This is a genomic window from Ideonella sp. sgz306126 (genome assembly GCF_056032705.1).
On sequence record NZ_JBVYWP010000007.1, the window covers coordinates 1 to 56,238 of the forward strand.

General features: G+C 69.4%; 53 protein-coding genes (1 of these 53 only partly in view). 10 read left to right on the forward strand and 43 right to left on the reverse strand.

Annotation, left to right across the window (positions count from 1 at the left end; genetic code table 11):
* The 6 genes from AC0N04_RS16935 to rpe form a co-directional block, all read right to left on the reverse strand.
* Positions 1–116 (reverse strand): glyceraldehyde 3-phosphate dehydrogenase NAD-binding domain-containing protein (locus tag AC0N04_RS16935; RefSeq protein ID WP_474283695.1); only part of this gene is annotated, 116 nt, incomplete at its 3' end.
* Between the two features lie 44 nt (positions 117–160).
* Complete coding sequence (gph, locus tag AC0N04_RS16940) at positions 161–868, reverse strand: phosphoglycolate phosphatase (RefSeq protein ID WP_474283518.1); 708 nt, start codon at positions 866–868, stop codon at positions 161–163.
* A 16-nt stretch (positions 869–884) separates the two neighbouring features.
* On the reverse strand, positions 885–2,939 hold the full coding sequence (gene tkt, locus AC0N04_RS16945; RefSeq protein WP_474283520.1) for a transketolase: 2,055 nt from the start codon (positions 2,937–2,939) through the stop codon (positions 885–887).
* Complete coding sequence (locus tag AC0N04_RS16950; RefSeq protein ID WP_474283522.1) at positions 2,939–3,823, reverse strand: phosphoribulokinase; 885 nt, start codon at positions 3,821–3,823, stop codon at positions 2,939–2,941. The genes tkt and AC0N04_RS16950 overlap by 1 nt, the downstream gene beginning before the upstream one ends.
* A gap of 38 nt (positions 3,824–3,861) precedes the next feature.
* The gene (locus tag AC0N04_RS16955; protein WP_474283524.1) at positions 3,862–4,950 is read right to left on the reverse strand and encodes a class 1 fructose-bisphosphatase; all 1,089 of its coding nucleotides are present in this window, start codon (positions 4,948–4,950) and stop codon (positions 3,862–3,864) included.
* A gap of 43 nt (positions 4,951–4,993) precedes the next feature.
* On the reverse strand, positions 4,994–5,677 hold the full coding sequence (gene rpe, locus AC0N04_RS16960; protein ID WP_474283526.1) for a ribulose-phosphate 3-epimerase: 684 nt from the start codon (positions 5,675–5,677) through the stop codon (positions 4,994–4,996).
* 112 nt (positions 5,678–5,789) lie between these two features.
* On the opposite strand from rpe, the gene AC0N04_RS16965 reads away from it, so the two are divergent.
* Complete coding sequence (locus AC0N04_RS16965) at positions 5,790–6,740, forward strand: LysR substrate-binding domain-containing protein (protein WP_474283528.1); 951 nt, start codon at positions 5,790–5,792, stop codon at positions 6,738–6,740.
* A gap of 20 nt (positions 6,741–6,760) precedes the next feature.
* Here the strand turns inward: AC0N04_RS16965 and msrA are convergent, their stop codons facing one another.
* From msrA to AC0N04_RS16985, 4 genes are all read right to left on the reverse strand, one after another.
* Positions 6,761–7,291 carry a peptide-methionine (S)-S-oxide reductase MsrA gene (msrA, locus tag AC0N04_RS16970; protein ID WP_474283530.1) on the reverse strand — a complete coding sequence of 177 codons (531 nt, stop codon included), beginning with the start codon at positions 7,289–7,291 and terminating at the stop codon, positions 6,761–6,763.
* Between the two features lie 93 nt (positions 7,292–7,384).
* Positions 7,385–9,664, reverse strand: coding sequence for a nitric oxide reductase activation protein NorD (locus AC0N04_RS16975; RefSeq protein WP_474283532.1), 2,280 nt, complete (start codon positions 9,662–9,664; stop codon positions 7,385–7,387).
* A gap of 33 nt (positions 9,665–9,697) precedes the next feature.
* On the reverse strand, positions 9,698–10,501 hold the full coding sequence (locus tag AC0N04_RS16980; protein WP_474283534.1) for an AAA family ATPase: 804 nt from the start codon (positions 10,499–10,501) through the stop codon (positions 9,698–9,700).
* Between the two features lie 74 nt (positions 10,502–10,575).
* Entirely contained in the window at positions 10,576–11,958 is a 1,383-nt protein-coding gene (locus AC0N04_RS16985) for a ribulose-bisphosphate carboxylase (RefSeq protein WP_474283536.1), read from the reverse strand.
* Positions 11,959–12,128: 170 nt separating this feature from the next.
* Between AC0N04_RS16985 and AC0N04_RS16990 the strand changes: the two genes are divergently transcribed.
* Positions 12,129–13,046 carry a LysR family transcriptional regulator gene (locus AC0N04_RS16990; protein ID WP_474283538.1) on the forward strand — a complete coding sequence of 306 codons (918 nt, stop codon included), beginning with the start codon at positions 12,129–12,131 and terminating at the stop codon, positions 13,044–13,046.
* A 29-nt stretch (positions 13,047–13,075) separates the two neighbouring features.
* On the opposite strand, the gene AC0N04_RS16995 is transcribed toward AC0N04_RS16990, so the two are convergent.
* The 7 genes from AC0N04_RS16995 to AC0N04_RS17025 all read right to left on the reverse strand — a co-directional run bounded on the left by AC0N04_RS16995 (position 13,076) and on the right by AC0N04_RS17025 (position 21,533).
* The gene (locus tag AC0N04_RS16995) at positions 13,076–15,136 is read right to left on the reverse strand and encodes a S46 family peptidase (RefSeq protein ID WP_474283540.1); all 2,061 of its coding nucleotides are present in this window, start codon (positions 15,134–15,136) and stop codon (positions 13,076–13,078) included.
* A 66-nt stretch (positions 15,137–15,202) separates the two neighbouring features.
* Positions 15,203–15,991: an enoyl-CoA hydratase gene (locus AC0N04_RS17000; RefSeq protein ID WP_474283542.1), complete on the reverse strand. Its 789-nt coding sequence runs from the start codon at positions 15,989–15,991 to the stop codon at positions 15,203–15,205.
* Positions 15,992–16,098: 107 nt separating this feature from the next.
* Positions 16,099–17,292: a DUF3108 domain-containing protein gene (locus tag AC0N04_RS17005; RefSeq protein ID WP_474283544.1), complete on the reverse strand. Its 1,194-nt coding sequence runs from the start codon at positions 17,290–17,292 to the stop codon at positions 16,099–16,101.
* A complete protein-coding gene (locus tag AC0N04_RS17010) occupies positions 17,293–19,035 on the reverse strand; it encodes a M61 family metallopeptidase (RefSeq protein ID WP_474283546.1) in 1,743 nt (580 codons plus the stop codon).
* Positions 19,036–19,114: 79 nt separating this feature from the next.
* On the reverse strand, positions 19,115–19,570 hold the full coding sequence (locus AC0N04_RS17015) for a DUF3429 domain-containing protein (RefSeq protein WP_474283548.1): 456 nt from the start codon (positions 19,568–19,570) through the stop codon (positions 19,115–19,117).
* A 63-nt stretch (positions 19,571–19,633) separates the two neighbouring features.
* Complete coding sequence (locus tag AC0N04_RS17020) at positions 19,634–20,386, reverse strand: DsbC family protein (RefSeq protein WP_474283550.1); 753 nt, start codon at positions 20,384–20,386, stop codon at positions 19,634–19,636.
* 34 nt (positions 20,387–20,420) lie between these two features.
* Positions 20,421–21,533, reverse strand: coding sequence for an FAD-dependent monooxygenase (locus AC0N04_RS17025; RefSeq protein ID WP_474283552.1), 1,113 nt, complete (start codon positions 21,531–21,533; stop codon positions 20,421–20,423).
* A 114-nt stretch (positions 21,534–21,647) separates the two neighbouring features.
* Here AC0N04_RS17025 and ychF point away from each other — a divergent pair, with 114 nt between their 5' ends.
* From ychF to rpoH, 3 genes are all read left to right on the forward strand, one after another.
* Positions 21,648–22,742, forward strand: coding sequence for a redox-regulated ATPase YchF (gene ychF / locus AC0N04_RS17030; RefSeq protein ID WP_474283554.1), 1,095 nt, complete (start codon positions 21,648–21,650; stop codon positions 22,740–22,742).
* A gap of 46 nt (positions 22,743–22,788) precedes the next feature.
* Positions 22,789–25,986: a CHASE domain-containing protein gene (locus tag AC0N04_RS17035; protein ID WP_474283556.1), complete on the forward strand. Its 3,198-nt coding sequence runs from the start codon at positions 22,789–22,791 to the stop codon at positions 25,984–25,986.
* Positions 25,987–26,089: 103 nt separating this feature from the next.
* The gene (gene rpoH / locus AC0N04_RS17040) at positions 26,090–27,013 is read left to right on the forward strand and encodes an RNA polymerase sigma factor RpoH (RefSeq protein ID WP_474283558.1); all 924 of its coding nucleotides are present in this window, start codon (positions 26,090–26,092) and stop codon (positions 27,011–27,013) included.
* Positions 27,014–27,052: 39 nt separating this feature from the next.
* On the opposite strand, the gene AC0N04_RS17045 is transcribed toward rpoH, so the two are convergent.
* The 5 genes from AC0N04_RS17045 to AC0N04_RS17065 are packed head-to-tail and all read right to left on the reverse strand — an operon-like array spanning position 27,053 to position 31,087.
* Positions 27,053–27,649, reverse strand: a complete 597-nt coding sequence (locus AC0N04_RS17045; protein WP_474283560.1) for an SCO family protein — start codon at positions 27,647–27,649, stop codon at positions 27,053–27,055.
* On the reverse strand, positions 27,646–28,563 hold the full coding sequence (gene cyoE / locus AC0N04_RS17050) for a heme o synthase (protein WP_474283562.1): 918 nt from the start codon (positions 28,561–28,563) through the stop codon (positions 27,646–27,648). Before cyoE ends, AC0N04_RS17045 begins: the two co-directional genes overlap by 4 nt.
* An 11-nt stretch (positions 28,564–28,574) precedes the next feature.
* Positions 28,575–29,714, reverse strand: a complete 1,140-nt coding sequence (locus tag AC0N04_RS17055) for a COX15/CtaA family protein (protein WP_474283564.1) — start codon at positions 29,712–29,714, stop codon at positions 28,575–28,577.
* Between the two features lie 7 nt (positions 29,715–29,721).
* A complete protein-coding gene (locus AC0N04_RS17060) occupies positions 29,722–30,402 on the reverse strand; it encodes an SCO family protein (protein WP_474283566.1) in 681 nt (226 codons plus the stop codon).
* Complete coding sequence (locus AC0N04_RS17065) at positions 30,395–31,087, reverse strand: SURF1 family protein (RefSeq protein ID WP_474283567.1); 693 nt, start codon at positions 31,085–31,087, stop codon at positions 30,395–30,397. The genes AC0N04_RS17060 and AC0N04_RS17065 overlap by 8 nt, the downstream gene beginning before the upstream one ends.
* Before the next feature lie 75 nt (positions 31,088–31,162).
* Between AC0N04_RS17065 and AC0N04_RS17070 the strand changes: the two genes are divergently transcribed.
* Positions 31,163–31,384 carry a DUF2909 domain-containing protein gene (locus AC0N04_RS17070; RefSeq protein WP_474283569.1) on the forward strand — a complete coding sequence of 74 codons (222 nt, stop codon included), beginning with the start codon at positions 31,163–31,165 and terminating at the stop codon, positions 31,382–31,384.
* Between the two features lie 81 nt (positions 31,385–31,465).
* On the opposite strand, the gene AC0N04_RS17075 is transcribed toward AC0N04_RS17070, so the two are convergent.
* The 8 genes from AC0N04_RS17075 to AC0N04_RS17110 form a co-directional block, all read right to left on the reverse strand.
* Entirely contained in the window at positions 31,466–32,350 is an 885-nt protein-coding gene (locus AC0N04_RS17075) for a cytochrome c oxidase subunit 3 (RefSeq protein ID WP_474283571.1), read from the reverse strand.
* A 61-nt stretch (positions 32,351–32,411) separates the two neighbouring features.
* Positions 32,412–32,645 (reverse strand): DUF2970 domain-containing protein, encoded by a 234-nt coding sequence (locus AC0N04_RS17080; RefSeq protein ID WP_474283573.1) that lies wholly within the window; start codon positions 32,643–32,645, stop codon positions 32,412–32,414.
* Positions 32,642–33,256, reverse strand: a complete 615-nt coding sequence (locus tag AC0N04_RS17085; RefSeq protein ID WP_474283575.1) for a cytochrome c oxidase assembly protein — start codon at positions 33,254–33,256, stop codon at positions 32,642–32,644. The genes AC0N04_RS17080 and AC0N04_RS17085 overlap by 4 nt, the downstream gene beginning before the upstream one ends.
* Before the next feature lie 31 nt (positions 33,257–33,287).
* Positions 33,288–33,404, reverse strand: a complete 117-nt coding sequence (locus AC0N04_RS17090; RefSeq protein WP_474283577.1) for a cytochrome oxidase small assembly protein — start codon at positions 33,402–33,404, stop codon at positions 33,288–33,290.
* Between the two features lie 19 nt (positions 33,405–33,423).
* Positions 33,424–35,049, reverse strand: coding sequence for a cytochrome c oxidase subunit I (gene ctaD / locus AC0N04_RS17095; RefSeq protein WP_474283579.1), 1,626 nt, complete (start codon positions 35,047–35,049; stop codon positions 33,424–33,426).
* A 32-nt stretch (positions 35,050–35,081) separates the two neighbouring features.
* Positions 35,082–36,248 (reverse strand): cytochrome c oxidase subunit II, encoded by a 1,167-nt coding sequence (gene coxB, locus AC0N04_RS17100; protein WP_474283581.1) that lies wholly within the window; start codon positions 36,246–36,248, stop codon positions 35,082–35,084.
* A gap of 21 nt (positions 36,249–36,269) precedes the next feature.
* The gene (locus tag AC0N04_RS17105) at positions 36,270–36,836 is read right to left on the reverse strand and encodes a DUF2244 domain-containing protein (RefSeq protein WP_474283583.1); all 567 of its coding nucleotides are present in this window, start codon (positions 36,834–36,836) and stop codon (positions 36,270–36,272) included.
* 106 nt (positions 36,837–36,942) lie between these two features.
* The gene (locus tag AC0N04_RS17110) at positions 36,943–37,803 is read right to left on the reverse strand and encodes a methyltransferase domain-containing protein (RefSeq protein ID WP_474283585.1); all 861 of its coding nucleotides are present in this window, start codon (positions 37,801–37,803) and stop codon (positions 36,943–36,945) included.
* Between the two features lie 268 nt (positions 37,804–38,071).
* Between AC0N04_RS17110 and AC0N04_RS17115 the strand changes: the two genes are divergently transcribed.
* Complete coding sequence (locus AC0N04_RS17115; RefSeq protein WP_474283586.1) at positions 38,072–38,587, forward strand: ComF family protein; 516 nt, start codon at positions 38,072–38,074, stop codon at positions 38,585–38,587.
* Between the two features lie 42 nt (positions 38,588–38,629).
* On the forward strand, positions 38,630–39,100 hold the full coding sequence (locus AC0N04_RS17120; RefSeq protein WP_474283588.1) for a tRNA (cytidine(34)-2'-O)-methyltransferase: 471 nt from the start codon (positions 38,630–38,632) through the stop codon (positions 39,098–39,100).
* Between the two features lie 13 nt (positions 39,101–39,113).
* Here AC0N04_RS17120 and AC0N04_RS17125 read toward each other — a convergent pair whose 3' ends face one another.
* The 4 genes from AC0N04_RS17125 to AC0N04_RS17140 form a co-directional block, all read right to left on the reverse strand.
* Positions 39,114–40,097 (reverse strand): NAD(P)H-dependent glycerol-3-phosphate dehydrogenase, encoded by a 984-nt coding sequence (locus tag AC0N04_RS17125; protein ID WP_474283590.1) that lies wholly within the window; start codon positions 40,095–40,097, stop codon positions 39,114–39,116.
* A 22-nt stretch (positions 40,098–40,119) separates the two neighbouring features.
* Entirely contained in the window at positions 40,120–40,578 is a 459-nt protein-coding gene (gene secB, locus AC0N04_RS17130; RefSeq protein ID WP_474283592.1) for a protein-export chaperone SecB, read from the reverse strand.
* Positions 40,579–40,708: 130 nt separating this feature from the next.
* Positions 40,709–40,969, reverse strand: coding sequence for a glutaredoxin 3 (gene grxC / locus AC0N04_RS17135; protein ID WP_474283594.1), 261 nt, complete (start codon positions 40,967–40,969; stop codon positions 40,709–40,711).
* 73 nt (positions 40,970–41,042) lie between these two features.
* A complete protein-coding gene (locus tag AC0N04_RS17140; RefSeq protein WP_474283595.1) occupies positions 41,043–41,456 on the reverse strand; it encodes a rhodanese-like domain-containing protein in 414 nt (137 codons plus the stop codon).
* A 92-nt stretch (positions 41,457–41,548) separates the two neighbouring features.
* On the opposite strand from AC0N04_RS17140, the gene gpmA reads away from it, so the two are divergent.
* Positions 41,549–42,295 carry a 2,3-diphosphoglycerate-dependent phosphoglycerate mutase gene (gene gpmA, locus AC0N04_RS17145; RefSeq protein ID WP_474283597.1) on the forward strand — a complete coding sequence of 249 codons (747 nt, stop codon included), beginning with the start codon at positions 41,549–41,551 and terminating at the stop codon, positions 42,293–42,295.
* Between the two features lie 22 nt (positions 42,296–42,317).
* Here the strand turns inward: gpmA and AC0N04_RS17150 are convergent, their stop codons facing one another.
* The 7 genes from AC0N04_RS17150 to AC0N04_RS17180 form a co-directional block, all read right to left on the reverse strand.
* Positions 42,318–43,847, reverse strand: a complete 1,530-nt coding sequence (locus AC0N04_RS17150; RefSeq protein ID WP_474283599.1) for a hypothetical protein — start codon at positions 43,845–43,847, stop codon at positions 42,318–42,320.
* 96 nt (positions 43,848–43,943) lie between these two features.
* Complete coding sequence (locus AC0N04_RS17155; RefSeq protein ID WP_474283601.1) at positions 43,944–44,687, reverse strand: lysophospholipid acyltransferase family protein; 744 nt, start codon at positions 44,685–44,687, stop codon at positions 43,944–43,946.
* Positions 44,687–45,997, reverse strand: a complete 1,311-nt coding sequence (locus tag AC0N04_RS17160) for a dihydroorotase (protein WP_474283603.1) — start codon at positions 45,995–45,997, stop codon at positions 44,687–44,689. Before AC0N04_RS17160 ends, AC0N04_RS17155 begins: the two co-directional genes overlap by 1 nt.
* 214 nt (positions 45,998–46,211) lie before the next feature.
* Positions 46,212–47,276, reverse strand: a complete 1,065-nt coding sequence (locus tag AC0N04_RS17165; RefSeq protein WP_474283605.1) for an aspartate carbamoyltransferase catalytic subunit — start codon at positions 47,274–47,276, stop codon at positions 46,212–46,214.
* Entirely contained in the window at positions 47,179–47,682 is a 504-nt protein-coding gene (gene pyrR / locus AC0N04_RS17170; protein WP_474283607.1) for a bifunctional pyr operon transcriptional regulator/uracil phosphoribosyltransferase PyrR, read from the reverse strand. The genes AC0N04_RS17165 and pyrR overlap by 98 nt, the downstream gene beginning before the upstream one ends.
* On the reverse strand, positions 47,679–48,101 hold the full coding sequence (ruvX, locus tag AC0N04_RS17175; RefSeq protein WP_474283609.1) for a Holliday junction resolvase RuvX: 423 nt from the start codon (positions 48,099–48,101) through the stop codon (positions 47,679–47,681). Before ruvX ends, pyrR begins: the two co-directional genes overlap by 4 nt.
* A gap of 45 nt (positions 48,102–48,146) precedes the next feature.
* A complete protein-coding gene (locus tag AC0N04_RS17180; RefSeq protein ID WP_474283611.1) occupies positions 48,147–48,725 on the reverse strand; it encodes a YqgE/AlgH family protein in 579 nt (192 codons plus the stop codon).
* Positions 48,726–48,781: 56 nt separating this feature from the next.
* Between AC0N04_RS17180 and AC0N04_RS17185 the strand changes: the two genes are divergently transcribed.
* Positions 48,782–50,269 (forward strand): cryptochrome/photolyase family protein, encoded by a 1,488-nt coding sequence (locus tag AC0N04_RS17185; protein ID WP_474283613.1) that lies wholly within the window; start codon positions 48,782–48,784, stop codon positions 50,267–50,269.
* Positions 50,270–50,291: 22 nt separating this feature from the next.
* On the opposite strand, the gene AC0N04_RS17190 is transcribed toward AC0N04_RS17185, so the two are convergent.
* Together AC0N04_RS17190 and AC0N04_RS17195 are read right to left on the reverse strand one after the other, a co-directional pair.
* Positions 50,292–51,320 (reverse strand): GGDEF domain-containing protein, encoded by a 1,029-nt coding sequence (locus AC0N04_RS17190; protein WP_474283615.1) that lies wholly within the window; start codon positions 51,318–51,320, stop codon positions 50,292–50,294.
* Positions 51,321–51,361: 41 nt separating this feature from the next.
* Positions 51,362–56,238: the 3' portion of a hybrid sensor histidine kinase/response regulator gene (locus AC0N04_RS17195; RefSeq protein ID WP_474283697.1), read on the reverse strand. The gene runs 931 nt beyond the window's last position; only the last 4,877 of its 5,808 coding nucleotides appear in the window; its start codon lies beyond the right edge, outside the window — the gene reads right to left on this strand; the stop codon is at positions 51,362–51,364.

The window sequence follows — 56,238 nt, forward strand, 5'->3', positions numbered from 1 at the left end:
GGCTCCAGCAGGTCGTTGATGCCCACGATCTCCACGTCGCTGAAGTTCTGCACCGCCGCGCGGAACACCATCCGGCCGATCCGGCCGAATCCATTGATACCGATCTTGATCGTCATGATCTGTCTCTTGTTTGAACGTTGAAGGAAATCGACGCCCGGCCTCAGACCGGCTCGCCCTGTGCATGGGCCGCGTTGGCCGCGAGCACGTGGGTGGCCACGTCAGGCAGGCTGTTGAAGAGGATGTCGGGCTTGGAGGCCTCGATCGGCCGACCCGCGTTGTAGCCCCAGGGCACGGCCCAGGCACCCACGCCGGCGTTACGTGCGGTCTCGATGTCGGTGCTGGAGTCGCCCACGTGAGCCGCCCGCCGGGTCTCGCCGCCCAGCACGTTCAGCACATGGCGCACCGTCTGCGGATGCGGCTTGCGCTGGGGCAGCGAGTCGCCGCCCACCACGTAGTCGAACAGGCCCAGCAGGCCGGTGGCCGACAGCACGCGGATCGCGAAACGGTGCTCCTTGTTGGTCAGGCAGGCCAGCTTGACGCCGGAGGCGCGCAGGTCGCGCAGCGCGTCGGCACACCCCGGATACGGCTTGGCATGCATGCCGGCGGTGATGCCGTAATGCACCTCCAGCCGTTCCAGCACCTCGTCGACGACCAGGCGGTCGGCGAGCTCGGGCTGTGCCAGCATCACATGGGCCAGCGTCTGCAGCATCATCTGGCGCGTGCCGGCCCCGATGAAGCCGGTGATGACCGACAACTCCTGCCGCGCCACGCCGAAGTCGGCCAGCGTGCGATTGGCAGCCTCGGCGATCTCGCTGGCGGTGTCCACCAGCGTGCCGTCGAGGTCGAACGTGATCACGGAATAGCGCATCGTTGTCTCCGGGAAGTCAGTTCGAAGACCGTTCGATCTTGGGCTCGCGCTCGATCTCGTCGAGCACCAGCTCGGCCAGGTGTTCGGCGCTGAAGCCGTAGGCCTTCATCAGCTCGGGCCCGGGCGCCGATTCGCCGAAACGGTCGATCCCCAGCACCGCGCTGCAGCCATAGGCGGCCCACAGGCGGCTGCTGCCGGCTTCCACCGCGACGCGCGGCAGGCTGGCCATCAGCACCGACTGACGGTAGGCGCGGTCCTGCCGATCGAACACGCTGGTCGACGGCATCGACACCACGCGCACCGGCATCTCGCGGGCGTCGAGCAAGGCCTGGGCCGCCATTGCCAAGCCGACTTCGGAGCCGGTGGCGACGATCACCGCGCGCGCCCGCGGCCGGTCGGACAGCACGTAGCCGCCGCGCTGGATCGCATCGACCTGCTCGGCGCTGCGCGCCTGGGGCGGCAGGTTCTGGCGCGACAGCAGCAAGGCGCTGGGACGCTGGGCACTGCGGACCGCGCTGGCCCAGGCCGTCATCGTCTCGGCTTCGTCGCAGGGGCGCCAGACGTCGAGGTTGGGAATCAGGCGCAGCGACGACGCATGCTCGACCGGCTGGTGCGTGGGCCCGTCTTCGCCCAGGCCGATCGAGTCGTGCGTCAGCACGTGGATCACGCGGCGATTCATCAGCGCCGCCATGCGGATGGCGTTGCGGCTGTAGTCGCTGAAGGTCATGAAGGTGCCGCCGAACGGAATGAATCCGCCGTGCAGCGCGATGCCGTTCATGATGGCGGCCATGCCGAACTCGCGCACGCCGTAGTTGATGTGGCGCCCGCCCTTCTCGCCGCCGCGCACCGCACCGCAGCCCGGCCAGTCGGTCAGGTTGGAGCCGGTCAGGTCGGCCGAGCCGCCCAGCAATTCAGGCAGTTGCGGCGCCAACACCGCGATCGCCTTCTGAGACGCCTTGCGCGAGGCCACGGTCTCGGCGCGCTGCTGTGCCTGGCTCACCTGCCGTGCCAGTTCGGCGTCGAAGCCGTTCGGCAGCTCTCCGGCCATGCGGCGCTCCAGCTCGACGGCGTCGCCCGGGAACACCTTGCGATAAGCCGCCCAGCGGGCCCGCCAGGCGCCTTCGGCATCGGCGCCCTGGCCCTTCGCGTTCCACGCCGCTGCCACGTCGGCGGGGATCTCGAACGGCGCATGCGGCCAGGCCAGCGCCGAGCGCGACGCTGCGATCTCGTCCTTGCCCAGCGGCTCGCCATGCGCCTTGGCGGTGCCGGCGCGGGCCGGCGAACCCTTGCCGATGGTGGTGCGGCAGATCACCAGCGTGGGCCGGTCGGTGCTCGCCTTGGCGCTCACGAGGGCGGCGTCGATGGCGTCGACGTCATGGCCATCCACCGGCCCCACCACGTTCCAGCCGCAAGCGGCAAAGCGTGCGGCGGTGTCGTCGGCAAACCAGCTGTCCACGGCCCCGTCGATGCTGATGCCGTTGTCGTCGTACAGCGCGGTCAGCTTGCCCAGCTTCCACACGCCGGCCAGCGAGATCGCCTCCTGGCTGATGCCTTCCATCAGGCAACCATCTCCGAGAAAGACCCAGGTGCGGTGATCGACCACGGTGTGGCCGTCCCGGTTGAACTCGTCGCCCAGCAGTTTTTCGGCGAGCGCCATGCCGACCGCGTTGGTCAGCCCCTGGCCGAGCGGGCCGGTGGTGGTCTCGACGCCAGGGGTGTGATCGACCTCGGGATGGCCGGGAGTCAGGCTGCCGCGCTGGCGGAAGCGCTTGAGCTCGTCCAGGCTGAGCGGGTAGCCGGTCAGGTGCAGCAACGCGTACAGCAGCATCGATGCATGGCCATTGCTGAGCACGAAGCGGTCGCGGTCCCACCACTGCGGGTTGGCGGGGTTGTGCTTGAGATGCCGGTTCCACAGCGCCACCGCCATCTCGGCCATGCCCATGGGCGCGCCGGGATGGCCCGAATTGGCCTGCTGCACCGCGTCCATCGCCAGCGCGCGCAAGGCGTTGGCCAGGACGTTGTTCTGGCCGTTGTCCGGGCGGACGACCCGGTCGTTCGAGTTCGAGGCCATCAGATCGCCCCCAGCGCGCGCTTGCGGCGCTCCATCATGCGCCAGACGAACGGCGTGAAGATCAGCTGCATCGCCAGTTCCATCTTGCCGCCTGGCACGACGATGGTGTTGGCGCGCGACATGAACGAGTTGTGGATCATGTTCAGCAGGTACTGGAAATCGATGCCCTTGGGGTTGGCGAAGCGGATCACCACCATGCTTTCGTCGGGCGAGGGGATGTCGCGCGAGATGAACGGGTTGGAGGTGTCCACGCAGGGCACGCGCTGGAAGTTCACGTGGGTGTGCGCGAACTGCGGGCAGATGTAGTTCACGTAGTCGGGCATGCGGCGCAGGATGGTGTCGGTCACCGCCTCGGTGGAGTAGCCGCGCTGCTTCTTGTCGCGCCAGAGCTTCTGGATCCACTCCAGGTTGATCACCGGCACCACGCCGATCAGCAGGTCCGGATGCTTGGCGATGTTGACCTCGGGCGTCACCACCGCGCCGTGCAGGCCTTCGTAGAACAGCAGGTCGGTCCCCTGGGGCACATCCTCCCAGGGCGTGAAGGTGCCGGGCTCCTGCTTGTAGGGCGCGGCTTCCTCGTTGTCGTGCAGGTACTTGCGGCGCTTGCCGGTGCCGGTCTCGCCATAGGCGCGGAAGAGTTGTTCCAGTTCGCTGAACAGGTTGTTCTCGGGACCGAAATGGCTGAAGTTCTTGTTGCCCTGCTTCTCGGCCTCGGCCTGGCGAACCTTCATCTCCTTGCGGTCGAAGCGGTGGAAGCTGTCGCCCTCGATCACCGCGGCCGTGACGTTTTCGCGGCGGAAGATGTTGTCGAAGGTGCGGGTCACCGAGGTGGTGCCGGCGCCGGACGAACCGGTGATGGCGATGATGGGGTGTCTTTCGGACATGGTCGATCTCCTTCTTTCTGAATTCGGGGCCGCTGCGGTCAGTCGCGGAACAGGCTGCGTTCGGCGAACAGCGGGTTGACCTGCTCCTTGACCGCCGGCTCGACGTGGTAGCGCTCGATGCGCTCGACCTCGTTCTTCGAGCCAAACACCAGGCCGATGCGCTGGTGCAGCGAGCTGGGCACCACGCCCAGCACCGCCTGGCGCCCGGTGGACGCGCGGCCGCCCGCCTGCTCCATCAGGAAGCCGATCGGGTTGGCCTCGTACAGCAGACGCAGACGGCCGGGTTTGCTCGCGTCCTTGGTGTCGCGCGGGTACATGAACACGCCGCCGCGCATCAGGATGCGGTGGGCCTCGGCCACCATCGAGGCGATCCAGCGCATGTTGAAGTCCTTGCCGCGCGGGCCCGACGCGCCGGCCAGGCACTCGTCGACATAGCGCTTGACCGGCGGCTCCCAGAAGCGGCTGTTCGACGCGTTGATCGCGAATTCCTTGGTGTCCACCGGGACGCGCAGATCGCGGTGCGTCAGCATGAACTCGCCCAGGTTGGGGTTGAGCGTGAAGCCGGCCACGCCGTTGCCCACCGACAGCATGAACATCGTCGTCGGGCCGTACAGCGCATAGCCCGCGGCCACCTGGGTGCTGCCCGGCTGCAGGAAATCGGCCTCGACCACGTCGCGGCCGCTGGCGATCACGTCGTCGGGGGCGCGCAGGATCGAGAAGATGCTGCCCACCGAGACGTTGACGTCGATGTTCGACGAACCGTCCAGCGGGTCGAACACCAGCAGGTACTTGCCGCGCGGGTAGGCGCTCGGGATCTGGTACGGCGCCTCCATTTCCTCCGACGCGAGGCCGGCCAGGTGGCCCGACCATTCATTGCGCCGAATGAAGACCTCGTTGGACAGCACATCGAGCTTCTTCTGCACCTCGCCCTGCACGTTCACCTCGCCACCGGCCGGCACATCGCCCAGCGCCTCGCCCAAGTCGCCGAAGGCCACGGCCCGCGCGATGGCCTTGCATGCCAGCGAGACGTCGAGGATGAGCGCGTTGAGCTCGCCGCTGGCGCCGGGGAAGCGTCGGCGTTCCTCGATCAGGTACTGGGTCAGCGTGGAGCGGTTTGACAAGGGCATGATGGATCTCGGGTCGATGGCGAAAGGGGAGGCCGCGAACGGGTCAGCGTGCCGCTTCGAGCTGGGCGCGCATGGCCGCGATCACGGCGCGGTAGTCAGGTTGGCCGAAGATGGCGCTGCCGGCCACGAAGGTGTCGGCTCCGGCATCGGCCACGCGGCGGATGTTGTCGACCTTGATGCCGCCATCCACTTCCAGGCGGATGTCCCGCCCCGAGGCGTCGATCAGCTTGCGCGCGGCCTCGGTCTTGCGCAGTGCCGACTCGATGAAACTCTGGCCGCCGAAGCCCGGGTTGACGCTCATGATCAGCACCAGATCGACCTGATCGATCTCCCATTCCAGCACGTCCAGCGGCGTCGCCGGGTTGAACACCAGCCCGGCCTGGCAGCCGGCACCGCGGATCAGTTGCAGCGTGCGGTCCACGTGCGCCGACGCCTCGGGGTGGAAGCTGATCAGGTTGGCGCCCGCCTGCGCGAACGCCTGGGCCAGCGCATCGACCGGCTGCACCATCAGGTGCACATCGAGCGGCACCGGCGTGCCGTCCGGCCGCACGCAATGCGGCTTGATCGCCTGGGCGACGCCGGGACCGATGGTCAGGTTGGGCACGTAATGGTTGTCCATCACGTCGAAGTGAATCCAGTCGGCGCCGGCGGCGATGACGCTTCGCACCTCGTCGCCCAGGCGGGCAAAGTCGGCCGAGAGGATGCTGGGAGCGATGCGGAAGTTCATGCGGCGACACCGGTTGGAGAGATCGGATCATGACGACCCGGTGACGCAATGTAGGCAGGGCCTCGTTTAAGGTAAATTCATTGTTATTTGCCTTTTAGTTCAGGACTTCTTAATGAAGACCGTCACCTTCCGGCAGCTCCGGGTTTTCACTGAGGTGGCACGCCACCTCAGCTTCGTGCGTGCCGCCGAAGCCTTGCACCTGACCCCGCCCGCGGTGACGATGCAGGTCAAGGAACTCGAATCGGCGATCGAACTGCCGCTGTTCGATCGGCAGGGCCGCAAGGTGGCGCTGACCACCGCAGGCGAGTATTTCCTGGTCTACGCCAAACGCCTGCTGGCGACGCTGAAGGACGCCGACGACGCGATGTCGCGCTTTCGCAAGCTGGAGACCGGTCTGTTGACGGTGGGCCTGGTCAGCACGGCCAAGTATTTCGTCCCCCGACTGCTGGTCAAGTTTCGCGGCGAGCATCCCGGCGTCGAAGTCCGGCTGCAAGTGAGCGCCAACCGCGAACAGCTGGTGGCGATGATGAACAACGGCGAAGTGGACTTGGCGATCATGGGGCGACCGCCGCGCGAGATGGCCACCCGAGCCGAACCCTTCGCCGCCCATCCGCATGTCTTCGTGGCACCGCCGGGTCACCCGATCCTGCGCTCCGGCCACCCGCCGGTGTCTGCGCTGGAGAACATGCCCTTGATCGCGCGGGAAGCCGCCTCCGGCACGCGGGCGCTGATGGATCGCTTCTTCCAGGACCATCGCATCGAGCCGCGCATCGCCATGGAGATGCCGAGCAACGAGACCATCAAGCAGGCGGTGATGGCCGGCATGGGCATCAGCTTCCTGTCTCTGCACACCCTGGGGCTGGAACTGCGCGCCGGCGAGATCGAGCTGGTGCATGTCGAGGACACGCCGGTGATGCGGATGTGGAACGTCGTCAACCTGCAGTCCCGCGTGCTGTCGCCAGCCGCCGAGGCCTTTCGCTACTTCATCCTCGAGGAGGGCGAGAACTACCTGGCCGAGCACGACCGGCCCTGGATCGGGCAGCCCGCCGCCAAGGCCGGCTGAACCGCTGGCGGCCGCCCGGATCAGATCTCGGTCTTGAGCCGGTCCGAATACCGCTGCCGGAGCTTGGCCAGCTTGGGACTGATCACGGCCTGGCAATAGGGCTGCTCGGCGTTGCGGGCGTAGTACGACTGATGATAAGCCTCCGCCGGCCAGAAGCGCTCCAGCGGCTCGATCTCGGTCGTCAACGGCTGATCGAACAACGGTGCCACCTCCGCGGCCACCCGCCGGGCCACCTCGCGCTGCGCGTCGCCCTGGGTGAAGATGGCGCTGCGGTACTGGGTGCCGCGGTCCGCGCCCTGGCGGTTCAGCGTCGTCGGGTCGTGAGTCGCGAAGTGCAGGCGCAGCAACTCCTCGTAGGCGATCTCGTCCGGGTCGAAGTGCACCCGCACGACCTCGGCATGGCCGCTGCGACCGCTGCACACCGCCTCGTAGGTCGGCGCGTCCAGCCCGCCGCCGGCGTAGCCCGATTCGACCTCGGTCACGCCGCGCAATGCGCTGAACAAGGCCTCGGTGCACCAGAAGCACCCGCCGCCGAACACGGCTGTTTCCATTCTCTGACTCCTCGACGGGCCGGCCTCGCCGGCTGCTCGGGCCCAATCTACATCAGCTGCCAAGACCCCGGACGCCGCGGGGCCCCGGTCGCGTCAGCGATGGAGCGCGACGAAGATCTCCGGCAGCCGGCGCGGCAGTTGCTCGACGCGATCGATCACGCTGTGGCGGGCGCCGAAGATGCGGCCCACGTACTCGTCGGCCCGGGCATCGAGGCTGATGCAATGGGTGTACAGGCCCTGGGTGTCGAGTTCGCGCACCGCCTGGGCGGCATCGGCGATCAGGTGCTCCGGCTCGGCCACGTCCAGGTCGGCAGGTTGGCCGTCGGTCAGCACCAGCAGCAGGCGCTTGTCGGCCACCCGGCCGCTGAGCAGATGCCCGCCGTGGCGCAGCGCCGCGCCCATGCGGGTGGACCAGGCGCCCTGCACCGCCGCCAGGCGGGCCCGCGGCGGCTCGTCGGACCAGGCCTCGCCGAAGCCCTTGATGTGGACGTAGCGCACCTCGTGGCGCGTGTTGGACTGGAAACCGGCGATCGCCAGTTGGTCGCCCAGCGTGCTGATGGCCCAGGCGAGCATGGCCACGGCGGCCCGGCTCAGCGACAACACGGTCTCTCCCGGCGCACCGGGGACCGCGTCGTTGACCGAGGCCGACAGGTCCAGCAGCAGCAGCACCGCCATGCTGCGGCCGTTGCTGCGGGTGCTCATCTGCACGCGGGTGTCGGGGGTGAGGCCGGAGCGCACTTCCACCACGGCGCGCAACGCGGCCTCCAGATCGAGTTCAGTGCCCTCTTCCTGATGCCGAAGACGAAGGCGGTCCTGCGGCTTGAGCGCATCGAGCAGGCGCTTGAGGTGCTTGGCCGTGTCCTGGTGGCGCTGCAGCAGCGCATCGATCTCGCTCGCCCGGCCCGCGGGTTGCAGGCTGTCGTAGACACTGACCCAGTCGGGTCGGAGCTGACCGGTGGCGGCGTCCCATTCCGGGTACAGCCGCGGCGGCAGCGAGGCCTCGTCGCTCGGAGCCCGGCGCCGCTGGGCGTCGAAGCTCTGTTCCTCGTCACCGGCTTCGATGTAGATCCAGAGATGGCGGTTGTCGTCGCGCCAATCGACCCACGTGTCGGCAAAGGCGACGTCGGCAAATTGATCGCTGGGCACGCGGGTGTCGACCACCCAGTCCAGCGCCAGCCGCGACATCGCAGCGGTGCTGGATGCGTCCGCCGCAAGCGCCGCCAGGAAGCGGTCGCGATACGACTGCCGCTGGCGCTGTTCCGGCGTCGGCGGCTCGTCCGGCGCCACCGCCAGCAGCGCACGCGACAACAGGGCCAGCCGGTGGCGCAGGCCGCTCTGCCGGCGCAGGTCCACCGCCCCGTCGCGCGGCCGGGGATGCAGCGCCCACAGGGTCGGACGCAGGCCGGGATAGCGGCGCAGCAGCAGATGGTCGATGCGTGCGTCCTCGAAACACTCCACCGCCAGGCGTTGCAGCGGGCTCAGGTTGTCGGCCACCAGCGGACGGCTCCATTCCCGGTGGCCGGCCAGATGGGCCAGCATCAGGCGGTAGCGCGCCAGGCCGTCCACGCCCAGGTGGGCATCGAGCACCTCGGGCAGCCGAAAGCCGTCGGCTTCCAGGTGCGGTTGCAGATGGGCATGCTCTTCGTCCACCGGATACGGCACCAGCATCGCGTCCTGCCGCCACAGGCTGCGCAGCGTCAGCGCGAGGCGGCGCTCGACGTCCATCAGCAGCGTGCCGTGCCGCTCGCGCTGCAGCAGCGCGCGGCTGTCGGGCGACTGGCCGCTGAAGAAATCGACCTGCCGCTGCGGGTGGGACCCGTGCAGGCGGATGCCGGCGTCCACCCAGCGGGCCAGACCGTCCAGCGGCACCAGCGCCACCAGGCGCGGCGCCTGCTCGAGAAAGGCAGGCAGGCCGGGACTAGGCTCGGTCGCATGGTGGCCGTGGATGGACAGGCTGGTGCGCTGCATCAGGTGCAGCACGATGCCCAGGTAGGCCGCCAGAGACTCGACCGAGGGCAGGCGTCGCGCCACGGCCGGCAAGGTCTGCAGCACACCGGCGATCGCGCGGCCGTTGGGGGAGCGCTGCAGCTGCTGCAGCGCCGCGCGCACCGGCGCCAGCGCGCCTGCGCCAGCGGCCTGCACCACCTCGGGCCACACTTCGAGGCACACCAGCATCGGCTCCGGGCCGCGACCCAGGCGGCCCAGCCAGCCGGCCAGGTCCAGCCAGTCGGCCAGATCCTCCGGACCGAGCAGCCGCTGCGCCCGGTCCACACAGTCGTCGAACACCGCCTCCACCTCGGGGAACCGGCTGCCCAGCCGGGCCCGCAGCGCCGGGTGGCGCGACGGCGCAAGCTCTCGCACGGCAGCGAGCATGATCAGTCCGGGTACGGCCGAGGCGCCGCCGGATCAGGCCAGCACGGCGTCGATCGCATGGTCCAACGACTCGCGGATGTCGGCGTCGTCGGTGATCGGACGCACCATCGCCATCCTGCAGGCCTGGCGCGGCGCGACGCCCTGGCGGATCAGCGTGCCGGCGTTCACCAGCAGGCGGGTCGAGATGCCTTCGGCCAGGCCGTGTCCCTTGAGCCGCCGCGCCGCCTGGGCGACCTGGATCAGCTGGTGCGCCAGATCGTCGGCCAGGCCGGTTTCCGCCACCAGCACCCGGGCCTCCAGATCGGCCTGCGGATAGTCGAAATCGAAGGCGGTGAAGCGCTGCCGGGTCGACGGCTTCAGGTCCTTCATCAGGCTCTGGTAACCCGGGTTGTACGAGATGACGAGCTGGAAATCGGCGTGGGCCCGCACCAGTTCACCCTTCTTGTCGAGCGGCAGCTGGCGCCGGTGATCGGTCAGCGCGTGGATCACCACCGTCGTGTCCTGGCGCGCCTCGACCACTTCGTCGAGGTAGCAGATCGCCCCGTGGCGGGCCGCCAGCGTCAGCGGACCGTCCTGCCAGCGCGTGCCCTGCGGCTCCAACAGGTAGCGGCCGACCAGATCGGCGGCCGTCATGTCCTCGTTGCAGGCCACCGTGACCAGCGGGCGATCGAGTTTCCAGGCCATGTACTCGATGAAGCGCGACTTGCCGCAGCCGGTCGGTCCCTTGACCATCACCGGCAGGCGTGCGGCGTAGGCGGCCTCGAACAAGGCCACCTCGTCGGCCTGCGGCTGGTAATGCGGCGCCTCGGCGACGCGCCACGATGCAAGTGGGTCCATGGGAAGGCGGCAGAAGATTCAGCAGGGCAGCGAGACCACCCCGCGGCCGCCATGGGCCTCGGGGCGGGCCGATGTCAACGGTGGATGCCGGACAGCTTGTCGCGCCAGCCCGGATAGAGCGTGTCGGCATCCTTGGGGAAGCTGTCGAACGCGCGGGCGAATTCGCGATGCTCCTTGGCCCATTCGATCGGGTCCGCCTTGGCCTTCCAGCATTCATAGGCCTGGCGCAGGCTGGTGGCGCCGTCGGCCGGCGAATCGATGTGGCCGTAGCTGCCGCCGCCCGCGGTGTTGATGACGTTGCCGTGGCCCAGGTTCTCGAAGAAGGCCGGCAGGCGCAGCGCGTTCATGCCACCCGAGATGATGGGCGTGGTGGGCTTCATGCCGAACCATTCCTGGTGGTAGACCGGCCCCTGGTAGCTGTCGCGCTCGATGATGTAGGCGATCGCGCGGTCGTCGTGCTCGCCTTCCATCTTGCCGTAGCCCATCGTGCCGACGTGGATGCCCGAAGCGCCCTGCAGGCGGCTCATCTTGGCCAGCACGTAGGCGGTGTAGCCGCGCTTGGCGCTGGGGCTGGTGACGGCGCCGTGGCCGGCCCGGTGATAGTGCAGGTACTGGTTGGGGAAATTGCGGCGTGCGGTGGTGATCATGCCGGGACCGCCGACATAGCCGTCGACCAGGAAGGCCACCTTGTCGGCGTCGGGGCCGAACTGCTCCAGCACGTACTCGCCGCGGGCGATCATCTCGTGGTGGTCATCGGCCGTGATGTTGGCCGAGAAGATCTTCGCCTCGCCGGTCTTGTCCATCGCACGGCGCATCGCGTCGACCACCAGCGGAATGGTCTTCTTCATCGGCGCGAAGACCTGGTTGCCCTGCGGTTCGTCGTTCTTGATGAAGTCACCGCCCAGCCAGAACTGGTAGGCCGCCTCGGCGAAGGGCTCGGGGCGCAGGCCCAGCTTGGGCTTGATGATGGTGCCGGCGATGTAGCCGCCGTCCCGGACCGGGCGGCCGAGCACGCGCCACAGGTCGGAGATGTCCTTGCTCGGGCCGTCGAACAGCTGGATCGCGCGCGGCGGCATCCAGAAGTCGTGGATCTTCGCGTGTTCGATGTCGCCCATGCCCTGGTTGTTGCCGATCACCAGCGTCAGGAACGAGACGATCATCATCCGGCCATCGGTGATGTTGCGGTCGAACAGGTCGAGCGGATAGGCGATCCGCATGTCCTCGGTGGCCTCGTCGATGTAGTAGACCAGCGCGTCGACACCCTTGGTGAACTCGTCGGTGGTCGACACCTCGACATTGGTGCCGGTGGACGATTCGGCCGCGAAGTGCGCGGCCGCCTCCAGGTAGCCGTGGCCGGCCTTGGGCTTCATCTTGTACGCCACCAGAATGTGGCGGCCGCCCTTGATCAGCTCGTCTTCACGAAGACTCAGATCGGCGTAACGATTGGACTGGTCCATGTCGGCTCCTGTGCGCCTCGGGGCGCGGCTGTGATGCGATGGCCTGCATCCTAGGAGTCACGACGAATAAGGTGAAGTCAGAAATCTTAAGCCCACGAATAAGATTTAACTTAACCATCCCCTCCCGCGCCGGCCGATCGCCTTCGGGGCCGCCTTATGATCGACCCGCGATGAACCTCAAACAGCTGGAATATTTCGTCAGCGTGGCCGAGTTGGGCAGCTTCAGCAAGGCCTCGGTGGTGCTGGACATCGCCCAGCCCGCGCTGAGCCGCCAGGTGCGTGCGCTGGAAATCGACCTGCGCGAGACCCTGCTGCTGCGCAACGGCCGCGGCGTGGCCCTCACCGAGGCCGGCCAACGCCTGTTCGAGCACAGCCTGGCCATCCTGCAGCAGGTGGCCCAGGCCCGTGCCGACATGGGCGCCAGCCGCGACGAGCCGGTCGGCCACATCACGATCGCGCTGCCCCCCAGCATCGGCCGCCAGTTGACGCTGCCACTGATCGACGGCTTCCAGCGCCAGTTGCCCAAGGCGCGGCTGGCCATCGTCGAAGGCCTGTCCTCGCACATCGCGGAGTGGATCACCACGGGCCGGGTCGACCTGGGCCTGGTCTACAACCCCGAGTCGCAGCCCGGCCTCGACATCCGTCCGGTGCTGGAGGAGCGCCTGTGCCTGGTCCAGCGCGCCGACCACCCCGAGCGCGGACCGCTGCCGCTGGCCGCGCTCAGCCGCTACCGCCTGGTGCTGCCCGAGCGCATGCACGTGATCCGCCGCCTGCTCGAAACCCAGGCCACGCTGGCCGGCCTGAAGCTCGACATCGCCTGGGAGGTGTCCAGCATCGCCGCGATCATCGACCTGGTCTGCGCCGGCTATGGCCATGCGGTGCTGACGGCCAGCGCCGTGGCGGCCTCGGGACGCGCCGATCAGTTGTCGGTGCGCGCGCTGATCGATCCCGGCGTCAGCAGCGTGCTGTGCGTGGCCACCTCGGCTCACAAGCGCCCGACCCCGCTGATGCGCCAGGCCCGGGTGCTGCTGGAGGACCTGATCCAGGCCCTGCCGCAGGGCACGGCAGCGCAGTCGCGACCCGGCTGAGGCGAGCGTGCCGGACCGCGAGCGCGCGATCAGCGCCCGCGCAATTCGTCCGCGAGCGCCTTGGCGTGGTAGATCCGCTCCAGCGCCTGCAAGATGGCCGGGCTGGCCACCGCCACCGCCCGGTTGGTGGCCGGGTCGTAGCCGAACTCGCCACCCAGCGAGTGGATGTTGCCGTCGAAGATCAGGCCCACCAGTTCGCCGTCGCGATTCAGCAGCGGACTGCCGGAATTGCCGCCGATGATGTCGTTGGTGGTGACCAGGTTCAACGGCGTCGACAGATCGAGCCGGTCCTTGGCAGCCAGCCACGACGCGGGCAACGCATAGGGTTCGGCGCCGGTGGCGCGCTCGAAGGCGCCGCCGAATCGGGTGAACGGCGCGACCGGAACGCCGGCCTCGGTCCAACCCTGAACCACGCCATAGGACAGGCGCAGCGTGAAGGTCGCATCCGGATACCGCGTGTCGCCGTCCATCTGGAAACGCACCTTGGCGATCTGCTCGGTGTTCTTGCGGATCACCGCCTCCACCTCGCGCTCGTAGCGCGAGCGCAGCGCGCGGGCATCGGGGTCGATCGCGGCGACCAGGCGGATGAACGGATCCTGGCTGGCGGCAATGGCCGCCGCCCCGCCGTCCCACAGGCGCCGCCGCTCGGCCGGATCGGCCAACCGGGTGCCGGCGACCAGGCGCTCCGCCAGCTGCTCGGGCGACGCCTTGCCCAGCACCTTCTGCACCAGCGGGTTGTCGGCGCCCAGCGCCTCGCGGAACTTGGTCAGCGCGAACACCAGCTTGAGCCGCTCGAAATCCGGATAGACCGGCGCGCTGGACATCAACTCGGCCTCGGCCTGCGGCAGCGCGCTGTCGTTGAATTCCGGCAGGCGTTCGGCATCCGGCTTGACGCGCTCGGCCGCGCCGCGCACCAGGGTGCGGGCGAACTCGAAGTACTTGCTGCGCAAGGCCAGGCCCCACTCCAGTTGGGCCATCGGCTGGGACAGTTCGCGCTGCACCGCCACCGCCTTGGCAATCGCGTCCCAGGCGCCGCCCATCGCCTTCAGCAACTCGGGCCGACTGCCCACGTATTGCCGCAGGGCCGCCTCTTCCTGCACTTTCTGGATGAACAGCTGCGGGGTGTACAAGGCCAGCAACTGACCATGCAGCGCCTTGTAGCCGTTCTCCACCTCGAACAGCTCGGTGGTGGCGACGCGGGCCGCCTCGGGGCTGGTCGTCCGGTACTGCTCCAGCACGCCGCGGTACTCGGCCAGCCTGACCACGACGTCGAGCAGGGCCTGGTCGCGCAGGCGCGCCAGCTGGGCCAGCGTCAGCTCCCGCTCGGTCGAGCCCGGGTGCCCGGTGACCAGCACCGGCTCGCCTGCGGCCGGGCCGGTCGCGCTGAGCGGGAAGTAGTCGGCGACCGGCGCGGGCCGGCCCCCGTCGTAGACCCGCAGCAGCGCCATGTCCAGGTCGTAGCGCGGGAAATTGAAGTTGTCCGGGTCGCCGCCGAAGAAGGCGGCGGCCTGCTCGGGCGCGAACACCAGGCGCACGTCCTGAAAACGGCGATAGCGGTAGAGCTTGTACTGCCCGCCGTGATAAAGGTCGACCACGTCGCAGCGCACCTGGCTGCCGGCGGCGCCGACGCAGGCCGCGGTCAGCGTCGCCTTGACGGCATTCTGGGCCTGCTTGAACGCGCTGCCGTCCAGTCCGGCCGTGGCCTGGGTCACCGCCGCGGTGACGTCGCTGATCTGCTCCAGTCGGTCGACCTCCATCGCCGGGCAGCGCCGCTCGTCGGCCGGCTGCTGCGCCAGGAAGCCGTTCTTCAGCCAGTCGTGCCCGGCATCGGACAGCGCCTCGGCGCACTCCGCCACGCAATGGTGGTTGGTCAACACCAGACCTTGCTTGGAGACGAACGAGGCGGAACAGCCCCCGGCAATCCGGGCCGACCCCCGCATCGCCTTCTGCAGCCAGGCGCTCGACGGCGCCCAGCCGATGTCGCGCTGCATGGCCTGCAGCGGCGGGTGATCCAAGGTCCACATGCCTTCGGCGGCCCCCGCCGCCGAGACCACCGTCAGCAGCGCAACGCCTGCCAGCCACTTTCTCATCGGAACGCTCCTCGTGGTGTGAACCCTCACCGGCCGCGGCCTCTGCAACAACCGGTCTGCCGCCCGTCAGCGATGCGTGAAACCCGGCTTGCGCTTGGCCAGGAAGGCACCCATGCCCTCGCGCTGGTCTTCGGTGCCGAACAGCGAGTGGAAGAGCTGGCGCTCCAGCCGCACGCCGCTGGACAGGCCGCTCTCAAACGCCTCGTTGACGCATTCCTTGATCATCCTGACGCTGGGCTGGCCCATGCCGTTGATCAGGTCGGCCGTGGCCATCGCCTCGTCCATCAAGGCCGCGACCGGCACCACCCGCGAGACCAGGCCGGCCCGCTCGGCCTCCTCGGCACCCATCATGCGACCGGTCAGCAGCAGGTCCATCGCCTTGGCCTTGCCCACCGCGCGGGGCAGGCGCTGGGTGCCGCCGGCGCCGGGGATGATGCCCAGCTTGATCTCGGGCTGGCCGAACTTGGCGTTGTCGGCGGCCAGCACGATGTCGCACATCATCGCCAATTCGCAGCCGCCGCCCAGCGCAAAGCCGGCGACCGCGCCGATCACCGGCTTGCGCACGCGGCGGATGGTCTCCCAGTTGCGCGAGATGAAGCCCTGCTTGTAGGCGTCCATGTGGCCCAGCGTGGCCATCGCGGCGATGTCGGCGCCAGCGGCGAAGGCCTTCTCGCTGCCGGTGACGATGATGCAGCCGATGCCGTCATCGGCGTCGAAGGCCAGCAGCGCGGTGCCCAGTTCGTCCATCAGGCGGTCGTTCAGCGCGTTCATCTGCTGCGGTCGGTTCAGCGCAATGACGCCGGTCTTCAGCGGGCCGCCGCCGCGCACGTCGGTCAGGATGCATTCGTAGCTCATCGGTCAGTCTCCAGAGCGGGCGCGATCGGCGCCGGTGTCGTCGGGGGCTCCTTGCCGGAACCCGGGGTCGCCGAACTATACGTGCGACAACCGCCGTCTCCGCCCCCTCACATGGGCACCGGGGCCGCCGAGGCGGCGCGGGCGGGCGGCCCCGCCGCGGCGGCCTGGCGCGGCGGGGATTTCAACTGCAAGTCCAGATAGGTCTGCGCGTCGCGGCGGATCACGATCCGCACCGGCAGGTATTGCAGCGCCGGCGCCACCCAGGTCTCGATCGTCAGTTCGTGCGGCCCGCGGTCGTCGGCGCGCGGCGTCAGGTGGACGCAATCGACGCTGCCGAAAGGCAGCAGCAACGGCCCGCGATCGGCCACGTCGTAGGTCCAGCGACCGATGCGGCGCGGCAGCGCCAGCGGAAAGACCACCGTGCGGCCCGATTGCAGCGCATCGGGGCGGGTCAGAAACAGGTAGGTCATTTGCACGAACTGGCTCGCCGCATCCTGCACCCCGGCCGGCGCGGGTGCGGCGCGGCCGTTGGCCAAGTGGATGACATCCTGGCTGAACAGCACCGTGGCGCGCTGCGGTGCGCGCAGCAGGATATTGGTCTGTTCGTCGTAGCGGCGGGGCTGCAAACCGTCGGGCCCGAGCCGGCCATCGCTGAGCAGGCTGCGGCTGAACACCGGCGGCACGCTCACCGTCACCCGCACCTGGTAATGCGGGCCGTCGCGCAGCCAGTCCACCTCGGCGTGGCCCTTCAGCGGGCCGCGGTCGTTGCCGGTCAGGGTGTAGAGCAACTGGGTCGACAAGGGCCATTCGAATGCGTCCGCCGCCGCCGTGGCGCTGGCGGCCGGATCGCCTGCCCAGGCTGCTTCGGCGGCGCTGGCCGGGCCGTCCGCCGCGTCGGCCCGCACAGCGGCGCCGGGGTCGAGCGGGTCGTCGGTCGGTCGATCGCGATCGGCCTCGTCAGGACCTGAGGCGGGCGTCGGCGTCGGCACGGCCTCGGCCGACCGCTGCGACGCCGAGGCCGCGTCCGCCGCCATCACGGCCTGGACGGCGGTCCGCCGGCGCGGCGCGGCCCGGGGCGCGGGATGCACCACCGCAGGCACGGTCAACGGCATGACCTTGACGAAAGCCACCTCGATCGGCTTGGGGGGCGGATCCGCCGCCCCGTCCGACAGCCGCTGATCGAGCCACCACGAGCCGGCCGCGAGGTGCAACAACGCCACCGCCACCACCAGCAGACCCGCAGCGACGCGGCGACGGCCTGTCGCGACCGGCCTGCCCGCGCTGCCGGCCACCCTGGGCATTCACTGGCCCAGCCAGGCGTGCCGCAGGTCGCTGGCGGCGGCGGTGGGTTGCGCCTGCAGCGACAGGCGACAGGGCCGCGCGGGCACCGCATCGGCCTGTGGCGTCAGCCTCACGCTCAGCACGCGCTGCTGGCGCACCAGCAGCAGCTCGAAGGCCTCGCCGGGTCGGGTCCACTGGGCTGCGTCGTCCAGCCGCCGGATCCGCCAGCCATCGACGGCCAGCAACTCGTCGCCCGCCGCCAGGCCGGCCGCGGCGGCTGCGCCACCGGCCAGCACGGATTTGACCTGCACCCCGGTCACCGGGCCTTCGCTGAGCTTCAGGCCCAGGCCGGTGGCGAAGCCGGCCGGCTCGTCCTCGACCACCACGCCGGCGGCCCGCAACGCGTCTTCGAGCGGCAGATCGCCGCGGCCGTGGATCCAGCCGGCCAGCGCGCGGCGCAAGTCGGCGCCGCCCAGGGTCTCGACCTCGCGCAGCACGTCGTCCTCGGTCAGCCCGCCACCCCGGCAGACCGACCACAGCGTGCGCATCAGGCCGTCGAGCGAACGCCCCTCGCCGCGGGCGCGCAGCCGCAGGTCCAGCAGCAAGGCGATCAGCGAGCCCTTGGCGTAGTAGCTGACCGTGGCGTTGGGCGTGTTTTCGTCGGGACGGTAGTACTTGACCCAGGCGTCGAAGCTGGCCTCGGCCACGCTTTGCCGGTGGCGCCCGGGCGTGGCCCGCACGTTGGTGATCGTGCTGGCCAGCAGCTTGAGGTAACGCGGCGCATCGATCAGGCCGGCGCGCAGCAGCAGCAGGTCGTCGTAGTAGGACGTGAAGCCCTCGAAGAACCACAGCAGCCGGGTGTAGTTCTCGCGGCTGTAGTCGTAGCGCAGGAACTCGGCCGGCCGCAGGCGCTTGACGTTCCAGGTGTGGAAGTATTCGTGGCTGATCAGCCCCAGCAAGGTGATGTAGCCATCGCCGGGTGCCGTCTGCCCGACCCGCGGCAGGTCGCGCCGGTTCGCGATCAAGGCGGTGCTGGCGCGGTGTTCCAGTCCGCCGTAGCCGTCCTCGACCGCGCTGAGCATGAACACGTAGCGCTCGAACGGCGGCTTGCGGCGGCCATGCCAGAAGGCGATCTCGGTCGCGCAGATGCGCCGGGTGTCGGCCAGCAGGCGCTCGCCGTCGAAGCCCGGCCACGCGCCGGCGACGACGAATTCGTGGGGCACGCCGGCGGCCTCGAAATGGCCGCGCCAGAAGGTGCCGAGCTCGAACGGGTGATCGGCCAGTTCATCGTAATCGGCGCTCACCCAGGCCTGCCGGACACCGGGCAGCGGCGCCATCGCGCTGGCGATCTCCCAGTCGCGCGGCAGCCGGCCGACGCGCAGCTGGTGCGGCTCGGCCTCGCGCCCATGCACCCGCAGACACACGCTGGTGGGGTTGAAGAATCCCCGCGTCGCGTCCAGGAAGGCCGTACGCACCGAGGTGTCGAAGGCGTAGACCTCGTACTGCAGCACGAGCGCTGCGCGCCCTTCGCAGGCGATTTGCCAGGTGGTCTTGTCGAGCTGGGCCGCCGGCCGTTCGGCCCCGCCCTGACGGGCACGCAGGCCGCTCAGATGGCGGCCGAATTCGCGCACCATGTAGCTGCCGGGAATCCAGACCGGCAGGCTCAGGATCGTGAGCGCTTCGGGCCGCGGCACGGTCAAGGTGACCACGAAGCGGTGATGTGCCGGCTCGGGCAGGTCGATGCGGTAAGTGATGCAGGGCATGTCGAATGACGTCGAATCGCCTCCGTGAGGTCTGCAGGGTGGCCGCGGTCGTCCGCCGATCCCCCGTGCCGGAACAAGACTAGTTGCCAGCCGCGCCCAGGAAGCAGCACAGGGCGGCCAGGAGGCTGAGCCTGAAGCGCAGGGTCAGCCAGTGCCCCAGGCCGTTGGCACGGTAGAGGCGGCGGTCCACCAGGTAGCACAGCACCAGCATCACGCCCAACACGACCAGCCCGGCATAGGTGTGCATCATCATGGCCAGCGCCGCGACCAGCGGCGGGACGATGGCCCAGCCGAACGAGCGGGGCCCCAGGCTGTCGGCGCGCATCGCCAGGCCCCAGTGGATGCCGCCCAGAAAGGCCACGACCGTCGCTGCATAACCCGACAGCGCCAGCGTCACGTCGGGCCGCAACTCCGGGTGGACCAGCCAGATCAGGGCCGCGCCGAGGCCGAACGGCAACAGCCCGGCATAGCCGAGATGACGAGCCCGCTCGGGCGGTTCGGCGGGCAGGGGAACGGTCGGGTGGGAGGCGGTCATCGGATCGGGGTGGCTGGGATCGCTCGGCAGAGGGCGCGGCAAGCGGGAGGTACGCCCGCCCGCTCAGGACTTGCGGGCCGCGGCCAGCTGCTTCTCGATCTCGGCCGCCGGCATCGCCCCCGGATTGCGGGTGCCGTCCTCGAACACCACCGCCGGCGTGCCGTTGATCCGGAACTTGCGGCCCATCGCCAGGTTGCGATCGAGCACGGCGGTGTCGCATTTATCGCCGTCCTTGGGCGGCGTCACGCCGTCGATCATCCATGAGCGCCAGATCTTGCCCGGCTCGCGGGTGCACCAGATGTCCTTGGACTTGACGATCGAGTCCGGGCCCAGCACGGGCAGCAAGAAGGTGTAGATGGTCACGTCCTTGACCTGCAGCAGATCGTGCTCCAGCCGCTTGCAGAAGCCGCAATTGGGGTCGGCGAACACCGCCACCTTGCGGCTGCCATTGCCTTGCTTGATGACCATCGCGTCCTTCAGCGGCAAGGACTTGAAATCGATCGCGCTGAGCTTGTCGACACGCGCCTTGGTCAGATCGGTCTTGGTCGCGGTGTCGAACAGCGAGCCTTCGATCAGGTAATGGCCTTGCTCGTCGGAATACAGGATGTCGCTGCCGATCCGGAGCTCGTACAGCCCGGGAACCGGCGTGCGGTTGATTTCGTCGACCGGAGGCAGCGACGGCATGCGGGCGGCCAGCGCCTTGCGGATCGCCGCCTCGTCGGCATGCGCCAGCCCCGCCAGGCACAGGGCCGCCAGGCAAGCCCTCAGGACGCGGCCGCCGTGGCGGCGCAGCACGCTGGAAGGAGTGTGGGTCATGATGATTCCGATCGAGTGGGTCAAGAAGGGCGGGTCAGGCGTCCAGCGCGCGGTCGGCGAGCCAGCGTTTCAGCGGCGACAGGTGGTTGACGAGATTCAAGCCGCGGTTGCGGAGTTCCCGCAACCCCTCGTTGCGTGCTGCGAACAGATGCCACAAGCCGTCGGTGGCGCTGGCCATCGCCCAGGTGGGGCCGAGGCGGCGGCGCGCATAGCGGCGCAGCAGGTCCTCGTCCCCCGGCGAGCGCCAGCGCTCGCGCTGCTGAAGCACCTCGGTCAGCGTCACGACATCGGCCAGCCCGAGGTTCAGGCCCTGGCCGGCCAGCGGATGCACGGTATGCGCCGCGTCGCCGATCAGCGCCCAGCCCGGCCCGGCCACCGCGCTGGCGCGGCCCAGCGCCAGCGGCCACGCCGCCCGTTCGCTGGCCAGCGTCAACCGCCCGGCCGTGCCGCCGCTGGCCGCGTTCAAGGCGGCCTCGAACTCGGCTGCGGGCGCCTGCAGCCAGCGCTGGGCCTCGTCCTCGGGCATCGACCAGACCAGGCCATAGGCCTGCCCGGCCAGTGGCCGATCGAACGGCAGCAGCGCCAGGATGTCGGGCGCCCGAAACCACTGCTGTGCCACGCCGGCGTGCGGCTGGTCGGACACCAGGCGGGCCGCCAGCGCCTGGTGCCCGTAGCTGTGGCGCTCCAGTCGCACCCCCAGCCCCGCCCGGGACGCCGAGCCCTTGCCTTCGGCGACCACCGTCAGCGGCGCCGCATCGGGCTCGTGCTGCAAGCGGATCTGGGGCGCGAAGCGCACGGCCGATTCCAGCACCACCTCCAGCGCCCCGGCATCGACGATCCAGGCCAGCGCCGGCACGGCCTGGGCCCAGGACGAAAAGTCCAGGCGGGCCTCCGGCGCGTCGCCATGGACCTGCATGTCGTGCACTGCGGTGCGCGCGTCCGCCGGCAGCGTGTCCCAGGCCTTCAGGCCGTCCAGCAAGCGCACCGAGGCCGCGTTGAGCGCGTAGGCTCGCAGATCCGGACCAGGTTCCGGGGCACCCTCGGCGCGGCGCTGCAAGCCCACCCGCAGGCCCTGGTGCGCCAGGGCCAGGGCCATGCAGCGGCTGACGATGCCGGTGCCCAGGATGCGGACGTCGAGGGAATTCATCCGGTCATTGTAGGGATGCGCCCTAAAATGCCGGGTTTGCGTTCACTCACCGGTTGCGACTCCAGGGTCATCGGAAAGCGGGTGGCGCCCGATTTTCCTGTTCGAAAGATTCCCATGAGCCTGAAGTGCGGCATCGTCGGCCTGCCCAATGTCGGCAAGTCCACCCTGTTCAATGCCCTGACCAAGGCGGGCATTGCGGCGGAAAACTACCCGTTCTGCACCATCGAGCCGAACGTCGGCGTGGTCGAGGTGCCGGACCCGCGGCTGGCCGAGCTGGCCAAGATCGTCCAGCCCGAACGCGTGCTGCCGGCGATCGTCGAGTTCGTCGACATCGCCGGTCTGGTCGCCGGCGCCTCCAAGGGCGAGGGGCTGGGCAACCAGTTCCTGTCGCACATCCGCGAGACCGATGCGATCGTCAACGTGGTGCGCTGCTTCGAGGACGAGAACGTCATCCACGTCAACGGCCGGGTCGACCCGATCGCCGACATCGAGGTGATCCAGACCGAGCTGTGCCTGGCCGACCTGGGCACGGTGGAAAAGAGCCTGCACCGCTACACCAAGGCCGCGCGCTCGGGCAACGACAAGGAGGCCGCCGCGCTCGTCAAGGTGCTGGAGAAGTGCCAGACGGCGCTGGACCAGGCCCAGCCGGTCCGGGCGATCGCCTTCACCAAGGAAGAGTGGGCGATCGTCAAGCCGCTGTGCCTGATCACCGCCAAGCCGGCGATGTTCGTCGGCAACGTCGACGAATCCGGCTTCGAGAACAACCCCTTCCTCGATCGCCTGAAGGACTACGCCGCCAGGCAGAACGCGCCGGTGGTGGCCATCTGCGCCAAGACCGAGGCCGAGCTGGCCGAGATGAGCGACGAGGACCGCGCGATGTTTCTGGCCGAGATGGGCCAGGACGAACCCGGCTTGAACCGGCTGATCCGCGCCGCCTTCAAGCTGCTGGGGCTGCAGACCTACTTCACTGCCGGTGTCAAGGAAGTGCGGGCCTGGACCATCCACGTCGGCGACACTGCCCCCAATGCGGCGGGCGTGATCCACACCGACTTCGAGCGCGGCTTCATCCGGGCCCAGACGATCGCCTACGAGGACTTCATCCAGTACAAGGGCGAGCAAGGCGCCAAGGAAGCAGGCAAGATGCGGGCCGAAGGCAAGGAGTACGTCGTCAAGGATGGCGATGTGCTGAACTTCCTCTTCAACGTCTAGGCGGCCGGCTGGCATCGCGGTCGGCTGCTGAACCCCGGGCAACGCCGTGAAGCCCCCCGCCCTCGCCCGAACTCGTTCGATGCTGCCGGCCCTGCTGACGGCGGTGGCCTATGCGCTGGCCGGGCAGTTGGCGATCTGGCTGGCCCTGCCGCCGGCCTACGCGGCGCCGCTGTACCCGGCCGCAGGCATCGCGCTGGCGGCGGTGCTGGTCAGCGGCTGGCGGGCGCTGCCCGGTGTGTTCATCGGCGTCCTGGTGGTCAACGGCTTGTTGAGCGCACCCCGAGGGCTGTCGGAGTGGTCAGGCTTGCTCAGCACGCTGGCCATCGGCCTGGGGGCCACGGCCCAGGCGGGCGTCGGCGCCTATCTGGTACGCACCCGGGCGGCGGCGCCGCGCGATCTCTCGGAACCGCGCGATGCCCTGGTGCTGTTCGGCTTGGGCGGTGCACTGGCCTGTTTGATCAGCGCGGGCGTGGCCGTGACCACGCTGTGGCTGTCGGGCTCGCTGCCGGCCGCGTCGGTGCCTGGCACGGCGCTGTCCTGGTGGTCCGGCGACACCCTGGGGGTGCTGGTGGCGGCGCCGATGGCGCTGACCCTGATCGGCCGGCCCCGCAGCCTGTGGCGACCCCGCCGGCTGACGGTGGGCCTGCCGATGCTGGTGATGACGGCGGTGCTGGCGTTGGCGGCGATGCTGGTCACCCGCAGCGACGAGCGTCGCAGCCAGAGCGTGTTCGAGCGCGACGTCTCACGCGCCAGCGATGCCCTCGACAGTGGGCTGCGCACGCCGCTGCATGCCCTGGAAGCGATGCACGGCCTGTACCTGGCCGCCGGCGACGTGGGCCGTGCCGAGTTCCGGTGGGCGGCCGACCCGTGGCTGAGCGAGTCGGGCAGCCTGGCGGCAATCGGCTTCAGCCCGCGGGTCCGGCGCGACGCGCTGGAGGCCTTCGACGCGGCGCAGCAGCAGCGCGGCCTGCCGGGCTACAAGGTGTTCGACCGGCGCGACGCGCCGAAGGGTCTGGTGGCCGGCGACACCGATGCCATCGCCGTGCTGCGTATCGAGCCGGAGGCGCCCAATCAGGCGGCGCTGGGCGTCAACGCCTTGTCGGTGCCTGCGGCCCGAGAGGCGATCGCGCGTGCCGTGGCCAGCGATCGACCGGAGGCGACGCGCGGCTTCAGGCTGTCGCAGGCGGTGGGCAACGAGACCGGCGTGGTGATCTACCGCGCCGTGAGCCGGACCCCGATGCCCGCCACCGTGGCCGGACGCCAGGCGAGCCTGGACGGTGTGGTCTTCGTCACCTTGCGCACCGATGCGTTCAGCCACTCGGTGCTGGCGCGGGTGCCCGGGTACCTGCACTGGTGCCTGGTGGACCTGGATCCCGCCACGAGCCGGCGCCGGCTGGGCGGCACCCCGAACTGCGAGGCGGCCCGCCCCGGCGCCGATCTGCTGGTCCGCGCCCAGAACGTCGATTTCGCAGGCCGGCATTGGCAGTTGTTGTTGAGCGCGCGGCGCGAGGACCTGCCCGTCGGCGGCCACTGGACGCTGTGGCTGCTGGCCGTGACCGGCCTGTTGTCCACCGCGATGCTGGGTGCGTTGCTGCTGACCGTGACCGGGCGCGCGCACCGCATCGAAGCCGAAGTGGCCGAGCGCACGGCCGACCTGCGCCACGAAGTTCAGGAGCGGCGCCGTGCGGTGGAGGCCTTGCGCGACAGCGAGCAGCGCTGGCGCAACATCGTCGACCACATGCCCATCGGCGTGGTCTACACCGAACTGGACGGGCTGATCCGCGAGACCAACCCGAAGCTGCGCGACCTGCTCGGCCTGGACTCGGCCGGCTTGTCCTCCCGGCGCCTGATCGACCTGGTCTGCCCGGCCGACCAGCCCGGCGAGGCCGGCCTGCTCGAAGCCCTGGCCGGCGGCGCCCTGCCCCGGCTGCAGCGCCGGCTCAGACTGGTGCGCACCGACGGCTCGCTGATCTGGGTGCAGATCGACTTGAGCCTGCTGCGCGACAGCCAGGGGACGCCGCGACGCCTGGCCGGCGTGGTGGAGGACATCACCGAACACCTGCGACTGGCCGATGCCGAACGAGCCCGCGACCAGGCCGAAGCCGCCAGCCAGGCCAAGAGTGAGTTCCTCTCCCGCATGAGCCACGAGCTGCGTACGCCGCTGAATGCGATCCTGGGCTTCGGCCAGTTGCTCGCACTGGACCGTGAACCGGCCCTGTCGCCACGCCAGCAATCCTGGGCGGCGGAGGCGCAGCGGGCGGGCTGGCATCTGCTGAACCTGATCAACGAGTTGCTGGACTTGTCGCGGATCGAGACCGGCCAGTTGCACCTGGATTGGTCGGCGGTGCGGCCCGCAGAGCTGCTGCAGGAATGCCTGGCCATGGTCGAGACGGCGGCCCGGCCCAGAGGCCTGCGCCTGATGCCGGTGGAGGCCCCCGCCGATCTGGCGGTGTGGGCCGACCGCACCCGCCTGAAGCAGGTGCTGACCAACCTGTTGTCGAACGCGGTGAAATACAACCGGGATGGCGGCCGGGTGCAGTGCTCGGCGGTCGATGCCGGTGGCGGCTGGGTGCAGATCCGGGTGTCCGACGAGGGCCCTGGGCTCAGCGACGAGCAGCGCGCCGGCCTGTTCCAGCCCTTCAACCGCCTGGGCCGCGAAGGCGGCAGCATCGAAGGGACGGGCCTGGGACTGGTGATCAGCCGGCGCCTGGTGGAGGCCATGGGCGGCCGCCTGGATGCGCCGGATACGTCTGCCCAAGGCACCGAGTTCATGCTGACGCTGCCGGCGGCCACCGAGGCGAATCCCGCCGACGCCACGCCCGCCGCCCCGGCTGCGGGCCTCATGCCGCGCTACCGGCAGCGCCGGATCCACTACATCGAGGACAACGAAACCAACGCCGAGGTGATGCGCGGCGTGCTGTCGCGCCGCCCCCAGGTGCGCCTGACGGTGTCGAGCACCGGCGAGGCGGGACTGGCCTCGATCGCCGAGGATCCGCCGGACCTGATCCTGCTCGACATGCACCTGCCTGATATCGACGGGTTGGAGGTGCTGCGCCGCCTGTCCGAGGACCCTCGCAGCGCCGCCATCCCGGTGCTGGCGGTGTCGGCCGACGCGACGCCCGCGCGGATCGAGCAGGCCCTGGCCCTCGGCGCCGCCGACTACGCCACCAAGCCGGTGGACTTGGCGAGCTTCCTGCCCCAGGTCGACGCGCTGCTGGAGCGCGTCGACACCCGATACGACTGAGATTCATTCTCGAATTGCTTCGACTGAATCTGGATTTAGCACTCTCCATCGAGGAGTGCTAGTATTTGGGAACCAACCGATCCGTCGTGAATCCGACAGCAGCATGAACACCTCATCGACCACCACCGCCCTGCGCCTGCGTGACCCGTGGGCCATGGTGCCGTCGCTCGGCAATCTGGACGCCTACATCAGCGCGGTGAACCGCATTCCCTTGCTCACCCCCGAAGAAGAGGGCCGCTTCGCCCGCGAGTTGCGCGACAGCGGCGATCTTCAGGCGGCCGGGAAGCTGGTGCTGTCGCACCTGCGCTTGGTCGTGTCCGTCTCACGCCAGTACCTGGGCTACGGCCTGCCTCAGGGCGACCTGATCCAGGAAGGCAACGTGGGGCTGATGAAGGCCGTCAAGCGCTTCGACCCGGAGCAGGGCGTGCGCCTGGTCAGCTATGCGCTGCACTGGATCCGGGCCGAGATCCATGAGTACATTCTGCGCAACTGGCGCATGGTCAAGGTGGCCACGACCAAGGCACAGCGCAAGCTGTTCTTCAACCTCCGGTCGATGAAGCAGGGCATGAAGGGGGAGGCGACCGAAGCCGACACCCACCGCTCGACGCTGACGCCGGCCGAGGTGGCCCGCATGGCCAAGGAGCTGAACGTCAAGCCGGAAGAAGTCATCGAGATGGAAACCCGGCTGTCGGGCGGCGACGTGGCGCTGGAGCCGCAGGTCGACGACGGCGAAGAAAGCATGGCGCCGATCGCCTACCTCGCCGACGAATCGCAGGAGCCTTCGCGCGTGCTGGAAGCCCGTAGCCGCGACGATCAATCCAGCAGCGGCATCGTGCTCGCCCTGGACGCGCTCGATGCGCGCAGCCGCCGGATCGTCGAAGAGCGCTGGCTCAAGGTGAACGACGATGCGAGCGGTGGCATGACGCTGCACCAGCTGGCTGCCGAATACGGCGTCAGCGCCGAGCGCATCCGGCAGATCGAGGTCGCCGCGCTGAAGAAGATGCGCAAGGCCCTCGAACCGGCCTGACCGCGGCAGGGCGGCGCCCTGCGGGGAGCCGCCGTTCGATCAGGACGCGGTCAGCAGGACCTTCAGATCGTCGGCGAGGATCTGCGGACCTGCGCCGTAGTGGGTGAACACCCGCACCCGCCCTTGAGGATCGAAAAGATACGCCCCGGCGGTGTGGTCGAAGGTGTAGCTGGTGTCCGTCTGACCCGGCACCTTCTCATAGAAGATCTTGAATTCCTTGGCCGCCTGCTTGATGGCATCGGGCGTGCCCCGGAGCGCGATGAAGCTGGGGTCGAAGCTGGCCATGTAGGCCTTGAGCACGGCCGGGGTGTCGCGCTCCGGATCCAGGGTCACGAACACGCCCTGGACCCGGTCCCCCAGCGGACCAAGCAGCTTCTTGGCGGCGGCCAGTTCCGCCAGCGTGGTCGGACAGACGTCCGGACACTGGGTGTAGCCGAAGAACACCATGACGGCCTTGCCCTTGAAATCGGCCAGGCTGCGCGGCTTGCCGTCGGCATCGGGCAGGTTCAGCACCCGGGCGTACTCGGCGCCGGTGATGTCCACACCGTGGAAGCTCGGCGCCGCCGGCTTGCTGCAGCCGGCCAACGCAAGCCATGCGCTGGCAGCAAGAAGGATCCCGATTCGACGACGGTTCATGACAGGGTGCGAGCCAGCCAGGGGCTCAGGTAATGGTCGATCAGCAAGGCGCCGAACAGCAGCGACAGATGCAGGATCGAAAAACGGAAGGTTCGACGCGCCAGCGCATCGGAGTAATGGCGCCAGAGCTGGTAACCATACCCCATGAAGCCGATCCCGAGGATGACCGCGCTCACGAGATAAATCCATCCGCTCATGCCGTAGACGAACGGCAGCAGCGTGCCGGCAAACAGCACCACGGTGTAGAGAAACACGTGCAGGCGGGTGAACTCGGAGCCATGGGTGATCGGCAACATCGGCAGCCCGGACTTGCGGTAGTCCTCGGCCCGGTAGAGCGCCAGCGCCCAGAAGTGCGGCGGCGTCCACAGAAAGATGATCAGGCACAGCAGCCAGGCCTCGGGCCCGGCGTCGCCCCGCACGGCCACCCAGCCCAGCACCGGCGGCATCGCGCCCGACGCACCGCCGATCACGATGTTCTGCGGCGTCAGCGGCTTGAGCACCACGGTGTAGATGATCGCGTAGCCGACGAAGGTGGCCATCGTCAGCCACATCGTCAGCGGGTTGACCCACCACCACAGGAGGGCGGCGCCGATGGCGCACATCGCCGCCGAGAAAAGCAAGGTGTGGCGGGTATCGATCTGACCGCTGGCGGTCGGCCGCCAGGCCGTGCGCTTCATGCGCTGGTCGATCTGGATCTCGATCAGGCAATTGAACGCCGCTGCCGCGCTGGCCACCAGCCAGATGCCGGCGACGGCCGGCAGCACCACCCGCCAGTCCGGCCAACCGGGTGTCGCCAGCAGCATGCCGATCAGGGCGCAGAACACGATCAACTGCACCACCCGGGGCTTGGTCAGCGCGTAGTACTGGCTCCAGCGAGAGGCGGGCAAGGGAGCGGAGGCCGAAGGCGCGGTCATGGGGATCGAGGTCAGGGTTGAAGTGAACGGGCGACCGGCAGGCCGATCGTCGTCAGGTCGCGGCCGCGCGCCGCCACCGGCACCAGCAAGGACACCATGGTGGCCACCAAGGCCGCGGCCCCCAGGGTATGGAGCACGGCGCCGAGCAGCGGCCAGCTCAGCACCACGTTGCCGGCGCCGGTGACCAGTTGCAGCAGAAGCAGCGCCGCCACGCCACGGGCATGCCGGCGCACCGACGGGTCCGGGTGGCGCCAGAGCAGGCCGCAAACGGCGGCCAGCGCCGAGGCCGCGACCACCGCGAACAGGCGATGGGCCCAGTGGATCGCCACCAGGGCCTCGGCCGGCAGGTAGGCCCCGTCGGCGGTCCGACCCAATGCCCGCAGCAGCGTGAAGCCATCGGCCCAGTCGGCCTGCGGCCACCAGGTACCCGGGCTGCACAACGGAAAGCCCTGGCAGGCCAACACCGCATAGTTGGTGCTGACCCAGCCCCCCAGCGCGACCTGCGTCATCAGCGCCACCAGCGCGATGCCGCCCACCCGGCGCTGCACGCGGGTCAGGTCGAAACGCTGTCCCTGGAAGCTGCGGCGCTGGGCGGTCAGCAGCGCCAGCAGAATCACCGCCCCCAGCAAATGCAGGGTCACGATGACCGGATACAGCTTCAGCGTCACGGTGTACTTGCCGAACAGGCCTTGGGCGATCACCCAGACCAGGGTCAGCGCCGGCCAGGCCAGCGCATGGGGCAGGTGCTGCCGCTGGCGCCAGCTCAGCCACAGCACCATCACGATCAGCGCCCCGACCACCATCGCCAGATAGCGGTGCACCATCTCGATCCAGGCCTTGTTCCAGGTCACCGGCCCGCTGGGCAAGGCCGATTGCGCGGCCTCGATCTGATGCTGCGCGGCCAGCGGCGAGGTCTGCGCATAGCAGCCAGGCCAGTCCGGGCAGCCGAGCCCGGAATCGGTAAGCCGGGTGAAGGCGCCGAAGCCCACCAGGTCGAAGGTCAGGAACAAGGTCAGCGCGGTCAGGGCCGCCAGGCGCACCGCGGGCTCCTGGCGGCGGCGCCGCGTCCACCACCACGACAGCGGCAGCAGCGCCAGCGCCGCGGCCAGCCCCAGCAGGCGCAACAGCGTCGGAAGATCGGCACCCGGCATCAAGGCCTCACTTGCCGCGACCCGGCCGATCCCAGAAGGAGGACGCGCGCAGCAGCTTGTCCAGATCGCGCTTGAATTTCTCGGGATCCATGTTCGCCGGCGTGCGCATCATCCATTCGCCCATCGGATCGACGACATAGAGGTGGTCTTCCAGTTCGTGTCCGGGCTCGGGCTTGAGCCACCGCGCCAGGTCCGCTCGGGGCACGCGCAGCACGTGCACGCTGTCCGAGGGTTGCATGGCCGCGGCCACCTCGGGACGCAAGGGTGCGTCGTCCGGGATCAGCCAGACCCGGTCGATGCGGTCCTTCTCGGCACCGGTCATTTCGCGCAGCTGGCGTTGTGCAAACAGCAGCTTCTCGCAGCGCATGTCGCATTGTCCGCCCGCCACCACCACCAGCAGCCACTGCTGCTTCAGCGACGCGGGCGGCACCGGCACCCCGTTGAGGTCGCTCAGCGGCAGGTCCGCGGGCAGCGAGACCGTGGGCTCGATCAGCGTCGCGTAGTTGGTGCGTGCGCTCGGTCGGATCACGAAGTAGGTGAAGTAGGACAGCGCCACCGGGGCCGCGCAGATCAGCAGCACCAGCAGCATCAACCAGCGGCCCCGCGTCGTGCGCCGCGACGCGTCGTCGGCATCCAGCGGCGCGACGGAATGAACGGTCAGGCCCAGCGGCTCGGGAACATCAGGCATGGCGGCGGCGTAGGAGTTGGAACCAGACATAGAGTCCGGCGATCAAGGCACACATCAAGAACCATTGGCCGGCGTAGCCATAGTGCATTTGCACGTCGACGGCCGGCAAGGGCCAGTCGCGGGCCAAGCCGTCGCCGGCGTTGCCCGGAGTGGCCTGCTCGATCAGCGACAACGGCCTCAGCGGCCGTCCGATCTCCCGGCCATAGGCCGCGAGATCCACATTTTGCCGTATCGCTCCCGGCGCGTCGGCGCCCAGCTGGAAGAGCTTGGACGGCGGCGGGGCAATGCGCGCGGTCACCGTCACGCGGCCCGTCGGCGTCCGGTAGGGCGCGATCTGGGTGCGATCCGCCATGTTGCGGGGGAGCCAGCCGCGCTGCACCAGCACGGCATCACCGGCCGGCAACCTCAACGGAGTCATCACGAACAGCCCCGGATGGCCCTCCATCTGCCGGTTGTCCAGGTAAATCGTCTGGGCTGGCAACCACTCGCCGCTGACCGTGATGCGGCGGTAGACCTGCGCCTGGACCTGCTCGGCGCTCGCCGCCAGTGCGTCGGCCGGCAGCAGCGCGCGCTCGGCCTGCGTCAGCAGCGCATGCTGGAGCGCCAGCTTTTGCGCCGCGCGGTCCAGTTGCCAGACGCCGAGGCGGCCGGTCAGCAGCATGCCAAGGACCGCCGCGAGCGCCACCAGGGCGCGCCGCCCTCGCGCGCTCACCGCGCCCACCCCGGCCGGCCACGGCGGGCCTGTGAAATACTCGGCACCATGAAGATCGTGATCGTGATCGTGTTGTTGCTGATCCTGGCCGCGCTGGCGGGTGCAGGTTTGTTCATGCTGAGGCGCAACAGCCGCCAGGCCGGCCGCGAGCGCGACATGGCGCGGGCGCTGGCGCTGCGCGTCGGGCTGTCGGTCGCGCTGTTCCTGTTCGTGCTGTTGTCCTGGCAAATGGGTTGGATCCAGCCCTCCGGCCTGCCGCTGAGTCGCTGAGCCCGAGCGCCGCGAAGAAAAAGAAAACGCCGCCCACGGCGGCGTCGTGCCCGGGCCCGGCGGCGTGCTGGGGCCGGCGGGTCAGAGCCAATACACGACCAGGTACAGCCCCAGCCACACGACGTCGACGAAGTGCCAGTACCACGCGGCACCCTCGAAACCGAAGTGGCGGCTGGGCGTGAAGTGGCCCTTGGTCAGCCGCAGCGTGATGAACAGCAGCATCAACATGCCGACGAACACGTGGAAGCCGTGAAAGCCGGTCAACATGAAGAACGTCGAGCCGTAGATTCCGGAACTGAGCTTGAGGTTCAACTCGGTATAGGCATGGTGGTATTCAAACGCCTGGAAACCCAGGAACGTGATCCCCAGCAGCACGGTGATCCACATGAAGAAGATCGCCTTGCTGCGCCGATCGGCGATCAGTGCATGGTGCGCGATCGTCAGCGTCACGCCCGACGTCAGCAGGATCGCCGTGTTCAGCGTTGGGATCGGCCACGGGCCCATGGTCTCGAACGGGGCCACGGTGCCGGCCGGCGAGGCCGTCGCACCGGCCGCCACGCTGGGCCACACCGCCTTGAAATCGGGCCACAGCAATTGGTTCTCCAGGCTGCCCAGATTGGGCACCGAATGCGCCCGGGCCCAGTACAGCGCGCCGAAGAAGGCCGCGAAGAACATCACCTCCGAAAAGATGAACCAGCTCATGCTCCAGCGGAACGAGACATCGATGCGTTCCGAGTACTGGCCGCTTTCGCTCTCGCCGATCGCCTGGCGAAACCACATGAACAGGGTCCCGAGCCAGATCGCCAGTCCGAGCCACAGCGAATAGGCGCCCCAAGCGTGGCCATTGACCCATTGCGAGGCCCCGAGGATCACGAAGAACAGGCCCATCGAGGCCATCGCCGGGTGCCGCGAGGGAGCCGGAATGAAGTAATACGGCGTGGTGCCGGTTTGGGTCGCAGCGGACATGGGGTTTGCTCTCCTCGAACCGAAATGATGGGCCGGTGGCTGGCGGGGGACGTCGGGCGGCTCAGGTGGCCACGCCGCTGCCCACCACCCAGGTCACCAGCAGGACCAAAGCACAAATGAAAAGAATGGCGCCGATGACGCCGGCGATGACGACGTGCACCGGGTTGAGTTGCTGCACATCCTTCTCGTACCCGGCGCCGCGCCGGATGCCGAAGAAGGACCACGCCACCGCGCGCACCGTGCCCAGAAACGACCCCTTGCGCGCCACGGCCTGCTTCAGGTCCTCGGCGCTCACGTCGAACCGTCCTTGGCCGGCACCGCGGCCGAGTCGCCCGCCGGTGCGGCCGGCATCGCGCCGCCGACTTCGAAGAAGGTGTACGACAGCGTGATGGTCTTCACGTCCCGCGGCAGCTTCGAGTCGACATAGAACACCACTGGCCACTGCTTGGACTCTCCGGGCTTGAGCTTGTGCTGCGTGAAGCAAAAGCATTCGAGCTTGTTGAAATGGGCACTGGCCTGGGCCGGCGCGTAGCTCGGAATCGCCTGGGCCACCATGGTGCGGTTCTGCGAGTTGCGGAACTCGTACATCACGGTGGCCAACTCGCCCGGGTGGATCTGCAGGGAGTGCACGGCCGGCTTGAACTCCCAGACGCCGCGCGCATTGGCGTCGAACTCGACCGTGATCGTGCGCGTCAGGTCGATCTGGGTGTTCGCCGGCCGCTCGCCGACGCCGGCAATGCCGCTGCGCACGTCCGCCAGGCTCAGCACGTTGACGCCCAACACCTCGCAGATGTGCTTGTACAGCGGCACCAAGGCGTAGCCGAAGCCGAACATCACACTCACCACGACCAGCAGCTTGAGCAGGACGTGGAGGTTGTCCCGGCGGATCCGTTCCAGGGTGGTCATGGTCAGCGGCCGGGGCGACGTGAGCGCGCCATCAGCGTCCCAGCAGGACGATCTTGGCGACGAAGCCCACGCCCAGCAGGATCGCCACCGACGCCAGGATCAGACCCAGGCGCCGATTGGCTTTGCGCTGTTGCTCGGAAACGGCCATCGACGTGCTCCTGCGGCGATCAGCCGATGATGCGGGTGGCCGTGGCATCCAGCTTGGGCGGATGCTCGAAGGTGTGGAACGGCGCCGGCGACGGCACTTCCCACTCCAGGCCTTCGGCGCCATCCCACGGCTTCTGAGGAGCCTTCTCGCCCTTGCCGCGCATCATCGGCAGCACGATGAACAGGAAGAAGAAGACCTGCGCAAAACCGAAGAAGAACGCACCGATCGACGCGATCATGTTGAAGTCGGCGAACTGCATCGGGTAGTCGGCGTAGCGGCGCGGCATGCCCGCCAGGCCCAGGAAGTGCATCGGGAAGAAGGTGACGTTGAACGAGATCAGCGACCACCAGAAGTGGATCTTGCCGCGGGTCTCGTTGTACATCACCCCGGTCCACTTCGGGCCCCAGTAGTAGACGCCGGCGAACATCGCGAACAGCGACCCGGCCACCAGCACGTAGTGGAAGTGCGCCACCACGTAATAGGTGTCCTGCAACTGCTGGTCGATCGGCGCCATCGACAGGATCAGACCGGTGAAGCCCCCCATCGAGAAGACGAACAGGAAACCGACCGCGAACAGCATCGGCGTCTCGAAGGTCATCGAGCCGCGCCACATCGTGGCCACCCAGTTGAAGATCTTCACGCCCGTGGGCACCGCGATCAGCATCGTCGCGTACATGAAGAACAGCTGCCCCGTCACCGGCATGCCGGTGGTGTACATGTGGTGAGCCCAGACGATGAACGACAGGATCGCGATCGACGAGGTCGCGTAGACCATCGAGGTGTAGCCGAACAGCTTCTTGCGGGCGAAGGCCGGGATGATCGCGCTGATGATGCCGAAGGCCGGCAGGATCATGATGTAGACCTCGGGGTGCCCGAAGAACCAGAAGATGTGCTGGTACATCACCGGGTCGCCGCCGCCGGCCGGGTTGAAGAAGCTGGTGCCGAAATGGCGATCGGTCAGCGTCATCGTGATCGCGCCGGCCAGCACCGGCATCACGGCGATCAGCAGGTAGGCGGTGATCAGCCAAGTCCAGGCGAACAGCGGCATCTTCATCAGCGTCATGCCCGGAGCGCGCATGTTCAGCACCGTGACGATGATGTTGATCGAGCCCATGATCGACGACGCGCCCATGATGTGCATCGCGAAGATGCCGGCATCCATCGACGGCCCCATCTGCAACGTCAGCGGGGCGTACAGCGTCCAGCCCGCCGCCGGTGCGCCGCCCGGCATGAAGAACGACAGCACCAGCATCAGCGCAGCGGGAATCAGCAGCCAGAAGCTGAAGTTGTTCATCCGCGCAAAGGCCATGTCGGCCGCGCCGATCTGCAGCGGGATCATCCAGTTCGCGAAGCCGACGAAGCCCGGCATGATCGCGCCGAACACCATGATCAGCCCGTGCATGGTCGTGAACTGGTTGAACAGTTCCGGATTGAAGAACTGCAGGCCGGGCTGGAACAACTCGGCGCGGATGCACAAGGCGAGGATGCCGCCGATGATCAGCATCGTGAACGAGAACAACAGGTACATCGTGCCGATGTCCTTGTGGTTCGTCGCGAACACCCAGCGGCGCCAGCCGTGCGGATGATCGTGCGCCGGGTCGTGGTCGTGGGCCAGATCGCCGTGATGGTCGAGAACAGCACTCATGGGTCTTCCTTTTCAGATCTCGTTCGGTGCCATCACTGGCGAGCTGCCGTCACCTCGGAGGGCTGCACGGTCTGGCCGGTGTTGTTGCCCCAGTGGTTCTTCGTGAACGTCACGACCGCGGCGATCTCGGTGTCGGACAACTGCTTCCATGACGGCATGGCTCCGTTGTTCTGGCCGTTCAGGACCACGTGGACCTGCAGCATCTTGTCGGCATCCAGCACCTTGGGCGAGCCGTTCAGCGGCTTGACCGGGCCGCCGCCATTGCCGTCAGGCCGGTGGCAGACCATGCAATTGGTGTTGTAGACCTTCTCGCCGCGCGCCATCAGGTCGTCATGGGTCCAGACCTTGGTCGGATCGTCGGCCTTGGCCGCCATCTCCTTCTTCTGGGCCGCCACCCAGGCGGTGTAGTCCTCGGCCGAGACGACCTTGACGTTGATCGGCATGTAGGCGTGCTCCTTGCCGCAGAGCTCGACGCACTGGCCGTAGAAGTAGCCGACCTTGTCCGCCTTGAACCAGGTGTCGCGGACGAAACCGGGGATCGCGTCCTGCTTCAGCGCGAACGCCGGGACGCCCCACGAGTGGATGACGTCGTTGGCCGTGGTGATGATGCGGATCTTCTTGTTGACCGGCACCACCAGCGGATGGTCCGCCTTCAGCAGATAGTCGTCGCCAGAAGGATGGCCCTCGTTCGACATCTGGCGCTGCGCCGGATCCAGGGCCGACAGGAAACCGATGCCCTCGCCCTCGCCCTTCAGGTAGTCGTAGCCCCATTTCCACTGGTAGCCCGTGACCTTGATGGTCAGGTCCGAGTTGCTGGTGTCCTTCTGGGCCACGACGGTCTTGGTCGCCGCGAAACCCATGCCGGTGACGATCAGGAACGGCACCACCGTCCAGGCGATCTCGACCCCGACGCTTTCGTGGAAGTTGGCCGGCTTGTGCCCGACCGACTTGCGGTGCTTGATGATCGAATAGAACATCACGCCGAACACCGCGACGAAGATCACGACGCACACCACCATCATCCCGAAATGCAGCGACCAGACGTCGTCCGCGATGCCCGTGGCAGGTGGTTGAAGATCCAGTTCGCGCACGCCGGGGCCGCCAGGCAGGCTGTTCACCGCCAGCGCAACACCGGAAGAGAGCACGCCGGCCAGGGCCAGGGCGCCATGCGCGACGCCGCTTCGGAGCTTGGTTGTCATCGTCATCGTTGTCATGCCACTTCAGTTCGAAACGCAATTCGCTTGGCGCAAAGCCCGGTCCATGTCGCGCGCCAGCACCTGCCGCCGGGCCCAGGCGACGTGCCGACCGACACGGACGCTTCGCCCGGCGGACCTGATCTCGATCAGGTCTCCGGTTTCCGGACCGCACGCCACGCGCACCCAGGCCAGAGGCCACTCTTCCGTCGCAACACCGCCGGCATCACGCCGCCGAATTGCCAGGCCCTGCCGTGACAGCACGACCTCCTCCATCTCTTGTGTGCGGCGAGCGTACATCACGAACGCCAGCAGCAAAGCCAGCGTTTCCACGCAGCCAAAGGGCAGCACGAGCGTGGCGCCGGCGCACCAGAACCCCACCGAAATCAGCAGCGACACGCCCGCCAACCCACCCATCAGCGCGGCCAGCTGCCGCGGCCCGAGAGCGCAGTTCGCCCCCAGCCGCCAGACCATCACCCGGTCGTCGGCCTGCGATGTCTCAAGCCCGGCGCCCGCCAACGCCCGCAGCGGCACCACCGCGGCAGACGCGGGCATCGGTGCAAGCGAGAGATCCACGACAGGGGCAGAGGGCATGCTTGGCTTGTGAGCAGATTCAGGCCAGCCCCGCTGGATCGGCCTTAGCGCATTTCAGCCATCCATCGACTGATACGCATCAATGAAATTGATTCTAGCCGACGCATCAACGTCGTCCAGATTTGCGAAGCATCAATTTCATCTCATTCAGTCCGATGGCGGTATTGGGGGAGACACGCGGGCCGGCCTCCGGCGCGCGATAGGCGTGGCCATAAACCAACTCGAACGTCAAGGCCACCCGGCCGTCGGCGGCGGCCTGCGCCTGCAACGCCTCCAGCAGCCGCTCACGCCAGCGCGGCGTACGGCACCCGGCGCGCCGCGCGGGGTCGGCATTGGCCCCCAAGGTCCGCAGTTCCGCCAGCGCTGCTGCCGGCGACGACCAGGTCAAGGTCACCTGTTCCTGGTCCATCACGGGATCGGCAAAGCCCGCCTCGACCAGCATGTCGCCCAGGTCATGCATGTCGACCAGCGGCGCCATCGGCGAACCCCATCCCGCCTCCTGATAGAGGGCGCGCAGGCGCGCCAGCGAGCCCGGCCCCAGCGTGCTGAACATCAGGAAGCCGTCCGGCGCCAACGCCTGGCGCCAGTCCCGCATCGTGGCGGGCGGATCGACCGACCAGTGCAGCTCCATCACCGACCAGACCATGTCGTAACCGCCATCGGGCGCGGACGATGGCGCGGAACGCCAGCGCCGCCACCAAGCCCCCGTCGCCGGCTCCAGCCCCATGCCGGCACGGGCATCGACGCGATCGATGCGCGCACCGGGACAGGCCCCGGCCAGCACCCCCGGCGGCGCGCCGGTGCGGCCCGTGCTATCCAGCACCCGCCGCGGCGGCTGGCGAATCACCACCAGTCGCTCGGCCAGGCGCCGGGCCGACTCCTGGTGCAGCCAGGGCGCTTCGGGCAAGGCCGCGAGCCGAGCGCGGATGCGGGCGATGGCCGCGCGATCCAGGGCACGGGCAGACATCGGGGGAGTCGGGTCGGTCATGGCGGGGCAGTATATTGAGCCGATGCGCCCTGCTCCCACGCTCTGGCGGCGCGCGCCGCCGAGGGGTCTGCCCTGGCCCGCGCCGTGCCCGGTGTGCAGCCAATGGACTTCGTCGCGCCCTTGCGCCACCTGCCTCGCGCGCTTTCAACCTGCGGTGCGGCGTTGCCGGCGCTGTGCGATCGAGGTGCCCGAGGGCATGGCGGTCTGCGGCACCTGCCTGCAGGCGCCGCCGCCGTTCGAATGCACCATGGCCGCGTTCGATTACCGATTTCCGTGGGACCGCTTGATCACCCGGCTCAAGTTCGCACCCGATCTGTCCTTGCTGCCCGCGCTGGCCGACCGGCTGAGCGAACACCTGCATCGGGACCACCGCATCGACGCCGACCGCATCGACCTCGTGCTGCCGATGCCCCTGGCGGCGGGGCGGCTGCGCGAGCGAGGCTTCAACCAGGCCTGGGAGGTGGCCCGCCGGGTGGCCCGGGATCTCGGCCTGCAGAGCGACCCCGACGCGTTGCTGCGCTGGCGGGACACGCCCCACCAGATCGGCCTGCATCACGATGAGCGCACGGCCAACCTGCGCGGCGCCTTCCTGATCGCACCCGGCGCGCGCCATCGGCTGCAGGGCCGGCGCGTCGCCCTGGTCGACGACGTGATGACCACCGGGGCCAGTGCGACCGAGGCGTCCCGCTGTCTGCTTGACGGCGGCGTCGCATCAGTGCAGCTGTGGGTACTGGCGCGCACGCCGGCCGCGCCCGACCGCTGACTCCGAGCCTCGGCGCTGCAGCGGCCAGCGACAATGTCGGGCATGTTCCGCATCGTCCTGGTCCACCCCGAAATTCCGCCCAACACCGGCAACGTGATCCGCCTGGCGGCCAACACGGGCAGCGAGCTGCATCTGGTCGAGCCGCTGGGCTTCTCGATGGACGACCGGCGGCTGCGCCGTGCCGGCCTCGATTACCACGAGTTCGCGCCGGTGCGCCGCCATGCCACGTGGGCCGATTTTTGCGCCGCGGCCCAGCCCGACCCGGCTCGCTGCTTCGCCTTCACGACCCGCGCCCTGCGCCGCCACACCGACATCGGCTGGCAGCCCGGCGACTGGCTGGTGTTCGGTTCGGAAACCGCCGGCCTGCCCGCCGAGTTGCGGGACCGCTTCGCGCCGGATTGCCAGGTCCGGCTGCCGATGTGCCCCGACCAGCGCAGCCTGAACCTGAGCAATGCGGTGGCCGTGGCGGTGTTCGAGGCCTGGCGGCAAAACGACTTCGCCGGCGCGGCCTGACGCCGCGGCGCCGTCAGCCGTGCTCGGAGCGCGCCTCGCGGCGCATCAGATGCTCCACCGCCGCCCGGGCCGGCGTGCGCCCGGCCAGCACCGCATCGACCGCCGCGGTCAGCGGCATCTCCACCGCCAACTCCGCCGCCTTGGCCGCCACGGTCGCGGCACTGTACACACCCTCGGCCACATGCCCCAGCGTGGCAAGAATGTCCGGCAGCGCCTGCCCCTGGGCCAGCATCAGCCCGACGCGGCGGTTGCGCGACAGATCGCCGGTGGCCGTCAACACCAGATCGCCCAGGCCCGCCAGGCCGGTGAAGGTCTCGGCGCGGGCACCCATGGCCACACCCAACCGGGTCATCTCGGCCAGGCCGCGGGTGATCAGTGCGGCACGCGCATTCATGCCCAGCCCCAGGCCATCGGCAATCCCGGTGGCGATCGCCAGCACGTTCTTCACCGCGCCGCCGACCTCGACGCCGACCGGATCGGCCGACGTGTAGATGCGCAGCGCACCGCCGTGGAACGCCGCCACCGCCTGCTCGCGCAGCGCCGCGTCCGCGCTGGCCGCCACCAGCGCCGTGGGCAGGCCGGCCGCCACCTCCTGGGCAAAGCTGGGGCCGGACAACACGCCGGCCCGCACGGTCGGCGCGACCTGGCCGGCAATCTGATGGCCGAGCAGGCCGGTGCCGGCCTCGAAACCCTTGCACAGCCAGAACACCGACGATGACGGCGGCACCGCCCGCAGCAGGTCGCGCAAGCCCGCCATCGGCGTGGCGATGACCAGCAGGCCCTCGTGTGCATGCGCCAGCGCGGCAGGCAGGTCGGCCGTGGCCTGCAACCCATCCGGCCAGGGCCGCTCCGGCAGGTAGCGCCGGTTGCAGCGCTCGCGCTGCATCGCCTGCGCCTGCAGCGGATCGCGCGCCCAGAGCCGGACGTCGTGGCGCACCGCGGCGGCCATGGCCAGCGCGCTGCCCCACGCACCGGCCCCCAGCACGCTCAGCTGCATGGTGGCGCCGACGCCGTGCGCCTCAGTTCGCGCCCGAGTGGCCGTTGCCCGCCGCGCCCTGCTGCTGGGCCTCGAACATCGCCTGGAAGTTCACTTCGGCCAGCAGGATGGGCGGGAAGCCGGCACGGGTGCAGACATCGGAGACGATGGCGCGCAGGTACGGGTAGATCATCTGCGGGCAGACCACGCCGACGATGCCCTGGACCTGCTCTTCCGGAATGTTGCGGATCTCGAAGATGCCGGCCTGCTTGGCTTCGACCAGGAACAGCACGCGATCGCCGATCTTGGTGGTCACCGTGGCCGTCACCGACACCTCCACCATGCCTTCGGCGATCGACTCGGCCGCCATGCCCAGTTGGATGTCGACCTGGGGCTGCTGCTGTTCGAGCAGGATCTGCGGCGAGTTCGGCTGCTCCAGCGACAGGTCCTTGAGGTACATGCGCTGCAGCTGGAACACGGGGTCTTGGTCTTGGTCGGCCATGGTGGAGCTTTCGGAAAAAACAAAGCCCGCAACCGGAAGTGGTGCGGGCTGCGCGCCGCATTATGGCGCAGCGTCCGGGCCGGGGCGGTGGCCATCGGCGCCCCGGCCGGGCCGGCCCCGCCGCCGCGCGTCAGGCCTGCTGCAGCAAGGGCATCAGGCCGCCACGCTGGTCGAGTTCGATCAGATCGTCGCAGCCACCGACGTGGGTCTGGCCGATGAAGATCTGGGGCACGGTGCGGCGGCCCGTGCGTTCCATCATCAGGTCGCGCTGCGCCGGATCCATGTCGACCCGGATCTCCTCGATCTGGGCCACGCCGCGTTTCATCAACAACGACTTGGCCCGCACACAGTACGGGCAGACCTGGGTGGTGTACATCACGACCTTGTTCATCTCGGCATCCTTGGCAACGATGGGCTCGCGCGCATTGTCCGCAAACCGCCCGACCGTTGCAGGCGCGAGGGCTTCAGCGGCGCGACACCTCGACCGGCAGATTGGCCTCGCGCCACGCCCGCATCCCACCCGACAGCACCTGGGCGTTCTCATAGCCCAGCTTGCGCAAGGTGCCTGCGGCGCGCTGCGCCCGCATGCCGGACGCACATACGACGATCACCGGCAGCGCCTTGTTCGACGGCAACTCGCGCGAGCCTTGCAGCGTGGCCAGCGGCACGCTGCGAGCGCCGGTGACATGGCCGGCGGCGAACTCGGACGGTTCGCAGACATCGATCACCACGGCCTTCTCGCGGTTCATCAGGCGGACCGCTTCGGACGCCGACACGCCGCCGCCCCGGGCCCCGCCGGACAGCACAGGCCAAGCCAGCAGGCCGCCGGACACCAGGGCGGCGGCGATCAGCGGCCAGTTCTCGATCAGAAAATTCACAACACCACCCAACCGGGAAGTCGCAGAAGCGGCGAATTATAGAATTGCGGGTTTTCACCTTGTTCGCGCCGAGCCTGGCGCCCGCTTCCGCCATGTACAAGCTCGTGCTGATCCGCCACGGCGAATCGACCTGGAACCTGGAAAACCGTTTCACCGGCTGGACCGACGTGGAGCTGACCCCCACCGGCGTCTCGCAGGCCATGTCGGCGGGCAAGCTGCTCAAGGCCGAGGGCTACGAGTTCGACCTGGCCTACACCTCGGTGCTCAAGCGCGCGATCCACACGCTGAACTACGTCCTCGACGAGATGGACCGCACCTGGCTGCCGGTGGTCAAGGACTGGCGCTTGAACGAACGCCACTACGGCGGCCTGCAAGGCCTGAACAAGGCCGACATGGCCCAGCAGTACGGCGACGAGCAGGTGCTGATCTGGCGCCGCAGCTACGACACCCCGCCCCCCGCCCTGGAAGCCGACGACCCGCGCGGCCAGCGCCAGGACCTGCGCTACGCCAAGCTCCAGCCCGAGCAGGTGCCGCTGACCGAATGCCTGAAAGACACCGTGGCGCGCGTGCTGCCGTGTTGGAACGAGGTGCTGGCACCCGCCATCCAGGCCGGGCAGCGCATCGTCATTGCCGCGCACGGCAACTCGATCCGCGCGCTGGTGAAGTACCTGGACCACATCGCCGACGCCGACATCGTCGGCGTCAACATCCCCAACGGCATCCCGCTGGTCTACGAACTGGACGCCACCCTGAAGCCGATCAAGAGCTACTACCTGGGCGACGCCGAGGCCGCCGCCAAGGCGGCGGCGGCGGTCGCGGCGCAGGGCCGGAAGGCTTGACGGCGGAGCCGGTGTCCGCCGCTCACCCACCCGGAACCGAGAAGCCGTAGTCCAGCCCCAGACCCAGGCTGTGGGCGCTGAAGCCTTGGCCGGTTGAATTCCTCGCCGCGATCCTGCCCGCGCTCAAGTGCAGCGCCAGCCGATCGCTCAGGAAGTAGCGCAGGCCGGCACTGGCTTTCACGGCCGGGCCATGCACGTTGGTGCCGGCCATCAATTGACCGAACAGTTGCACCCGATCGGCCCGGGTGGCCGGGCTCTCCACGCCGATGCCCGCCAGCAATTCGCCATAACCGGGATAGCCCAGATAGGCGCTGTAGGCCACCGCGGCCTGGACGGGAAGGTACCAGTGGCCGCCGAGCAGCGTGTCCGCCTGGATCCCCAGCATCTGCAACCGGCCGCGATCGATGTCGCGGTAGCGCACCTGTTCCTCGGTCTGCTGGAACAGGCTGACCCTGACGGCTTGATACGTCCCCGTTCCCGCCGGTTCGCCCGCGTCGCCGGAACGGAAATGGCGGGTCAGTGCCACCGCGAACGTCTGGTTCTTCGACGACCCCTTGGGGGCCACCAGGTACCCGGCCGACAGGGCCAGGCCCAGATCCTTCGTCAACGCATACTCCGCAGCGACCTGGGGGTACACCAGCAGCCCGGCCTCGGTGTCGATGACGTCCGGCGCGTACCCGCCGGACCCGATGCCCAGTTGGCCGTACACGCTGACGCGCGGCGACAGCCGCAGGCGCTGCCCGACGCCACCGATCACCTGGTTGTACAGCGGCAGGCCGCGATACCCCACGCCCAGGCCGGCATACCAGTAGCTGTCCCGGGCGAAGTAGTGCGCGTACCGCAGGTCGGCCACGCGGATGGGCCCCTTGTTGGAGCCTGCGGGATCGATCTGCCGGACGTTGTCGAGCGCCAGCGTGAGCATGTTCTCGCCCGACTCCCGGGACGCCAGGCGGGCATCGGCCGGCGACACCGGCTGGCCATGGCTGCTGAAAGGTCCGGTGAGGTAGGTGTACGGAACCTCCACGAACAGGTCGGCCTGGGTGCCATCGATGGCCGAATGGCGGAACGCCATCCTGGCGACATTGGCGCCGATCGAGAACTTCCCGAAGTCATAGCCCAGCCCGACATAGCCCTTGAAATAGCCGCCCGTGCCCGACAGCGCCTTGCTCTGCTCGATGCTCCGTCCGCCGCCACCGCCGCCGCCCGAGAGCCCGGCCGTGGCGAAGAGCCGGGATGTCAGGCGCTGCTGCAGGTGCGCGCCGATGTCGTAGGCCGTGAAGCCACCGTAGTCGCCCCTCACCAAGGGGGCATAGGCGCCGACCCCCAGGTACAGCCAGTCGGTCACCTTGTGGTCGACATGCAAACCCATCAGATCGATGGGCTTGTCGCCAGGCACCCGGATGACCTGATAGTCCAGCATGATCATGGCCTCGGTCGGGCGCAGGCCGGGCTCGTCCGGCGCACGCGTGTCCGCGTCCTGCCCGTGGGCCGGCGCGCCTGCGAGCAGGCCCACGACCCAGAAGACTGCAGTGAACTTGTCGGTTGCCGACATGGATCGCCCCCTCAGTCGCCCTGATGGCCCCGCCTCAAAACGCGGGATCGAGGATAGCAGTTCGACCCGGTTTCCCGCGCCCGCTTGCGCCCGGCGTCAGCCCGCCGTCCGGTCCAGTTCGGCCTGGATGTCCAACCGCAGGCGCGCGGCCAGTGCACGCCGGTCGGCGTGGGCACTGCCCTGGGCCGGCAGGAATTGCACCTGCACCGCCAGGCCGCGCGCGCTGATCACGCGCCAGATGCTTTGCACCAGTGTCGTGTCGTCGATGTACTGCGCCGACTCGGCGAAGCGCAGGCCGGGCTCGCTGTAGCGCAGCACCACCGGCTGGACCGGCGCTTCGACCGCGATCGCCGCCTGCAGCAGATTGGCGTGGAACGGCAGCACCTGTTCGCCCGCGCCGGTGGTGCCCTCGGGAAAGACGGCCAGGGTGTCGCCGCGCTGCAGCGCCGCCGCCATGTCGTGGACCATGCGCAGCGCGTCGCGTTTGCGCTCGCGCTCGATGAACAAGGTGCCTGCACCGCGGGTCAGCCAGCCCAGCAGAGGCCAGCGCAGCACGTCGGCCTTGGAGACGAAGCGCGCCTGCGGGCAGGCGGCGTGGATCGCCGCGATGTCCAGCCACGAGACGTGGTTGGCCACCAGCAGCGCCCCGCCGGGCCGCGGCTGGCCCTGGACCTGCACGGCGAGTCCGGCCACGCGCAGCAGCTTCGCGCTCCACCACTGCACGAGCTGCCGGCGGCGCATCGCCTCCAGCGCGCCGAAGCGCAGCGCCATCACCGCCATGCCATGCAGCAGATGCAGGACGACCCGCGCCAGGCGCCACGGCACCCGCAGCCAGCGCATCAGGTCCGGGCCTGGTAGGCCACGGTGCCGGCCACCAGCGTCGCCTTGACGCGGCCGGGCAAGGCCGTGCCGCTGGTGCCGAAGTCGAAGGGCGTGTGCTTGCCCTGGCTGGCCAGTTCGCCCGGTTGCACCTGCCAGACCTCGGCGGGATCGAAGACGCAGACATCGGCCACGCCGCCTTCGACCAGGCGGCCGGCGCTTTGCGCGAGCGAGCCCAGCGCGTCGCCCAGCACGCGCACCGGTTCGCTGGTGATGCGCGCCAGCGTGGGCGCCAGGCCCAGACCGGCGTCCTCGCCCCACTTGAGCGCCAGGCTGAGCAGCAACTCCAGCCCGGTCGCGCCGGGTTCGGCCTCGCCGAACGGCAAGGTCTTGGCGTCCTCGTCGACCGGATTGTGGTCCGACACCAGCGCATCCAGCGTGCCGTCGGCCAGGGCCGCGCGCAGCGCGATCCGGTCGGACTGGCGGCGCAGCGGCGGGTTCAGGCGCATCGCCGGGTTGAAGAAGCCGATGTCCACGTCGGTCAGGTGCAGCGAATTGATGCTGACGTCGCCGGTCACCTTCAGCCCCTCCGCCTTGGCCTGGCGCAACAACTCGACCCCGGCGGCGCTGGACAGCCGGCACAGATGCACGCGGGCACCGGTGTGGCGCATCAGCTCGAAAATGGTGTGCAGCGCGATCGTCTCGGCGGCCACCGGCACCCCGGACAGGCCCATCCGCGTGGCCACCGCTCCGCTGGCCGCCACGCCCTTGCCCAGCCAGGCATCCTGCGGCCGCAGCCAGACGCTGTAGCCGTAGGTGGCGGCGTATTGCAATGCGCGCTGCAGCACCAGCGTGTCCTTGATCGGCACCTCGGCCTGCGAGAAGCCGACGCAGCCCGATTCGGTCAGCTCGGCCATCTCGGTCAGCGCCTCGCCGGCCAGGCCCTTGGTGAGCGCCCCCAGCGGGAACAACCGGCACAGGCTGAGCTTGCGGGCGCGGAACTTCAGCATGTCGACCAGGCCGGGCTCGTCCAGCGCCGGATCGGTGTCGGGCGGGCAGACCAGGCTGGTCACGCCGCCGGCGGCCGCCGCGTTCAATTCGGATTCGAGCATGCCCTCGTGCTCGTGGCCGGGCTCGCGCAGGCGGGCCGCCAGATCGACCAGGCCCGGCGCGACCACGCAGCCGCTGGCGTCGATGACCCGCGCCGTCTCGAAATCACCCGGCACCCGGCCGATGGCCACGATGCGGCCTGCGGCCACCGCCACGTCGGCCCTCTCGTCGCGCCCCGACGCCGGGTCGATGACACGCCCATTCTTGACAAGAATCTTCATAGTTCACCACCGAGAAATGGCGCCCGAGCGGCGTCGCGATCGGGCCGAGCGTGGTTCGAGGAGCGGAGCCGTACACCCATACGGCGATGCACTGAGCCCGGACTGACAGCAAGCCCTGCGGCTTGATGACAGCCTAGCGAAGGCCGTCGCGCCTGCATGCGCGGCGGCACGCAGGGCCGAGATCGGCTTGCGCAGGTGCCGAGCGGGTGGCATTTCATGCTTCGTTCCCCGCAATGATCGACATCACCGCCATGCGCACCGCGATGCCGAAGGTCACCTGCGGCAGGATCACGCTGTGCGTGCCGTCGGCCACCGCCGAAGCGATCTCGACGCCGCGGTTGATCGGCCCCGGGTGCATCACGATGGCGTCAGGCTTGGCCAACGCCAGCTTGTCGTCGGTCAGGCCGTAGTGCTTGAAGAACTCGCCGGCGCTGGGCAGCATCGCGCCGCTCATGCGCTCGTTCTGCAGGCGCAGCATGATGATCACGTCGGCGCCGCGGATGCCCTCGGCCATGTCGTGGCACACCCTCACGCCCATCTGCGCCAGATCGCCCGGCACCAGGGTCTTGGGGCCGACGGCGCGGATGTCGGGCACCCCCAGCGTGGTCAGCGCATGGATGTCTGAGCGCGCCACGCGCGAATGCACGATGTCGCCGACGATGGCCACGCTGAGCTGGGTGAAGTCCTTCTTGAAGTGCCGGATCGTGTACATGTCCAGCATGCCCTGCGTGGGGTGCGCGTGGCGACCGTCGCCAGCATTCACCACGTGCACATGCGGCGCGCAGTGCTGGGCGATCAGGTACGGCGCGCCCGATTCGCTGTGGCGCACCACGAACATGTCGGCGTGCATCGCGCTGAGATTGGCGATGGTGTCGAGCAGACTCTCGCCCTTGCTGGCACTGCTCTTGGCGATGTCGAGGTTGATGACGTCGGCCGAGAGGCGCTTGGCGGCGATCTCGAAGGTGGTGCGGGTGCGGGTGCTGTTCTCGAAGAACAGGTTGAACACGCTCTTGCCGCGCAGCAGCGGCACCTTCTTCACCTCGCGGTCGTTGACCGACAGGAAGGTGCCGGCGGTGTCGAGGATGTGGGTCAGCACCGCCCGCGGCAGGCCTTCGATCGACAGCAGGTGGATCAGCTCGCCGTGGCGGTTGAGCTGGGGGTTGCGCTTGGAGAGCATCGCGTCAGCGCTCCTCTTGAAGTGAGAAGGAAAGGGTGCCGTCCTCGGCCCGGGCGAGCGCGAGCTTCTGGTGCGCCGGCAGCGCGACGCGCGCGGCGGCAAAGGCCGGCTGGATCGGCAGCTCGCGACCGCCGCGGTCCACCAGCACCGCCAGTTGCACGCTGGCCGGGCGGCCGAAATCGTAGAGCTCGTTGATCACCGCCCGGATGGTCCGGCCGGTCGCGAGCACATCGTCGATCAGCAGGATGTGACGGCCGTCGATCGCGAACGGCAGCTGCGTCGCGTCGGTGGTGCTGGCCAGGCCGCGGGCACCGAAGTCGTCGCGGTGCAGGGTGCTGCTGATCACCCCGGGCTGGCCGGCCAGGCCCAGGTCGCGGTGCAACTTCTCGGCCAGCCAGGCCCCGCCGGACCAGATCCCGACCAGCGACAGGTCGGGCCGGATCAAGGGCCGCACGCCGGCCAACAGTTCAGCGTACAGGGCGGAAGCGTCCAGGCTCAGGGTGCTCATGGCAGGTGCTCGCGAAAGAATTGCTCAAGAATCAGCGCGGCCGACGCCGCGTCGACATCCGATGCGCCGCTGGCCAGCGCCTCGGTGGTGGTGTAGCGTTCGTCGACCTCGTGCACCGGCAGCCGGAAGCGGCCGTGCAGCTGGCGCGCAAAACGCTGCGCGCGGCGGGTGTTGTCGTGGGGGGCACCGTCGGGGTGGTAGGGCACGCCCACCACCAGCGCATCGGGTTGCCATTCGCGGATCAGCGCGGCCACCGCGGCGAAGCGGGCCTCGCCCTCGGCCTCGATGGTGCGCAGGCCCTGGCCCTGGCGCAGCAGCACCGAGCCGGTCGCCACGCCGACACGGCGGGTGCCGAAATCAAAGGCGAGGAACGACGAGCCCAACCCGCTGCGTGGGACGGCGCGGGGCTCAATCGCCATGGCGCCAGCGCGGGCCTCGCGACGCACCGTGACCGGCCATCGGCGTCATGCGTGCCCTGCCTCCTGCGACAGCATCCTCGGGTCGATGCCCAGCAGGCCCAGGGCGCGCTCGTAGCGCTGCTCGACGGGTGTGTCGAAGATCACCTCGGGGCTGGCGTCGACCGTCAGCCAGCCGTTGCGGCCGATCTCTTCTTCGAGCTGCCCCGCGGACCATCCGCTGTAGCCCAGCGTCACCAGCGCGCGCCGCGGCCCCTGGCCGGCGGCGATGGCTTCAAGCACGTCCTTGCTGGTGGTCATCGCCAGGCCGCCCGGCACCTGCAGCGTGGAGTTGTAGGGCTCGCGGTGGTCGGATTGCGGGTCGTGCAGCACGAAGCCCCGCTCGGTCTGCACCGGCCCGCCGAAATAGACCGGCTGGTCGTCCCAGCCTGGCTGATCCAGCGGCAGCTCGATCTTCTCGAACAGGCTCTTGAGCGTGATGTCGATCGGCTTGTTGATCACCAGGCCCAGCGCCCCCTGGTCGTTGTGCTCGCACAGGTAAACCACCGAGCCGGCAAAGCGCTCGTCAGCCATGCCCGGCATGGCGATCAGGAACTGATTGGTGAGATTGATGCCGTCCGACGCCATGCGGACATTCTATTTCAGGGGTCCGTCGCGTCGCGAAATCCGGCGACACTGGCGCGATGGACAAGGCCTTCGACCGTGCGCTCGTGTGGTTCCGCCGGGATTTGCGCGCCACCGATCACGCGGCGCTGCATGCCGCCTGCCGGGCGGCACGCCAGGTGCACTGCGCCTTCCTGTTCGATCAGGAGATCCTGGCGCCGCTGCCGCGCACCGACCGGCGGGTGGCGTTCATCCGCGACAGCCTGGTCGATCTCGACGGCCAGCTGCGCGCGCTGGGTGCGGCGCACGGCATCGACGGCACCGGCCTGATCGTGTTGCAGGGCCAGGCTGGCACCGAGCTGCCGCGGCTGGCCCGCCAGCTCGGCGTTCAGGCGGTCTACGCCAGCCACGACGACGAACCCGCGTCGCTGGCCCGCGATGCGCTGGTGCGAGGCCGCCTGGCCGACCTGGGCGTGATCCTGCACACGATGAAGGACCATGTCGTCTTCGAGCGCGACGAGGTGCTGACCGCCAGCGGCGGGCCTTACAGCGTGTTCACGCCCTACAAGTCGGCCTGGCTGAAGCGGCTCGACGACGCCGCGCTGCACGCCTGGCCGGTCGCCCGGCACGCCCAGGCGCTGGCGCCTCGCCCGGCCAGCGTCGGCCCGGCCGGCGTGCCGACGCTGGCCGACATCGGCTTCCAGCCCGCCGACCTGAACCACCTCGCGCTGCCGACCGGCAGCACCGGCGGGCAGGAGTTGCTGGCCGATTTCCTGGAGCGCATCGACCACTACGACCGGGCCCGCGACTTCCCCGCCGTCAAGGGCCCCAGCTACCTCGGCGTGCACCTGCGCTTCGGCACGGTGTCGATCCGCCAGTTGGCGCGCGAGGCCTGGCAGCGCAGCGAGGCCGGCTCGCCCGGCGCCCAGGTCTGGCTGAGCGAACTGATCTGGCGCGACTTCTATCACCAGATCCTGCACCATCACCCGCGCGTCGTCGGCCACGCCTTCCGGCCGGAATATGACGCCATCAAGTGGGAGCACGGCAAACACGCCGAGGCGCTGTTCGCGGCCTGGTGCGAGGGCCGCACCGGCTATCCGCTGGTCGACGCGGCGATGCTGCAGCTGACCCGCACCGGCTACATGCACAACCGCCTGCGCATGGTGACGGCCAGCTTTCTGGTGAAGGACCTGGGGCTGGACTGGCGCCGCGGCGAGGCCTGGTTCGCACGCCATCTGAACGATTTCGACCTGGCGGCCAACAACGGCGGCTGGCAATGGGCGGCCTCCACCGGCTGCGATGCCCAGCCTTATTTCCGCATCTTCAACCCGGTCGCGCAGAGCGAGCGCTTCGATCCCGAAGGCAAGTTCATCAAGCGCTACCTGCCCCAGCTGGCCTCGCTGCCGGCGCGCGCCGTGCACGCCCCGTGGCTGGCCCGACCGCTGGAATGGGTCGAGGCCGGCCTGCGCCGCGGCGTCGACTATCCGGATCCGGTGGTGGACCACGACGCGGCGCGCCGGCGCACGCTGGAGCGCTTCGCGCTCGCGCGCGCCAGCCACCCGCGCTGAGGTGCCCGGGCCGACATGGCCGTCAGAAGAACTCGATGTCGTTGGCCTGGGCGACGTCGGTCAGCTCGCCCGCACGCACCAGCGCTGCGTGCGAATGCACCTGGTTGCGGCCATGATGCTTGGCGTAGTACACCGCGAGATCGGCCCGTTCGACCGCCGCGTTCGGGGTGTCACCGGCCCGCACGTCGGTGAAGCCGACGCTGACCGTGACGTGATCCACCCGCGGGAAAGTAAAGGCCTCGACCTGGCTGCGGAAGCGCTCGAAGGCCGACGTCGCGTCGCGCTCGTCGCGGCAGCGCAGCAACACCACGAACTCCTCGCCACCGAAACGGTAGAGCTTGTCGGGCAGCCGAAAGCTGCGCCGCATCACACGCGACAGCAGCAACAACACTTCGTCGCCGATCAGATGCCCGTGCTGATCATTGACCAGCTTGAAATGATCGATATCGACCACGCCCAGCCAGTAGCGCAAATCGTGGGTGTGGCGGCGCTCGGCCGATTCGCTGCCGCCCAGGTTCGCCGGCAGGGCCGAAGCCTTGTAGAAGCTCTCGTCGAAACTCTTGCGGTTGAGCAGGCCGGTCAGGGTGTCGCTCTCGCTGTAATCCAGCAGCGCCACCAGATTGCGAAACACCTGCAACAGGCCCACCACGTCCTGCCGGACGGACGGCGCCGGAGGCCGACGCGTCGTCACCTCCAGCACGCCGCTCGCGCCGCCGTTCGACGCCAGCGGAAACAGCAAGTGCAGCTCCGCGCCATCGGCACGGGCCAGCTCGCTGCCTTGTCGCATGCAGCGCTGCCACTCGGGCTCGCTGTCCAGCGGCGGCAGGGCGCGCAAATCCACCCAGGTCGAATCCAGCGCCGAGGTGCCCCGCCCTTCGACCGCGCGGGCGCCGGTCAGCCAGCGCAGGTCGCCCTCGTCACCCACCCGCCGGTGCAGCGCCACCGCCTGTGCATCGGCCCATTCGCGCACCGCCGCCACCAGCCCGGCGTCCAGCGCATCGCGGTCGCGGTGCGCCGTCAGGTCCACCACCAGCTCGATCAGGGCGCGCATCGTCGCAAGTCCATGGCAGCGCTCGGGGGCATGGCTCGGCGTCAGCTCAGCGCGGCGGCATGCGCCGGCAGGCTCTCGCGAACCATGGACAGCAGCGCCTCTTCGTCGTAAGGCTTGCCGAGATAGTGCTCGACCCCGAGTTCGCGGGCATGGTCCCGGTGCTTCTGCGCGATCCGTGAAGTGATCATGATCACCGGCAGATCGTGCCAGCGGCTGTCCGCTCGCACGTTGCGCACCAGGTCGAAGCCATCCATCCGCGGCATTTCGATGTCGCTGAGCATGACGGCCGGGCGTTCCGCCGCCAGCAACTCCAGCGCTTCGAGGCCATCGCGCGCGAGCGCGACCCGATAGCCTTCGCGCAGCAGCAGGCGCTGGGTCACGCGCCGGACCGTCAGCGAATCGTCCACCACCATCACCAGCGGCGCCTGCTGCTGCAGCATCGCCGGCACCGACTCGGTCGGCGCCGCAGCGGCCTCGCGCTCGGCCGGCGCCGCAGCCATCCGGCGCCGCGCCTCGTCGCCGTACACCGCGGCCAGCGCGACCGGGTTGTAGATCAGCACGGTGTCGCCATTGGGCAGCAGCGACATGCCTGCCAGGCCGGGCAAGCGCGACAGCTGCGGCCCCAGGTTCTTGACCACCACCTCGTGATTGCCCAGCACCTCGCCGACGTGCACCGCCACCCGTTGCGAGGCACTGCGGATGATCAGCACCTGGACGGTGCGCCCCTCCACCGGCCCGCGAGCGCCATGCTGCACCAAGCCGCCCAGCCAGAAAAACGGCATCTCCCGCTCGCCGTGGCGCAGCGCGCCGCTGTCATAGGCGGCCAGCACCTCGGCCACGGGCACGCGCCGCACCAATTCCACCAGCGTCGACGGCACGGCCAGCGTCATGCCGTCGCAGTCGAGCAGCACCACCTGGGTGACGGCGGTGGTCAGCGGCAACACCAGCTGGAACGCGGTGCCGCGTCCGGCGGCGCTCGAGGTCTCGATGCGGCCGCCCATCGCCGTCACCTCGGAGCGCACCACGTCCATGCCGATGCCGCGTCCGGCGAGTTCGTTGACGCCCTCGACCGTGGTGAAGCCCGGCTTGAAGATCAGGCCAGCCAGTTCGGCCTCGGTCGGGCGGGCGTCCTCGGCCAGCAGGCCGGCGGCCCGGGCGCGTTCGGCGATGCGCGGCAGATCCAGGCCGGCGCCGTCATCGCGCACCTCGATCCGCACCTCGTTGCCGACCTGGCGCAGGCCGACCTCGATCGATCCCGCCGAATCCTTGCCCAGCGCCTCGCGCAGGCCGGGCGCCTCGATGCCATGCACCACCGCATTGCGCAACAGGTGCTCGAACGCCGGCGCCATGCGGTCCAGCACGCTGCGATCGACCTCGACCGAGCCGCCGGTGAGGTTCAGGCGGACCTGCTTGCCCGATTCCTTGGCCGCCTGCCGCACGACGCGATACAGGCGGTCGGACAAGGTGTCGAACTCGACCATGCGGGCCCGCAGCAGGTCGTCCTGCAGATCGCGGGTCAGGCGGGCCTGCGCGGCGAGCTGGTCTTCCGAACTCTGCAGCGACTGCTGCAGGCTGCGCTGCACCGTTCCGACGTCGCCGACCGACTCGGCCAGCATCCGCGTCAACTCCTGGACCCGCGTGAAGCGGTCCATCTCGAGCGGGTCGAAGGCTTGCTGGGCATGGCGCGCAGCCTCCATGCGCGAGCTCATCTGGGTCTCGGCCTGCAATTCGAGATCGCGCAATTGCCGGCGCAGACGTTCCAGGTTGTCGGTCAACTCGCGCAGCTGGCCGCGCATCTGCGTCACGTCGGTTTCGATGCGGGCCCGCGCGATGCCGACCTCGCCGGCATGGTTGACGAGCCGATCCAGCAGCGGGCCGCGCACCCGGACGCTGCCCCCTGCGGACGCATCGGTGGCCTGGGCCGGTGACGGCGGCAACCCCCGGGCCGACGACGCCGGCGCAAGGCGGCTCCAGTCGACCACCGGCGCCGCATCGGCGTCCGGCGGCGCGACCGCGTCGGCCTGTGTCGCCTCGGGCCGGCCCGGAGCCGGCACCGCGGCCGACGCGGCCGCCACGTCGGCCGGCTGCTGCACCGGCAGAGCCGCCGCCACCCCGACGGACCGTGCCTCCGGCAAAGCCAGGCCGAGCAGGCGCTGCAGGTCCTCGGACAGCGCGTCGACCCCCAGCTGCAGTGCGGCCACGGCGCCGGCCTCGACCGGGCCGCTGGCGCTCAGGTGCTCGATCGCCCCCTCCAGCCGGTGGGCCATCTCGCCCAGCCGCATCGCACCGGCCAGGCGTGCGCCGCCCTTGAGCGTGTGCAGCGTGCGCATCGCCGCGACGCCCGCCCCCAGTTCGGCCGGATCCTTCTCCCATTCGCGCAGCTGCTGCGCCAGCGTCGGAATCAGGTCCTGCGCCTCTTCGGCGAAGAACTCGAACAGCTCGGGGTCGATCGCGTCGACCGCATCGAGGTTTTGCTGCAAGGCATCGAGCGTCGGCGCGTCGGCGGAGGACGCGGCGACCGGCCGGTGCTCGGGCAGCTCCGGCGCCGGCTCGGGCGTCCGCAGCGCGCTGAAGCGGACCTCGCCCAGCGCGGGCTCGTCGGTCCAGGCCTGACGCGTGGAATCGAGCGCAGGGCTTTCGTCCAGCGCGGCATGGTGCGTGATCTCGGACGATTCGCGGGCCTCGAAATCGGCCAGGCGCTCGTCCAGCTCGGGCGGCACCGGGCGCAGGAAACCGGCAGCGAACTGGTGCAGCAGGCGGCGCAGCTCGTCGGCCACCTCCAGCAGCAGGCGGGCGTCGCCGGCCTGCACGGTGCCCCAGGCCGTGGTCCGCTCCAGCGCATGTTCGAGCCGTCTCGCCAGCCCGGACAGGGCGACGTAGCCCACCGTGGCCGAGTTGCCCGCCAGAGAATGCGCCAGCGCCACCGCCTCGTCGCTGGCTGGGCGGTCCAGCTCCATCTGCCATTCGGCCAGGTCGACGCACAGGCGCCGCGACTGTTCGTCGGCTTCGTTGAGGTAGATGTTGAACAGCGTGATCGGAATCCGCAGCGGGCCGACGATCTTGTAGCGGTCCGCATCGTCGGCGGCCGACAGCGCGGACTCGGATTCCGCCTCGACCGCCTCGACCGCCTCGCCGGCCATCGGCGCGGCAGCGGCCTCGGCGACGACCGGCAGCGCAGGCTCGGGCGGCGGCGCCATCGGCTCAGGGGCGGGCGCCGGCGGCCAGTCGACATCCAGGTCCAGCTCGAAATCGACCGCCGGATCGAGATCGACCGGCATCTGCGCCGCCGTCGGCTCCCAGCGCGGATCGACCGCTTCCTCCTCAGCCGACGCCTCCGGCTCCGCTGCGCTCAGATCCAGGTCCAGATCCAGATCGAGCGGCCGGTCGGCGCCGACCGGCACCACGGTGGGCGGCTCGGCCATGACGGGCTCGACGGCCGGCGTCTCGGCCAGGTCCGCCGCCAGCGCGACCGGTTGCGCCACCGCTTCCTCGGGTTCATCGCGCCGCGCGGCCGGCGCCGGCGCAGCCTGGCGCAGCGCCGCGGCCCGCTGGACCCAGACCGTCTCGTCGAAGGCCGAGGCGTCGCCGCCGGACCGGAGCGCATCGACCCACTGCTGCAAGGCCGACAAGGCGTCGCCCGTGAAATGCTGCAGCGGCAGATCCGCTTCGACCTCGGCGTTCGCCAACCGGGCGTTGAACAGTTGCTCGCAGGCCCAGGCCGCTTCGCCGAACGCGCCCAGGCCCACCATGCGCGCGCTGCCCTTGAGGGTGTGGAAGGCGCGCCGGACGCCGGTCAACGCCTCGAGGTCGCGGGGCTGATGCGCCAGGGCCTGGACCGCTTCGCGGGCCTGCGCGATGACCTCGTCGGCCTCCTCGAAGAAGACCTCGCGCATGTCGTCGTGTTCGTCCCCCGGCACGGCGGCCGGCGGCTGCGGCTGCGAGGCCTGGCTGAGGGTCGAGAAGGCCTGAGCCAGATCGGCCCGGGCAGCGTCGCGCTGTTCGGTGTCCTCCGCGCCATGCAGGGCCTGGCGGGCGCGCTGGGCGGTGTCGGCCAGCGCCGGCTCGTCGGCCGCCACGGCCTGATGCGCCAGACCGTCGAGCTGATGCGACAAGTCGTCGGTCGACAGCCGCTCGTCGGCGGCCGTGTCGGCCAGCGCCTGCACGCGCTCCATCAGGGTCGCATCCGCCGCCGGCGCGGCGACGTCGCCGGCCGTGCCGCGCCCCATCACCGCCGAGAAGCGGCCACTGTCGGGGTCGAAGCGGAACAGCGTCTTGGCCAGTTGCGGCTGCACGCCCAGCATGTCGATCAGGAACGACAGCCCACCCAGGTTGTCGGCCAGCCGCGCCGCGGCCGCCTCGGCACCGGCCTGGCCGGCCATCATGCTGTCGACATCATCGCGCATGCGCTGCACCGCCTGCGACGCCGGGTTCAGCCCCAGCACCGACAAGACCCCGCGCATCGTGGCGAGCTGGGCCGGCACCGGGATCAGCAGATCGCGCTCGTCGGGATGCCGGTTGTAGCGGTCGAGCTGCTGCTCGACTTCGGCCAGCGCGGCGCGCAGCTCCTGCACCACGCTGCCCATGGTCTGGCGGTCCGAGGCTTCGCGATACAGCTCCTCCATCCACGGCTCGACGGGCTCCGGCGGCAGGCCGTCGGCCGCGTGCTCCATCCGTTCGGACAGGCGCTGGATGCGCCGGACCCGTTCGGGCCGGTCGAAATCCTGGTCGTCCAGCGACGCCTCCACGCACAGCAAGGCGGTGGCGACCTCCATGGCCAGCTCGGGCCCCGGCGCCACGCCTCGCGCGACGCTGCCCGACACCGCGCGCTGCAAGGCCTGGCCCAGGCGTTCGCCGTCCGGATAGAGCTGCCGGGCCGAGTCGGCGACCAGGGTCGCCTGCTCGCCGCAGACGGGCAGGA

Coding starts and splice junctions, on each gene's coding strand:
- gph (WP_474283518.1), bottom strand. CDS start 868: ATGCGCTATTCCGTGATCACGTTCGACCTCGACGGCACGCTGGTGGAC.
- tkt (WP_474283520.1), bottom strand. CDS start 2,939: ATGGCCTCGAACTCGAACGACCGGGTCGTCCGCCCGGACAACGGCCAG.
- AC0N04_RS16950 (WP_474283522.1), bottom strand. CDS start 3,823: ATGTCCGAAAGACACCCCATCATCGCCATCACCGGTTCGTCCGGCGCC.
- AC0N04_RS16955 (WP_474283524.1), bottom strand. CDS start 4,950: ATGCCCTTGTCAAACCGCTCCACGCTGACCCAGTACCTGATCGAGGAA.
- rpe (WP_474283526.1), bottom strand. CDS start 5,677: ATGAACTTCCGCATCGCTCCCAGCATCCTCTCGGCCGACTTTGCCCGC.
- AC0N04_RS16965 (WP_474283528.1), top strand. CDS start 5,790: ATGAAGACCGTCACCTTCCGGCAGCTCCGGGTTTTCACTGAGGTGGCA.
- msrA (WP_474283530.1), bottom strand. CDS start 7,291: ATGGAAACAGCCGTGTTCGGCGGCGGGTGCTTCTGGTGCACCGAGGCC.
- AC0N04_RS16975 (WP_474283532.1), bottom strand. CDS start 9,664: ATGCTCGCTGCCGTGCGAGAGCTTGCGCCGTCGCGCCACCCGGCGCTG.
- AC0N04_RS16980 (WP_474283534.1), bottom strand. CDS start 10,501: ATGGACCCACTTGCATCGTGGCGCGTCGCCGAGGCGCCGCATTACCAG.
- AC0N04_RS16985 (WP_474283536.1), bottom strand. CDS start 11,958: ATGGACCAGTCCAATCGTTACGCCGATCTGAGTCTTCGTGAAGACGAG.
- AC0N04_RS16990 (WP_474283538.1), top strand. CDS start 12,129: ATGAACCTCAAACAGCTGGAATATTTCGTCAGCGTGGCCGAGTTGGGC.
- AC0N04_RS16995 (WP_474283540.1), bottom strand. CDS start 15,136: ATGAGAAAGTGGCTGGCAGGCGTTGCGCTGCTGACGGTGGTCTCGGCG.
- AC0N04_RS17000 (WP_474283542.1), bottom strand. CDS start 15,991: ATGAGCTACGAATGCATCCTGACCGACGTGCGCGGCGGCGGCCCGCTG.
- AC0N04_RS17005 (WP_474283544.1), bottom strand. CDS start 17,292: ATGCCCAGGGTGGCCGGCAGCGCGGGCAGGCCGGTCGCGACAGGCCGT.
- AC0N04_RS17010 (WP_474283546.1), bottom strand. CDS start 19,035: ATGCCCTGCATCACTTACCGCATCGACCTGCCCGAGCCGGCACATCAC.
- AC0N04_RS17015 (WP_474283548.1), bottom strand. CDS start 19,570: ATGACCGCCTCCCACCCGACCGTTCCCCTGCCCGCCGAACCGCCCGAG.
- AC0N04_RS17020 (WP_474283550.1), bottom strand. CDS start 20,386: ATGACCCACACTCCTTCCAGCGTGCTGCGCCGCCACGGCGGCCGCGTC.
- AC0N04_RS17025 (WP_474283552.1), bottom strand. CDS start 21,533: ATGAATTCCCTCGACGTCCGCATCCTGGGCACCGGCATCGTCAGCCGC.
- ychF (WP_474283554.1), top strand. CDS start 21,648: ATGAGCCTGAAGTGCGGCATCGTCGGCCTGCCCAATGTCGGCAAGTCC.
- rpoH (WP_474283558.1), top strand. CDS start 26,090: ATGAACACCTCATCGACCACCACCGCCCTGCGCCTGCGTGACCCGTGG.
- AC0N04_RS17045 (WP_474283560.1), bottom strand. CDS start 27,649: ATGAACCGTCGTCGAATCGGGATCCTTCTTGCTGCCAGCGCATGGCTT.
- cyoE (WP_474283562.1), bottom strand. CDS start 28,563: ATGACCGCGCCTTCGGCCTCCGCTCCCTTGCCCGCCTCTCGCTGGAGC.
- AC0N04_RS17055 (WP_474283564.1), bottom strand. CDS start 29,714: ATGCCGGGTGCCGATCTTCCGACGCTGTTGCGCCTGCTGGGGCTGGCC.
- AC0N04_RS17060 (WP_474283566.1), bottom strand. CDS start 30,402: ATGCCTGATGTTCCCGAGCCGCTGGGCCTGACCGTTCATTCCGTCGCG.
- AC0N04_RS17070 (WP_474283569.1), top strand. CDS start 31,163: ATGAAGATCGTGATCGTGATCGTGTTGTTGCTGATCCTGGCCGCGCTG.
- AC0N04_RS17075 (WP_474283571.1), bottom strand. CDS start 32,350: ATGTCCGCTGCGACCCAAACCGGCACCACGCCGTATTACTTCATTCCG.
- AC0N04_RS17085 (WP_474283575.1), bottom strand. CDS start 33,256: ATGACCACCCTGGAACGGATCCGCCGGGACAACCTCCACGTCCTGCTC.
- AC0N04_RS17090 (WP_474283577.1), bottom strand. CDS start 33,404: ATGGCCGTTTCCGAGCAACAGCGCAAAGCCAATCGGCGCCTGGGTCTG.
- ctaD (WP_474283579.1), bottom strand. CDS start 35,049: ATGAGTGCTGTTCTCGACCATCACGGCGATCTGGCCCACGACCACGAC.
- coxB (WP_474283581.1), bottom strand. CDS start 36,248: ATGACAACCAAGCTCCGAAGCGGCGTCGCGCATGGCGCCCTGGCCCTG.
- AC0N04_RS17105 (WP_474283583.1), bottom strand. CDS start 36,836: ATGCCCTCTGCCCCTGTCGTGGATCTCTCGCTTGCACCGATGCCCGCG.
- AC0N04_RS17110 (WP_474283585.1), bottom strand. CDS start 37,803: ATGTCTGCCCGTGCCCTGGATCGCGCGGCCATCGCCCGCATCCGCGCT.
- AC0N04_RS17115 (WP_474283586.1), top strand. CDS start 38,072: ATGGCCGCGTTCGATTACCGATTTCCGTGGGACCGCTTGATCACCCGG.
- AC0N04_RS17120 (WP_474283588.1), top strand. CDS start 38,630: ATGTTCCGCATCGTCCTGGTCCACCCCGAAATTCCGCCCAACACCGGC.
- AC0N04_RS17125 (WP_474283590.1), bottom strand. CDS start 40,097: ATGCAGCTGAGCGTGCTGGGGGCCGGTGCGTGGGGCAGCGCGCTGGCC.
- secB (WP_474283592.1), bottom strand. CDS start 40,578: ATGGCCGACCAAGACCAAGACCCCGTGTTCCAGCTGCAGCGCATGTAC.
- grxC (WP_474283594.1), bottom strand. CDS start 40,969: ATGAACAAGGTCGTGATGTACACCACCCAGGTCTGCCCGTACTGTGTG.
- gpmA (WP_474283597.1), top strand. CDS start 41,549: ATGTACAAGCTCGTGCTGATCCGCCACGGCGAATCGACCTGGAACCTG.
- AC0N04_RS17150 (WP_474283599.1), bottom strand. CDS start 43,847: ATGTCGGCAACCGACAAGTTCACTGCAGTCTTCTGGGTCGTGGGCCTG.
- AC0N04_RS17155 (WP_474283601.1), bottom strand. CDS start 44,687: ATGCGCTGGCTGCGGGTGCCGTGGCGCCTGGCGCGGGTCGTCCTGCAT.
- AC0N04_RS17160 (WP_474283603.1), bottom strand. CDS start 45,997: ATGAAGATTCTTGTCAAGAATGGGCGTGTCATCGACCCGGCGTCGGGG.
- pyrR (WP_474283607.1), bottom strand. CDS start 47,682: ATGAGCACCCTGAGCCTGGACGCTTCCGCCCTGTACGCTGAACTGTTG.
- ruvX (WP_474283609.1), bottom strand. CDS start 48,101: ATGGCGATTGAGCCCCGCGCCGTCCCACGCAGCGGGTTGGGCTCGTCG.
- AC0N04_RS17180 (WP_474283611.1), bottom strand. CDS start 48,725: ATGGCGTCGGACGGCATCAATCTCACCAATCAGTTCCTGATCGCCATG.
- AC0N04_RS17185 (WP_474283613.1), top strand. CDS start 48,782: ATGGACAAGGCCTTCGACCGTGCGCTCGTGTGGTTCCGCCGGGATTTG.
- AC0N04_RS17190 (WP_474283615.1), bottom strand. CDS start 51,320: ATGCGCGCCCTGATCGAGCTGGTGGTGGACCTGACGGCGCACCGCGAC.